Source organism: Stenotrophomonas sp. 2694 (assembly GCF_040548715.1).
GTDB lineage: Bacteria > Pseudomonadota > Gammaproteobacteria > Xanthomonadales > Xanthomonadaceae > Stenotrophomonas > Stenotrophomonas indicatrix.
Genome location: NZ_JBEPSG010000010.1, coordinates 56185 through 112846, shown reverse-complemented (window position 1 = coordinate 112846; position 56662 = coordinate 56185). Strand labels below are relative to the sequence as shown.

The following is a 56662-nucleotide window of genomic DNA, read 5'->3' as shown; positions in this document are numbered from 1 at the left end:
CCCGCAGCACAGCGACGCTATCGCCGCATGCGTCGGCGCAGACCGGGCCTGCAGCACTTCACCCTGCCGCCCAAGGTGCCGCGCAGCTGGGTCCTGCTCGCGGCAATGGCGTTCATCGGCACGGTGGGCCTGACCGTCTACCTGATGCCCGATGGCGCCCGCTTCCAGGTGCTGGTCGAGAGCACCTTGGGATATCCCTCTACCGTCATCGAGGTCCGCGCGCCCATGCAGCAGCAACTGCACCTGCTGGACGCCTGCGCACCTGTGCTGCATCGCACTGTCCGCCCCATCACCTTGCGCTACCGCAGAGCCCGTACCGGCAATCTGGTCGAGGTGCACGGAGTACTGCCGGTGCAGGTGCGGCACCGCGGCACGCTGCTGCAGGTGGCCACGGCGCAGCCGGTGGATGTGGCCCTGCTACGTGATGCTCTGTACCAGTGCAGCGCATCGTCCAACGTTACGCTGACGATACAGCCGCGCACCGTCGCGCCATGGCGGGAATGGGGTTGGCAGCCGTGGCCGGGGCGCAACAGCCAGTAAGGCTTCAACCGCGCGGCAGTTTCGCCGCCCACATGTTGTCCACCAGGTTCGGGTAACGGCGCCCGTTCTCCTCTGCCCGCTGCCGCGCCGCCGCCTTCTGCGCCTCCGTCAGCGGCTGCGTCTTCTGGCCCTTCGGGTTGGGCTTCTTCCAGGGCGGCGTGCGGGCAGTGGGCATGTGCGGATGATGCCGTAGTGGGTGTTACTTCTTCAGGAATTCCAGCAACGCCAGATTGAAGTCATCGGCGTGGCTGGTATTGCAGCCATGAGGTGCATTCTTCAGCACCACCACCTCGCTGCCGGCGATGGCCGCATGCGTGCGCTTGCCTGAACCTTCGAACGGCACCGTCGCATCGCTGTCACCGTGCAGCACCAGCGTCGGTACGGTCACCTTCTTCAGGTCCGCACGGAAATCGGTGGTGGCGAACGCCTTCATGCACCCCAGCGCAGCGGACTGGTCAGATTGATGGGCAAGCGCGATGGCGGCCTGGCGCTCGTCCTCGGTGACCATCAGCTTGCCGTCGGCACTGAAGAAATCGCGGGTAAAGCCGTCGAAGAACGACTCCCGGTCCTTCTCCAGCCCCTGGCGCATCTCATCCGCCTTTTCCTGGGTCAGCGGCCCTTCGGGATTGTCCGCGCCCTTGAACAGGTACGGCGGCACGGCCGCAGCGAACACCACGCTGTGCAGGCGGTCTTCACCATGGTTGGCGATGTAGCGCGCCACTTCGCCACCGCCCATCGAGAAGCCGACCAGGGTGACATCGCGCAGGTCGCGTTCGTCGATCAGGCCGGCCAGGTCAGCGGCCAAGGTGTCGTACTCGTAGCCATCGGCGGGCTTGTCCGAGCGGCCGAAGCCGCGACGGTCGTAGCTGATCACGCGATAACCGGCATCGCGCAGCAGCGGCACCTGCGCCTTCCAGGATTCGGCAGACAGCGGCCAGCCATGGATCAGGATGACCGGGCGGCCGGTGCCGCCGGTGTCTTCAATGTGCAGTCGGACGGAGGAGGTAGCCATGGGAACTCCCGGGGGAAAGAGGAGCCCAGCCTAGGCAATCGCACCGGAGCCGCCCGTGATGGATCCGGCTCAGGCCATGACATCGCGTACACGGGCACCGGTCAGCCGGTACATCGGTTCGCACCCGCATGAACGGCATTGGTCGGGCCCTGCGCCGGTTTCGTCATGCCCCGGTTACCGGGCGCCATCGCCCATGCCAGTCTGCGCCGGTCCTCAATGGAGCCACGCCATGCTGCTCGCCCTGCCCCTGCTCGCCGCCGCCGTCGCCGGCACCTCCCCCGCCAGCGACACCCTGCGCGAGCAGATCCGCGCGGCCGACACGCAGCTGTTCGCCGTGGCCTTCGATGCCTGCGATGCCGACAGGGCCGCCGCGATGACCACCGAAGACATGGAGTTCTTCCATGACAAGGATGGCAAGTCCGCCAACAGCCGCGAGGACTTCCGCCGCAGCGTGGCCACCCTGTGCGACAACGCGCGCAAGGGGGGCTGGCACCTGCGGCGCGAGCTGGTGGAGAGCTCACTGCAGGTCTTTCCGCTGCAGGACGATCGCGCCCTGGAAGTGGGCGATCACCGCTTCCATGAGCGCGGCGCCGATGGCGTTGAACGCTGGACCGGCCAGGCCCGTTTCATCCAGGTCTGGCGCCGCGTGGATGGCCGATGGCAGGCCGAGCGGGTGATCAGTTACGACCACCGCCCGGCAGACAAATAGACATCACCGCCGCAGCGCCCGCTCAATCGCGCAGGTTGCTGGCGCGCGTCAGCATCCAGCAGCCGTAGCGGCGCGCGAAGGTGTAGGTATCGCGCTCGGCGTCGCTGCCGAAGGTCACGCGCTGCCCGTTGTCATCGATCGCTTCGATGCGTGTGGGCGCGTTGTAGGCGCCGGCGCGCATGCGCTCCAGCGCGGCCGGATCGCGGCTTACCGGCGAAGGCACGAACAGATTGAACGCGGCCAGGTAGCGGTAGTTGAAACGTTTCAACCGCGCGGCACCCTGCTCCAGCACGATGTGTGTGGGCGCCAGCCCCTCGTGGTCATCGCGCACGGTGTGCATCGGCACCTCGTACTCCAGTGGGTCGGAGGTGTAACGCAGGCGCACCCGGTCATCGGCCGGGTCGGCGAAGCGTTGCAGGAAATGGGTGAAGTCCTGCGAAGGGCAAGCGGGATCGTCCGCCGCCACGGGCGTATCAGCCACTGCAATACGTGCGCAGGCCCACAGCCCCATGCCCAGCAGCAACCGCACAGCCGCCTGCCCCCGTATCCGGTTTGTCTCCCCGTGCACCACCTTCTCCCTCCATCCCATTGCAGCCGGGCGCCATCCCCTGCGCCCCGGGCGCCCCGGGCCACAGGCTAGCAACAAAGCGGTTACCGGCGCAGCCCACGACCGTTTTACACTGGCCACATCCGGCCACACGGTAGCGGCCACATGGAGCCCCCAATGACCCCTGATGATTCCCTGCACCAGCAGATCCGCCAGAACGTAGCCGCACTGGACGAGAAGCACGGCCGTGCGTTCGACACCACCAGCGAGAACGTGGCCGCCAGCCTGGCCGTCAAAGCCCGCGAACAGGGTCTGGAACGCGCCGACCACGTGGTGGTGAGCAACGCCACGGCCAACCTCCCGGCCGGGCACAACATCTTCGTGGTGCAGGGCGACCCGGCCAACCCGGCGCACCTGCGGGCGATGCTGCCGACCGCCGTGGCCGCGCAGACGCCGGCCGAGCAGTCACTGCAGAAGCTGGGGCTGGGTGGGCAGCAGCCGGTGCAGGCCGAGCAGCAGACGCTGGATGCACAGGCGCAGGATCAGCAGCAGAACCCTGCGCATCGCATGGGGTGAATGCCGTCAGGCGTCGATGCCGTCGACGCCTGTCGCATGGGCCGGTATCAGCCCATTCGCGGCTGAGCGTGCTGCGTCTGCTGCAGCAGATCTTCCTGCGCGACGCGGCTGGACTCACGGCCCTGATGCTGCACGCTGGCTTGCTGGTACACCTCTTCAACCGTGCCCTGCTGGGCATCGGCCAGCGAAAGACGCTGGCGGTTCGCTGCAGGGTCCGGTGAGGCGGTGTCGCCCGTGCGCTGCAGGAAGACATAGCCCGGCGAGTCCGCCGCACCGCCACTGCTGAAAGCCACCTGCAAGGTATCGCGTTCGGTGTAGCCCCCCCTGCACCGCCAATCGCGTCAGGTGGCCCGCCAACATCTCGGGCTGCTGTCCCGGCGGCAACCCTTGGCGCTCGGCCGCTTCCCCCAGCGCCGCACGCACCCGCTGGTCCAGCGGATGCGATGTGTCACCCGGTACACGTGCGTCGTTGGCCAACCGCTCACCGCTGCGCTCACCGATGTCGTCGTTCTCGCTCAGCAAGCGATGCTTCCACGTGCGCTCGGGCATCGGATTGGTCTTCGTACGATTGAGATCGCTGTTCGGGAACGGCGGCTCGATGCTGTCCACGCCGTGGATGTTGCGCAGCGGGCGAAAACCGTCCTTGCCCGCGCCCTTGCTGTCCAGGGGAATGCGGACATCCGGAAAGAGCTGCCCTGCGGGACCTCCAAAAGCATTCACGTCGATGCTTCTCTTTCGCTCGATGCCAGCGTGGTTCAGCGCTTCCCAGGTGAAGTCCACGCAGTTGTGGCGCACGTCCTCGTAGTGCTTGCTGAAGCCGAATTTCTCCGGGTCCGAGCCGAAGGCCTCAAGCTTCTTGTATTGCTCTTCGCTTATCTCGAGGGTGCGGGTGTAGCGTGGATCCTTGTATACATCGACGTCGTCTTCCATGATCGCGCCTGCGCCGTTCATGCTGCCATGTACCTTGGGCGCAAATCCGTAGCTCTTCGGGGGCTGATCCGGGGCATGCAGGACGTAGAACATGTGGCCTGGTGCTGAGGTCTGGGGAACACCATCCAAGACCTGCTGCTTGCCGGTCTCCACATCAATCAATGGCGTTCCGGGCGCGGCAATGACAATGTCCAGGGTGTAACGCGGCTTGTCCATAAGATGAGTCTCCGTTCCTTCCAAGGGATGAGTATTGGTTACTTGCCAGGCAGACGAGCAACATGCACGCGCAAACGCGATGTGTACTGCTGCAACTCCGGCCTTGCCTGCACGGTACGAACCTGTAGGCGGTAGCGCGCATCGATCTCCACAGGCAGCGCAACGATGCTCAGATGGTAGTCGCCGTCACTGCCCGAACGCAGACGGCCGTACCTCCACGCGTTCGATGTGTGCCACGCGGGTAGTGGCTTACCGGCGTTGAGAGCCATGGCCTGGAAGCTGTCATGGGTGGGAACATCCACCCAGTCGCCATCCATCCAGCGCTGAAGTGACACGTCGAAGGGAATATTCAAACCATGCATGTCGGGCGAATTCCCGGCATCGGCGTCTTGGCGCTGCAGCTCCAGCCCCAATGAATAGGTGCGGTCCGGAATGAAATTTCGCTCGCTTATTTCGAACTCGAACCACACTTCCTGGCCAGCCTGATCCACCGCAATTGGCTTGGTCAGATCCAGCGGCTCGGTGGCGACAGGATCACGGCTGGAACAGGCACCCAGCACGGTGCTCAAGATGACCAACAGGCCGACGTGCAGCCAGCGGTGGATACCCAGCATGTTCAGATCCTTTGGCTCCCTGCCATGGGCTTCAACCCTAGCCGCTGTGCCATGGGGCGGGCAAGCAGGCAACCCATCAGGAGTCGGACGACGGGGCAGCTCTACAGCATGAGGACAGCTATTTCCCCACAGGCCACGCAGCATGTATCTGCACCTGAGCCGAGTAGTGCTGTAGTTCCGGCGTGGTCTGTACGGTGCGAACCCGCGCGCGATAGCGAGCATTAGGCTCCAACGGCAGGGCAACGATGCTCCATCGATACTGGCCACCGCTGCCCGCGCTCAACGCTGCATAGCGCCACGCAGCGGATGTGTGCCATGCAGGAAGCGGCTTCCCCGCGTTGAGCGCGAGTGCCTGGTAGCTGTCATGGGTGGGAACGTCCTGCCAGGCACCTGCGCCCCATCGCTGCAGTGACACCTCAAAGGGAAGATTCAACTTGCGCATGTCCGGCTCGCCGTTCTCGCGCCTTCCTTGCCCTTGCACCTCAAGCTCCAGCGCATAGGTGCGCCCCGAGTCGAAATTGCGCGCATCAGTCTCGAACTCGAACCGCACCTCCTGGCCGGGCTGATCCACCGTAATCGGCTGCGTCAGTTCCAGTGGTTCGGGTGGCTCCGGGATGCGGCTGGAACAGGCACCCAGCGCGGTGCTCAAGATGATCAACAGGCCGACGTGCAGCCAGCGGTGGATACCCAGCATGTTCAGATCCTTTGGCTCCCTGCCATGGGTTTCAACCCTAGCAGCTGCGCGCTGGAGGGCAAGCAGGCATCCATGACGGCTATTTGCCCGCCGGCCGGGCTGCATGCGCCCGCAACTGCGCCGAGTAATGATGCAGTTCCGGCGTTACCTGTACGGTGCGAACCTGCATTCGATAGCGAACATCACGTGCCAGTGGCAGGGCAACCACGGTCAGTAAGTAGTGGCCATCACTCCCCATGTGCGGCGACGTATAGCGCCACTCGCTGGATGCATGCCATTCTGGAAGCGGCTCGCCTGCATTGAGCACCCCGGCTTGGTAGCTGTCGTAGGTGGGAACGTCTTTCCAAGCATCAGCGGCCCATTGCTGCAGGTTCACCTCGAACGGGACCCTCAATGTGCCCACGTCAGGCTCATCGTCCCTGGCCGGTCCCTGCCGCTGCACTTCCAACTCCAGCGCATAGGTGCGCCCCGAGTCGAAATTGCGCGCATTCGTCTCGAACTCGAACCGCACCTCCTGGCCGGGCTGATCCACCGTAATCGGCTGCGTCAGTTCCAGTGGTTCGGGTGGCTCCGGGATGCGGCTGGAACAGGCACCCAGCGCGGTGCTCAAGATGATCAACAGGCCGACGTGCAGCCAGCGGTGGATACCCAGCATGTTCAGATCCTTTGGCTCCCTGCCATGGGTTTCAACCCTAGCGGGTTGGCGGTGGGGGCCGCAACCGGGCAAAGAAAAAGGCAGGGCAAAAAGCCCTGCCCTTTTCCAGCAGCCAGCTGCCGGGCATGACCCGGCACCATCCCTTACAGCTGAATCCGCGCCACACTCTCTTCCGCGCCCTTGGCATCCTTCTCGCCATTCTTGATGCTCACGTAAAGAACGTTGTTCCTGGCATCCAGCGCCAGGCTGTTCGGGTGCGTCGGCACGGCGTAGGTGGCCACCTTCTGGTAGCTGTCGCTGTTGTACGCGGTCACCGTACCGGCTTCGCGGTTGGTCACGTACAGGCGCTTGCGCGGTGCATCCAGCAGGATGCCCAGCGGGCCGGCGTCGGTCGGGATGCTCGCCAGTTCCTTGCCATTGCTGCGGTCGAGCACCAGCACGCGCTGGCCCGGGTGCTTGCTGACCAGCCCGCTGCTCTTGGCCTGGTAGCCACGCAGCATTTCCGAGCCCTGGTCCGTCACGAACAGGCGCTTGCCGGCCGGGTCCAGCGCGATGTTCATCGGCTGCTCGGCGGCGATCTTGTGCTGGGCTTCCACCTTGTTGGAGTCGGTGCCGACCACCACCAGATCGGCCAGCAGATTGCTGGTGTACACGCGCTTGTTGGCGGCATCAAGCGCCAGGCCCGGCGCCTTGGCGTTGCCCAGGCCCGGAATGGTGTTGATCACCTTCAGGGTGTTGGTATCGATCACGAACAGCACGCTGCTCACATCCGGCTGGCTGCTGTGGCCGGTCACGTACAGGCGGTTGGCGGCGCTGTCGACCACCAGCTCGCGCAGGTCGTGGGTGTAGGCGGCCTTGCCGTCCTTGCCGGTCTTCTTCTCCATCAGCTGCACGGTGCCGATGGCCTTTTTCTGTGCGGTGTCGACCACGGTTACCGACAGGTCCACGGTGTTGCCCACGTACAGGCGGTTGTGGGCGTCATCCAGCACCACGCCGAACGCCTTGCGCTCCAGCGGGATGCGGGTTTCCACGGCGAGCGTGGTCGGGTTCAGGCGCAGCACCTGGGCCGGGCCGGCGTTGTCACCGAAGCCACCGGACGAGGCAACGAACACGGCGTTCTGCTTGGGGCTGTAAGCCAGCTCGTACAGGCCCTGGGCGATGGCCTGGCGCTGCACGGCGGTGGCGGGGCTGGCGGCGGCGGCTTCAGCGGCGAAGGCGGTCGGAGCACCGAGGCTCAGCGACACGGCGACGGCCAGTACGGCCGAACGGAAAAGGGAATTGCGGATCATGCGAGCGTCCTTCAATGGGCACGGAGGGTGTCCTGGCTCGCGGGGCCGTTCTTCGACGGCCCGGCCCTGCATCTGTCTGCGCGGGGTGGGCTGGCTGGGTAGCGCGGGAATGGTAGCAGGTAGGGGCCGTGGCGTCCGCCTGCGGATGCATGGCGGACGCGCTGTTCGGCGCTGGACGCCTAGACCATGCGCGGAGCGTGCGCCTGGGCCAGCTGCTGCTCTTCCTGTTGACGCTGGGCATCGCGCTGCGGCTGTGCCTGCGCCAGTTGCTCGATGCGCTCGAACGAGGCGGCCACCGGCGTCTGCGCGGCGACATCTGCCGGCAGACTGGCGCGCTGATGCGCCGGGTCGCTGCGGTCGCCCTGCACGATGAAGAGGTTGGGGGCCGCATCGCCACGGCGCTCGCCGAGCAGCACATCGTCTACGCGCGTGAACTGCTGCTCCTTGGAGAGTGCCAGGAGGCTGGCGCTGACGTTGCCGTTCTGGGCGCCGAAGGCTCCGAGGTCGGCCACCTGCTGGTGAAGCTGATTGAGGCGAGTGTGATCGGCGTGGGATGGATCGGCGGGGGTTCCGGCCGCGGCGATGGAGCTATTGCGAAGATGCTCGCCATTCTCAGTGAACATCCACTCCCGGAACGTCTGTTTCGGCATCGGGTTCCACTGCACCTTGTCCAGCTCGCTGCCCTTTACCTGCTGAGGAATGGCGTTGACGGCGCGGATGTTGTCCAGAACCTTGGTGGCACCCTCGTAGTTGTTGATCTCCCCCGCCAGCCCCACTGGCCGCAAGCCTGCATGGTTCAGCGCACCCCACGCGAAATCGGTACAGGCGTTGGAGAAGAAGTCGTAGTTCATATCGAAGCCGTGCTTCTTCGGATCAGCCGAGAACTCGAGGATGCGGTCGTACTGCTCCTTGCTGATCTCGATCGTTCGCTCAAAGCGGGGGTTGTCGTAGACCCATACATCCATGTCATCGACCTTGCCCCTGTTCGGGTTCTCCTTCGTCCCCGCCGAGGTGAAACCAACGCTCTCCGGCAAGGGCTCGCCCGAGCGACGCAGCGACAAGAACATGTGCCCCGCGAACGATGGCTCCAGCAGCAACCTGTTCCCCTCAGCGTCACGTCCGTAACGGGGTGTACCGGGAGCCGCCAGATGGATGGTCACGCTGTAGCGCTCGGCGCCGTCCTTGTGCATATCTACTTTCCTAGTGATTGGTAGCCAACGATCAATTCTGCTTTCAAGCCTTCCAGCTCGGGTCGATCCTCAACAAGATCTACCACCAGAACGTAGCGCCCAGGTGCAATTCCCCCGACCTGCGCCAACTGCAGCGTGCGATAGAGCACCTCTTCAGAGTACAACCCCGCCTCGGCAAGACTGTTGATATCAACGCTCCCGGTCGTCAAGTCCGTCACCACGCCATCATCCGGGATCTTCTGCGAGTCACGCCCATCGCGGGTGCGCTGCCAGAGCTGTACAGGGCCAGGCGTGCTGGCATCGATCCGTTCCAAGCGCAGCCGCGTTGGCAGCCTTCCCAGCGTGATCTTCTCCGACGCATCCAGCAGCCGGCGCGCGTCGGTTTCCTGCAGCCGCAGCCCGACGTTCAGGATCGGAATGGCCGGCTTTTGAGGCGCGGGCAGGTCGAAAGTAACCTCAGCAATTCGCCCGGCCTTCTGCAACTGCACTGCGCGCGTGAACGGGACCACGGTCCGGGCCGCGGCCTGCGCTGGTGTCAGAAGCGTGGGCGCAACCTCAGGTGCTGATGATGCACGGCACGCCACCAGCACGCCCAGCACAACCAAGGTCACCAGCACCCGCTGCAGTTGCACGATCACTGCTCCTTCAGCCGTAGCGAATCCGCCACATCGGTCTGTGCCGCTACTTCCGTAGCGATGCTCGCGCGGCGGTGCCCGGGGTCATCGCGGTCACCCTGCACGATGAAGATGCTCTCCGCCTCGTGGCTGCTCTTGGTAGGCCGGCTGAGCAGCACGTGGTCCACGCGCGACAGGTTGTTCTGCTTGGCCAACACCAGCAGGCTGGCGCTGATGCGCTGGCTGGTGTCGTCGAAGGTGCGCCCGTGTGCAGCGTCCAGCTCGGCCACCTTCTGGATCAGCTGCGCGAACAGCCGGTGATCCGGGTGCGAGGGGTCCAGCAGCGTGCCGGCCACTTCCATCGGGCTGGGCGGCGGCTCGTGGCTTGGGCGGCCGCCTTCGCGGTGCAGCTCGGCCTCGCGTTCGGGCATCGGGTGGTGCTGTTCGCCATTCAGCTCGCTGGCCGGGAATGGCGCCGCAATGCACTGGATTTCCGGCAGGTTGAACAGCACCGCAAACTCGCCCAGGTTGCTGCCGCCGTCCAGCGGTGCCGGCTGCGAATGCAGGCCGGCATAGTGCAGCGCGGCCCAGACGAAATCGCTGCAGCGGTTGATGGTGGCCGGGCGATCGACATCGAAGCCGAACTCGGCCGGCTCCTCGGCGAAATCGCGCAGGCAGCCATAGTGCTCCTCGCTGATCTCAAGGGTGCGGCTGTAGTACGGGTCGCGGTGCTCGTCGGCATCATCGTGTACGACCTCGGCGTACTGCACACCGGCAGCGGCCTCATCGGTCGGCAGGCGCGGCGGTGCGAAGCCGTAGCTGTGCGCTTCCTCGCCGGCGGCGGTCTGGAAATACATGTGGCCGCGCGGCGAGCTGCCGCCGCTGTTCAGCGGGGTGCCGGGCGCGGCCAGAAAGAGGGTTACCGTGTAGCGTGTTGCTTGCTCCATGCCTGCTCAGCCTTGTTGGGTACTGCGGTCCTGGCCGGATGATCGCATAGGTGGGTTCGCGGGCAGGTGGAGGCGACTCGGGTGACGGGATTGGCTCGCTGAATGTGTGAACCAGCGAACATTCCGCTAGCCCATGGGAGCTGGAATGTGGAGTGTGGCGGTAGTGGGTCGTATAGTCCTGAAATACAGAGCAATGGAATTGCTGATGAACACATCCTTGTCAATCTCCGCGCCGCAACTGGCGAAGAATTTACCCACCGGACGGGACCGCCAGCAGAAGCCGATCTGTCGCGATTGGCCAAGAATGATCCTTACGGGTACTGATCTCCGCCACAGACGCGACGCCAGTTCCAGACCCTGCGCTGTTCTGGCCGGAATCGGGTTACAGCGAACGACGTAATCTCTTACTCTTCTGCCGACTTACGCCAATAGGCGGAAGCCAGCAGAGTGAAGACACGGCACATCCATCATCAATGCCAGCTTCAGGAAAAGACAATGCCCATTGAGTTCAGGCCGGATTCCAACTCAGCATTCGACGCATCTAGCGCAGTAAGAATTTCCTTCCCAAGAGTCCTGCCTGCCACCCTGTCCGACGGGAGCGAAGTCATTGAGTACCAATATACGTTCCGTCATGACGGAGAGCGGATTGCTTCGCTTGGCATCTTCGGCACTGAAGCGCTAGCGGTTCACGAAAACGGCCGTGAGCGAATTTACACCTTAGATCTTAGCGCCAGTGAAATACTGAATTCGATCATCGATTTCAAGGAAGAAATAGGAAACAAGGAGGATGTTTCGGCATTCATCCGTGCTGTTGCACAGGGGCTGGTTAATGTTTTTTCCAATCAACCCAGCATCTTTGAGAGCATTCGCTACATCGCCGTAGCTCGGATTGATTCATTGAACCAACTCGGCATCGCGACACCTGATGACAGCCTGAAGCTACGCGATGGAGTAGTACTCTTGGCCAGCCTGCTTGTTCCGCAGAAGCAGGCTGAGGCTAGGTGATATGCCACAGTTCAGACCGATTGGCCCCAGTCCTCCCCGTCACAATGCTCATGGCGCAGAAGTCGCATTCAGCCTGCACGGCGTCACCTTTGAAGGCATGCCATCGTCAAAGGCTGGGCTGACCGAAACCGTGCAACTCAATCTTCGACCAACAAGGCCTTCCAGGAAGAACGATGCCGATCCGATTCAAGCCCGTCGAGAACACCGCGTTTGACCCAGAAAGCGGCGTGACCATTTCCTTCCCAAGAATTCTGCCCGCGACCAGGCGGGATGGAAGCGACGCAATAGAGTATCAGTACATGTTCCGTCGTAATGAGCAGCGTGTTGGCGCGACAGGATTCTTCGGCACCGAGCAGGTCGTCGAACAGCATGGAGGTCGCGAAGTTCGCTACACGCTGGAATTGAGTCCGCATCAGGTGCTCGAGTCCATCCTTAGGCTGCAGAAGGCGTTGGGGAACACCGATGAAAAGTACTCCTTCATCTGCAGCGTTGCGGAAGGGTTGGTGAACGTATTCTCTGGGCAGGCCAGCAGTCCGGAGAGTCGCCGCTATTTGGCCATGGCCAGGGTTGACGAGCTGCTCCGGCTAGGAATATCACCACCTGAAAATTCCACGCGACTACCGAATGACTGGCTCATTCTCGCAGAGCTTCACGTTCCTTCCCGTGATCGTTGAGGTGATGCGGCGTGCCCACGTTCTCGTTTGATGACTTCGCGCTTACGACGTTGAATCCCGCAAAGAATTTGGGGGATGGCAGCCTGCTTTCCGATCAGCAGAAGGCAGTCGTTCTTGACTACCTAAAATCCCCGGGCTCGGGACCCGACACGCTCACCAGCTACGAAGATTTTCTCAAGCAGAAGATCGCCACTCATCCACCGAAGCTTCCGCCAGGCATCGATTACCTCGCCTTCTCAGGAGAGGACGGAGCAGGCGTCTCCAACTTCCTGAATGCCAGCGCGTATGCGGAAGACGCGGACTACAGGGCTGGAATCATTGGTGACACGCCTTGGGGAAAATACATCGTCGATGCAGGAAATCGCCCTTCCAAGCATCCGGACTTCCTGACGATTACGGATAAGTTTGAAAGTTTCATGAAGGTGCAAGGCTTCGTGCCTAGGGGCGATTACAAAGGTGCGCTGCAGGACATCATGTGGAATGCGGGCAGTCCAAAGTATTTCGAGAACGCCATTGCCACGGATAGGCCCTTGGTGGCATTCGTCGATGGGGCCAAGTCCGGACGTGGCTTCGACAAATTTGAACTAACCACCGCTCTCGACCACCCCACCGTCCGCATCAATGGTTACCCCATAAGCGAATTCGGCCCAGAGCCTCTGGCCTTTGCAATCCAATCTGCCGCCGAGTACCAAACCCTCGAGCGCACCCTCGCACAGCACGCCACCACGAACACCGGTCAAACGGTCGATGTGGCCCAGGTGCGCCTGCACCTCAAGCCCATCGATGGCTATGACGCCGTCAGCAAGACGCTTTTCGAAAAACCGCTGCACGACTTCAGTTCACTCAATCTCAGCGAGATGTCGACCACCCGCGCGGAATGGGTCGCTGCTCGCTCGGCGCTGTCCACAGGGCCTCGTCTGTTCGCCGATCTGCCTGAGCCAACTCTGCATTCAACGCTGCAACCGGGCGCGCCACGCGGGCCTCCGGGTGCGGCAACAGCAGCCGAAGCTGTACCCCACGGCGTAAACCCCGGCATGAAGGCCTTGGGCGTTGCCGGCGTCGCCTTGATGGCGCATGACTTCGCCACGTCCGGCCATAAATGGGTGGAACTGAACTCGCAAGGAAACACCGCAGGCGCAGACTCAACCTCGGCGCACTTCGTCGGCCGCAACCTGGGCGGCGCGCTCGGCGGCTTCGCAGCAGGTGCAGGCATTGGCCTTGTATCCGGCTCGTGGACGGGCCCGGGCGCTGTCGTCGCTGGCATCGGTGGCGGTGTGCTGGGCGCCCATCTGGGTGAGAAGTGGGCCGAACAGAAGGACATCGAGCGGGTCTATATCCAGCAGGATCCATTGCAGCGCACCTGGGCGCGCAACCCGGCAGACCCGGATGGCCGCTGGCTGCGCAGCGCCGAGCAACAGCAAGTTCAGAGCGCTGATCTGGGGACTGGCGTGGAAGTACGGCCAGTACAAACGGCGCAGGGCGCCGATGTCACCTTCAGCGCCGACTATGTGGCCACTGGCACGCTGGAGCGCCAATTGAACTGGCAGGCCGCCCGCGCCTCCTACGAGCTGGGCCTGGCCAACCTGCCGCCGCCACAGGATCCCTATCGACTGAGTGCCAGCGGCTTGAAAGAGCCGCCACCCAGCGCCTTCGAGACCGGAAGGGAGTTCGTGCGCGACACCGTATCGCGGCAATGGGAGCTGGAGATAAAGGAGGTCGTAGATGGGCGCACGCCCATCACGCGCCGCGAGCCTGTTCCGCCGGAACGCGAACCCGCCTTGGATGAGCAGTCGCGCACCGTCATCGCACAGAACGCGGCCAACACCAAGGCGGCCGTGGCCGCGCGGTACATGGTGGCCCACGAGCAAGGCCGTTGGAGTGATTTTGGCGACGCCCAGAACCCGTCCATCCCGCAGGCAATCCGCGATGCGCAGGACAGCGCCAACACTCTGCGTGCGAGCGACGGCCGTAGCTACAGCCGCCAGGCGGATGGCCAGTGGCTGCACGAGGGCGTGGTCTACAACAGCCAGGCCAATCGCAACGTCAGCGATGAACTGGAAATCACCTGGCAGAGCCAGAACGCCGGCATTGCGGACATGGGCAGGATGGCCGAGCAGATCAAGGCCACCGTGCACATCGCGCCTGAGGGTGTGCGCGGGCAGGTGGAATCGCTGTACGCGAAACATGGCATTCCGCGCACCGAGGAGCAGCTTGCCGCCACCACCGCCGCAGTTGAACAGAATCTTGCCGCCGTTGGAAAACAGGCCGACATCACGCTGGAGCTGATGCCCGATCCACGCACGCACGCGCCCAGCCCGGACAGCGCCATCGCGTCCTTCGGCACTGCAGCGGGCAACCGCATGGTGCTGACCTCCACCACCACCGTGGAGGACATGGCGAGGATGCAATCGGTCCATCGGTCGCCATCCCCTCCCCTGCCGCAGGCAGAGGGACAGCAACGCGAACAACCGACTATCCCCGCCGTGGTGCAGGCGCAGGAACACCCCGCCCATGCGGCGCACGACCACGCCCGCAAGGCCGTGGAGGATGCCCAGACCGCAGGTGGCCCGCTGTCGCCGGGTCACCCTGATTACCCACTCTACGAGCAGATACGCGACGGTGTTGCGGCACTGGATGCCAAACACGGGCGCAGCTTCGACGCGATCAGCGAGCGGATGAGCGCCAGCCTGTTGGTGCTGGCCAAAGACAACGATCTGTCGCACGTAGACCACGTGCTGCTGAGCAACGCGACCGTGCAGAACCCTGCCGGACACACGTTATTTCTGGTGCAGGGCGAGTTGAATGATCCCTCGCATGCACGGGCCTCGATGCCGACAGCGCAGGCCGCTCAGACACCGGTCGAGCAATCGCTGCAGCAGTACGAGAGCGTGAGCCGGGATGCCCAGCAGCGCGCCATGAGCCGTGAGCTTGAGCAGCAGTCACAGGAGGAGCGCATGCAGCAGGAAGTGAGGGGACGGGCGGCGAGTATGGGGTGATCGCCGCCAGCAATTCATCAAGGGAAATCAAGGGAAGAGCATGCCAACTCGTTTCTATCCAGATGCAACGGCCGAGGCCGAGGCCGCGTCGCAGAGTGCGGTCATTGTCATTCTGTCCCGACTACAAGCTGGTGGAGCAGCCCCTGCCGAGTACGAATACGTGTTCTTCCGCAACGATGAACGCGTGGCCTTCGCGGGGGCACACTCGGGACCGGATTGGTGCATTGAAACGGACGGGCAGCGTGAGCACATTTACTCCCTCGATATGACGCATCCGAATTCTCTTCGGAATCTCCTAACCAAGAAGTCGGATCTTGGCAGCGCCGATAGCGATTCTTTGTTCCTGCGTCGAATCGCCTACGCTCTACTGCAAGCGGCCGCGCCGGAGACCCGCGGCAAGTACCAAAAACGCTTCCTGGTGATAACGACAATAGAGGCGCTTACCGTAGCCGGCATTTCAGCGACCGAGTACCAAGATCTGATTTCGTTCAACGGATATCTGGTTCTTGCTAGTTTACTGACCCCAGCCAGGGGTGGATGACCTGCACGAGCCGCAATACCTACCCATCTGCAAGCCCGCCGTCTTTCGGCTGCCTCCCGTCAAGACGGGCAAGCAATAACGCCACGACCGAAGCGGGATCGCTGGAAGCCAGGGACCCGGTAGAGCGCGTCGATCTTCGTCTGGCACAACCCGCACGGTGAGGATTGGCGCCTTATGCAATCGACCCCTCGTTGCTGGCCGCCTATGCGAAGGAGTCGGCAAATAAGCTGGGCGCGCCTTATGTGCATCATCCGAAGCTGGAACCGGACTCGTGTGTAGCACCCTCAGCGGATGCGTAGCTGAGAACTTTCGTCAGCTGCTACCCGGCCGATCGAACAGCCGAGGGCTTGGCGATCAGGGCAGGACGCTGGAATCAGCAGAGGGCGACGAGATAGCAATGCGCTGTCACTCCATGGCTGACATGGACGACAGCATCACCATCGAGATGAGCTACGCGCGCGTCATGCTCGGCGACTGGCAGCGCCTGAAGACAGCAGTTCATGCGCAGATGCGCCGTTATAAGGTCAGCCCGCAAGGCAACCACGCAAGCTCAGGAAATCCGATGCCCCTCCACTTCCACGCCAAGCCGTATTCGTCATTCGATCCGATCAGTGGCATATCGATCCCTCGCCCAAGGATTGGAGCTACTGTGCTGGGCAATGGCCGGCACGGCACGAGTACCAGTTTTCCATCTATCACGGAGAAGAGCGCGTTGGTGGAGTTGGCTTCGAGGGATGGGATGACGTAGTTGAGATCGAAGGACATCCTGCCAAGTGCTTCTTCTTTGACCTCGGGCACGTGCACGTCATCAACAACCTGTTGAGATATCGACTGGTGCTGGGGGTCACCGATGACGACTTCACATTTCTCCAGGGCCTCGCGCAAGGATTTGTTCTTTCATACGCGGGGCACATCGACAACGATGGGCCTCTTCGATATGTGGCCCTGACAGGCCGGGAGGCACTTGGCGAGTCGGGAGTTCTCATTCCTGACAACGCCGTCAAGCAAGCGAGCGGCGCCATCGTGCTCGCCAGCATCGACATACCTGCACATGCAGATCGGGGGCATATGCCATGACCTAATTCGCCTTCGACGATTCTGCCAAGGCGCCCCTGGGAGGAGTAAGTCTTGGCTCCGGCGAGCTGCCAGACCCCTGAATCTCTCAAGAAACCTCGAAGCCGGCCGCTATTGCCGTTCGAGCGTCCTTTCGAGATTCCGATGAGCACCGAGTACAGCACGCCGCCTGCACAGGCCGTCACCATCAATCCCATGCGACTGCCAAACACCCTGCATCTCGCGCTGGGTGCATTTGCGCTGCTGTTCGGCCTCATCCTGCTGCTCAGCGTTACCAATGCCGATCAGGTGCGCAGCATGGGCATCGGTGCCGTCGGGCGCTTGGTCACCGGCATCACGCTGCTGCTGTTCGGTGGCGTGCACATCCGCGAGGCCATGCGCTATTTCCGCTTCACCGTTGTACCCGGTGATTCGGGACTCATCGCCCTCCCCAGCGGCGAAACCGAGCATCGCAGCTACCTGCTCAACGTCATCAACAACGGCATTCCGGTGCGGCAGCGCCCTTCGGGTGCGCTGCTGTCCATGTTCTATGGCCTGGTTCCGCAGCTGATCAACGCGCCACCCACCATCCGCTGGCACGCCGAGGTGCAGCTGCAGCGGGCAATCTACCTGGCCGCAGTGCTGGTCAGCTTCGGCTTGGCGTGGGTCTTTGCACAGCCAAGCGCCTTCGCGTGGATGGCGGGTTTCTATTTCATTGTCTCGGTGATGCTGCTGCGCCCGTTCGCAACGTTGTCGGCCATTCGCAAGGGCGCCTTGGATGCGGCCAGCAACAACGTTCCCGCACCGCGCTGGCCGGCCATCGTCACGCTGCTGCTGATCTCCATCGCCGGGCCGCTGGCCATCACGCTTTCGCCGGTACAGGTACCCGTCCCGCCGTTCGCGGTTTCCACGGTCGTGCTGCCCACCCTCGCCGTGCTCGGTAGTGGCCTCATTGCCAGCGCGCTGTTCACGGTCGCACTGATCTCCCAGACGGGCAGCTACAGCGCGTCGGCAGCACGGCATATCGTGGATGAGAAGATGCAGATGGCAGACCTCAGCGGCGGCCTCCTGCTGCGGCTTTCCAGCCGCATTCCGCAGCCGCACCATCGCTATGTTCATGAGCACAACGTCAGCAAGGACACCTTCGATGGCGAACTGCTGGTGGAAGAAGAACCGAGCGTACGTGCAGACCAGAGCGCGTCGGTGCTGATCGAGGCATTCCGTGCTGCATGGCAGTCGCCCAGCCAGCAACCACTGCTGGCGCTGGGGCTGTTCGGCCTGCTGCTGGGCGTTGTCGGGGTGGTGCTGGCCTTTGTGTATGCGCGCAGCAGCGGCAACGCGATGGTCGGCTTGGTGTCACTGGCCTTCGTGGCCTCTGCACAGTTTGCGATGGCATCTGCACACAAGCTGTGGAATCGCGTCGATTTCCAATCCACGCTGTACCGCATCCGCTACGTCGGTACCTATCATCGCGGCCAGCGGGTGGCGGGCAATGCGTACGCGGGCAACGGCACGCTGGCCGAAGGCGCGGTGCGCTTCGGACCAACCCGGGTGGAGGTATGCGTGGCCCAGGTGACCTCCGTGGCGTTCATGCACGGTGGCGCGCGGCATCTGACTGCCGTGGATCTGCAGCACGATTCCAGCAATGCAGTGATTGGCGTGATGCAGGACTACGCTCGCGAAGCGCAGGACTGCGCCAACCAGTTCTACGCACAGGAACACCAGGTGCGCGAGGTGATGAACCATGGCAGCCGCCCGCCGGAGCTGCCGCGCACGCAGCACCCCATGACTGAGACCTGAGCCATCCACTCCTCCGCGCTGCTTCGGGGCAGGAGGAGAAGGTCAGACTGGGCCTGATGGCTTCATGCTTCAGGCCCGCCTGGGCCCGGGTAATGTGGCTGCACGCGTCAATCGTTCAACACCTCCCTCCTTCTGAAGGTGTTCGCCTGACGCCGGCGAGCGTTACCCCATGCTGGCCGCACGAATCTGAATATCCTGCTGCACGCGCTGATCCTCCAGCTGCTGCTCCATCTGGTTGGCAATGGCGCGCTGCTGTGCCTCGCGGCTGACTGCATCGAACTGCTGCATCGACTCTTCCACCGATGTCTGCGCTGCCAGTTCGGTAGGCGTGGCCGCGCGTTGATGCGCCGGATCACTCGGCTCCCCCTGCACCACGAACAGCGTGTGCCCAGCCGGATGCTCCCTGGTGGCGTTGCTCACCAGCACATGATCCACGCGCTCCAGGTCGTTGTCCTTGGCCAGCACCAGCAGGCTGGCGGCTACCCGTTCGCTCACCTCGTCGAACGTCCGTCCGTGGCGGGCATCCAGCGCTTCCACGCCTTGGCGTATCTGCTGGTACAACCCGTGATCCGGATGGCCCAGTTGGGTCGGGTCGTTCCGCGGCTCGCTTGGGGGCGGTGCGCCATCGACACCGTGAGGCGAGGCATCGGCCTGCTGTCGCGATGGATCCGCCACCGGCTCTACAGATAACGCGAGTGCGCTCTCCTGCGCCACCAGGTCCATCCGCTCGGACTCTGGTTGAAGGATGGCGCGCTCCACAACAACCGGCTGCATCTCCGCGTCAGGCGTGGGCGTCTTCAGTTCGGCCGATTGGGCGGCAGATGACGGCTCTGCGACCAGTGGCACCTGTTCCGGAGCAGGCTGGGGGCTCGGCTCAAGCGGCTGTGCCGCGCTGCTGTGCGCCGAAACGTCGGGGACGTGGATAGCCTGTTCGGAAGCGTGCATAGCGTTGAGCGGCTTTGCAGCGCGGGGCGGGATGGCGTCCACCACTGCCTCGTGTGCAGCGCCCTGCCCTGGCACTTCCTGCTTCAGGGCATCAGCGGCTGCCACTAGCGCCACGGCAGCGGTGGCGGGCTGCGGCGGTGGTGGCGCGTCTGCCACCCGTGGCTCGGGCTCGGGCGGGGCCTGCGCCCCTCGCTCGGGCCGCGGCGGTGGCTCACGCTGCTCCGCTTGCCGCGCGCGCTCGGGTGTTTCAGGTCCAGGGATTGATGTCGGCATCACCACGGGCGGTGGCGTTGCGGGCACCGGCTCCGTCGCTGCCGGCGGGCGATTGAGGGCTTGCTCGCGTTGGGCGTCGGCCACCGCATCGCGGGCGTCGGGGGGCGCAGGCGCATCGTGCTGTACGTGCTGTGCCGCCGCCCGTGCCACCTGCCCGGCATCCACCGTCGCCGCGCCTTGGCGGTTGGCTTCCTGCAGCGCCTGCTGATAGGCCTCCCGCTCGCGGGGTGACAGGGCCGCGATGCGCAACTCGGGGGATTCCGGCACGGGTGCCTGTTCCACCGCGCGTGCGCGCACGTCTGTCCACGCTACCTGCAGTTCCTCGGTGGAGGTGGTCGCTACCGGCCGCGCAACGCCATCCTGCCCCACCTGATAGTGCGTAATGGGGCGCGATGCGCCTGCGTTGCCTTCAACGGCGGGCCCAAGCTCCTGCATCGTCGGGCCGACGATGCCGTGTGCCTCACGCGTACGCGCCGTAGCCAGCGCAATCGCCTGCTCCCACGCCGGGTTCAGTCCGACGCCCGCAGCGTAGTAGCTGTGCCGCAGCTCGTTCTGGTTCATCTCCGCCGCAGAGGGCAACGGCCGTGCTTCCAATGCAGCGATGTTCTGGTTGAACTGCTCGAGCGATGGCTGCTGGATGGTGCGGGTCAGTTCCAGTTCCAGCGCCATGTTGCCTTGCGCCGTTTGACCGGCATGCGTCCACTGCCCTGCATCGTCGCGTTGGTAGCGCTGGTTGTCCGAACCAAGGACGGCGTCGCTCTTGGCGCGGGCCTGCTCCACCGCTTCGGGCACCAGTGGCACGAAGTCGCTGGCACGGGTGGCGGCGCGCGCCTCCAGATAGCTGGCGGCAATGGCGGCCTTGCCATGGGCGATGTTGCTCTCGATGCGCTGCACTGCCTCGCAATTCAGCTCGCTGGCGCGCTCGGGGCTGGCGGTCTGCGTCTCGTAGACACCCCGGTCGTTGGCACCGGACACACCGATCTTGACCTGGCGTGTCCATTGCTCGGTCTGCGCATCGCGGTGCCAGTTGGGATTGTCCAGGCGGCCCTCGGCTTCCCGTGCCGGAATGCTGAAGGGATCCTGCGGCGGCGGCGCGTTGCCCAGCGCCAGCTCCACCGCTTTTACATGGGCATACGCGCCCAGTTCACGGGCCTTCTCGTAGCTGGCACCCACGCTGCGCTCGGCAGGATTGCCCGAGCCATCGCCCGCGCTGTCCATGACCGCCTGGCGCTGCCAGTTGAGGCCATTGAACTGCCACGTGACGCCGGCCTTGTCGCTCTGCCGGTAAATGGCGCGGTTGTCGAGCAGATCGGCGCCTTTGTCGAACGCCTTGCTCATCAGCAGCGCGTCGCCCGCGACGATGGCCGCAGGGACGAAACTGGAGGTGCCGATCACCGATGCGGTAGCCATGCCACCGATCCAACCGCCGCCGTTACGTGCCAGAGCGTGGGTCAGCTCAGACTGAGCGGCGGTGCCGTTGCCTTCTTCCAGCAGCTGCGACGTGCGGCGGGCGGTGATGACGGCATCGGCGCCGGAAGCGAGCAGGCCACCGGAGCGGATCAGTTGGCTGGTGGAGGCTTCGCCGAGGAGGAGGTCGATTGTGACCTGCCCCTGCTGCATGCCGGGCGCACGGATCCGATAGGCCGCATCTTCGCCCAAGACGCGCTCGACCGTCTGGATACCCGGCTCTGTCAGAACAACTCGGCCACCATGGTGGGCATTGGAAATGGCAAGCGACAGGCCGCTTCGCTGCAGCTCAATATTTCCACCGCGAGTCAATGGCTTGGCGTCATACTCGATTCTATTGAGCGTAGTCACGATACCACTTTCGGAATGAGTGACAGCCACCCAGCCGAGGTCGACCCCAGTTAAACCTTTCAATGCTTGGATCTGAGCGATATGCGTTTGGTGGTACTCGGGAACTCCGTCAAAAAAATCCCGGATCCGCTTATTCGTGATCGCAGGCGTGCTTCCCAGCGGAGTATTCGTGTTGAGATCGCCGTTGATCAACCCCACCTTGATGGTGTCTCGCAGTGCTTCTACACGTGCCATCACTCTATCGAGGGCGTCAGAGTCATTCAGCAGCGCGGCCTTACCGTCTCGCGTTCTCTGAATCTCATTCAAGCGCCGAATCATTCCGTTCTGGTATTCACCCAACGGTCCGCCACTGTGGGGCGTAATGCCCATCGCATCTGCATAGGCAGGGTTTGCGGGTAGGAACAGCCGGTTCTCTTGGGCGTGAATATTGAATCGCCCCGCCTCCTGCAACTTTGCGAGCAACGGGCTGTGCCTCAGCGTCTGCTGCTCGATCGCGTGATGGTCCTGCAAATGAGTGGTATGTCCAGCCACAAATCCTCCTTGACTCGAGCATCGCCTAGTCTCAGCAGTTCACCGCGTCGTAGAACCACAGACCGTTGGAAGTACCGCTGGCGATCAGTCCCGCGGCTTCGACCGTCTCCTTGAAAGTGCGGTCGCAGAAGACACCTTCGTAGTAAGGGAGCCGGAATACGTGAGCATCGCCGATGACCTCCCGCCTGAACGCCAAGCGGACGTCGCCCGTCAGATCGTAGTATTTCCCCTCTTCATAGTCGTCACTAACGATGATCTTCAGCTGGGATGCTGCCTCATCCAAGGCATCAATGGTTCTGATGACATCGCAAAGGAAATAAGGCCCCCCCATTGCTCCATCAGCGAGTCGATAGTCAGTCTCCCTGAACGCAAAAGCGCCTGGGTCCACGGCCACCATCACCTCGCGGAGACGCCCGGAAACGAGCCAATAGCCGCTCATCCCAGCTTCAAGATCCTCCGGCGGCCACCCTTTGCTTGGGTAATACACTAGGCGCGGGGTCTCGCGCAGAGGCGGGAAGCCCCCCTGATCGGGACGCAAGAGGAAATTGGGAGGCGTCTTCAGGGAAGACTCGTTCTCAAAAACGACGCCATGCCCTTTGCCGCGCCGTCGGGCATCTGGGCGCAACTCGAAGAACTCGCCCTTCTTTGGCAGATTCGAAATCATTGCTTGTCTCACCTCAGAATCAATCTAAATAAGCGTGCCAAGAGCTTATCAGAGGGTGCCAACCTTCCATGCCCTCTTCGAGTCATGCCCGCGCGCTCACAGCCTGAAGCCCCCTCCGCCGACATAGCGCACTGCTGCTTCTCTCCAATTCCTCTGGCCGCTCTGAAGTCCCGATGCGGCCTGCCTCTTACCGCCCTGCCTTCAACTCAAATACTGAATAGGCATGGCTGCTTTCTAATCCGTTCTGCACCGGCAAGCAATCGGACAAAAATGAAATCCATCTTACGTTCGACTGCCGATCCCGCTCCGTGAGACGCGCCGCAGCCATCTTCGATTTTGACATGCAGAGTATGCTTAGAATGACGCGCGCCATGTCAGACATTGGCTGCGTCCTTGAACCTCAGGCCACGCGTTTCACACTCACTTCCGATGCCCGCAGCCCGTATGGCATCCCGGAACATGCGATCGCAGTAGACAAGATCGCCGGAGTACGGGCTCCTGAAGACATGACTGTCCCCGATTACGTCCCTCTTGAATGCCAAGCTTGCTCCCCCACGAAGGTCGTAGAACTTTCCGCCCGGATAGCCCTCATCGACGATGACCCGCAACTTCGATGCTTCCTCGTCGACGGCATCCAGTTCGCGAGCAACCTCGCACAGGTAGTACGTTGTGCCCTTACGCCGTCCGGAAGCAGGTAGTCACACTCCACGAACTCAAAGGCATCGGAATCGATTTCATTGAAGGCCTTCTTGAGGTGCTCTGATACCAACCAGTAGCCACTCATTCCTCCTTCGAGGTCCTGCGGTGGATCCCCCAGCTTTGGATCGAGAACCAGACGCGGTCTCTGCGCCAGATAAGGGAAACCGCCTTCTTCGGGGCGGATGATCAGCCTGGGAGGCGTCAGCAGTGCGTCCTCATTCTCGATCTCAACGCCGTGCCCTCTACCCCTTCGGGTCGTGTCAGGCATGAGCAGATAGAACTCGCCGGGCACAGGCTGATTACATTCTGACGCGGGCATGTGCTTTTTCCTCTCCAAATTCAAGGCATGTACCGCACTTTGCATACTTGCAGCATCGGTCACGAAGTTGGCGGCGATACAACCTATTCAGCAATTGACCACATCTTCAAACCAGAGCCCGTTGGATCTCTTGGCCGTGACGATGCCAGCAGCTTCCACCGCATCCTTGAACGTTCGGTCGCAGAAGACACCGCGATGGAAGGGCAATCTGAACGCGTGGGCCGATCCCAGCACCTCGCGATTGAACGCCAACCGGACATCACCGGTCAGGCGGTAGTACTTCCCTGCCTCGTACTCATCGCTGGTCACGATATTGAGCTGGGATGCTTCTTCATCCAAGGCATCCAGCGTACGGACCACGTCACAAAGGAAGTAGGTCGGTCCCTTTGAACCGTCTTCCAAGCGATAGTCGGTATCAGCGAAAACGAACGCGTCAGGGTCAATCTCTTCCATAACCTGGCGCAAACGCTCGGAGACCAGCCAATAGCCGCTGAACCCGCCTTCCAGGTCCTGTGGAGGGACACCCTGCCGCTCCCGATAGACCAGGCGCGGGGTTTCACGCAGTGGAGAGAGGCCACGGGCTTCGGGCAACAGGATCAGCCTGGGAGTCGCAAGCAACGCATCCTCGCTATCAAAGACCACTCCGTGGCCCTTTCCTCCTCGGGTAGCATCCGGTCGCAGTTTGAAGAACTCGCCCTCGCGCGGCTGATGGATGGAGTTCGATCCCATGCTTGTCATCCCACGTTGTTGATGTGAATCGAAGTCGCTCGTGAGCAATTGAAACGAATCCAGAAAACGCCCAAGAGTCCGGTCCTCAGAACTCTGACTCAGATGCTGGCCGCGTCAGTGAACCAGAGGCCTCGCGACGCACGCGGCCCACCAATTCCAGCTTTCCACACAGCGTCGCGCAGCTCTCTGCCGCAGAAAACAAGGTTTCCCGAGTACGGCGTCCGGAATATTCTGGCTTGACCGATGACCTGCTTCCGGAACGCCAGACTGGCTCCACCCCTGAGATCGTAGAACTTCCCACCTCGATAGCCTGCGTCAGTGATAATCCGAAGTTTCGAGGCCTCTTCGTCCACCGCATCGAGCTCACGGGCTACATCGCACAGGAAATACCGCGGCCCCTTGGATCCATCGGCAAGGCGGTAGTCACACTCTACAAACTCGAAGCCAGCCGGATCCATAGAGACAAGAGCGTCGCGCAATCGTTCGGAGACCATCCAGTACCCACTCATGCCCCCCTCCAGATCCTCAGGGAGGCTCCCCTTCTTCGCTGAGTAGACCAGCAACGGCTTCTCCGCCATAGGCGGAAAGCCCCCTTCCTCTGGTCGTAGGATCAGGCGCGGCGGGATGCGCAGCCGCTTTGCGTTCTCGAACACAACGCCGTGCCCCTTTCCCCTACGCGTGGTATCAGGCATCAGGAGGAAGAATTCGCCAGGCACAGGATGGATCGGCTTCGACGGTTCCATGCTTTCTCATCTCTTCCAGAGGTTTGTGTTCTAGCGTAGAGACATAACCGGGCCGCGGGGAGGCGTCGGCTGTCAGGTATGTGAAGGCCAGCAACTACCAATGCAGCGGCGATACCACTCAAGTCCCAGGGATCAGAGGTCAGCCAGACAGCAGATGGTCCTCGACAAGAGTCATTCTGACCACCCATCGCTTTCAGGGTCGTTAGGACATCCATGACTTTTATGCCGGCATGCGCGGCCAAACTCAGCTCCTCCTCTGGGGGACGACCATGACCAAGATCCACCCCGCGCACCCGGAAGCCTGCGACAAGAAACTTCTCCACCTATTCGCCATCGACCATAGCGACGTCGACATGGACGACTACCTGCTGGGCTGCTACGCGGACCTTCCACCGCGCGAGTCGGCACCGGCGTTCGGCAGCGACTACGGCTTGGAGCGCGCCAATGCACCGTAACCGCGGCTGGCCTTGCTGATGTAAACAGTGCAGCACTCCGGCGCACGGGAATTAGCTTGCCATCAGTTGTCTGCTCCCGAAGGTCAGACTGCCGCAGCGTCCACGAAGGAGATGCCGCTACCGCGAGGACTCGTGGGAGCCCCCGCCGCGTGAACCGCATCGACAAACTCGCGGCTTGCGATCACGAAGGTGCTGAATGGAGTCAGGAAGACATGCGCATCTCGCACCACCTCAGAGCGCATGGCCAGACTCGCCCCGCCTGCAATCGAATAGAACTTCCCATTGACGAAGTCCTCATTGATCTCGATATCCAGTCTTGAACGTTCCTCGTCTATCGCGTCCAGTTCACGCACCACGTCGCACAGGAAGCGCCGTGGCATAGGCGTGCCATCAGCCAGGCGGATATCACATTCAACAAAGTCGAACGCCTGCGGATCCACGGATTTCATCACCTGCCACAGTCGTTCCGAGACGAGCCAGTACCCACTGAAGCCACCCTCCAGGTCACGTGGCTCAGGCCCCTTGGATGCGTCAAAGACGATGCGCGGCTTCTCGCGAAGCGCAGGGAATCCCCCTTTGTCCGGGCGCAGAATAATGCGTGGCGGATCGAGCATCGCCGACAGGTTCTCAAACTCGGCACCACGGAAGGGGCGGTTGCTTTCCAAGTCTGGTGAGAACAAGTAGAACTGGCCCGCTTGGGGGCGTTGGGTGGGGCTCCGTTTCATTGCCTGAGTCCTTGGATTCCCTTCAATGACATCGCTGATTGAGCTTACCCTTCTTGACATGGTCGTTTCGAGGCAGATGCCACAGGGTCGCGATCTTCACTGATGAGCCCCTGTGAGGACTGAGAAGCATGCACTGCGTGAAATCACGTGCTCTGAAATGGCGGCAGACCATCCTCCCCTGCCACTCTAGAGGACGACCATGACCAGGATCGACACCACGTGGCTGGGAGCCTTCGACAAGGAGCTCCTCCGCCTGTTTGCCATCGACCATGGCGATGCCGGCATGGATGAGTACCTGCTGGGCTGCTACGCAGACCTGCCGCCGCGCGAGGCGGCCCTGGCGTTCGGCAGCGACTACGACCTGGAGCGCGACGATGCGCTGTGGCCACGGCCGGGATTGGCGCCGCAAAGCGAGTGGTGACGTATTCGCCACTCTTTGCATCGCTGCCCCGATAGCGAGCTGTCGCAATTGGGACAGCACCACACCGAAACCGTGCAGCGTGATGCCCGTACACGTAGCGACTTAACATCGCACGAAAGCCCTGCGCCGCAGGAGATGTGCCGCTTCCGTGCTATGCGACAATGCCGTAAGCGTCAGCATTTGCAGCCTCAGTAAGCTGCGACTTCTTGGCATTTGGCATCTGTGCGGGTACACCTTGGCATGCCACCGAAAAAGGGTGGCGCGGGTGTCGAAAGCCCGTTCAGTAACCATGTGTTTTACGCTTGTCAGCCGGCGTCACCTCTGTGTGGCGCCGGCTGGCAATCCGTTCGCGTTCCATGGCGGGCGGTGCGTGGGGGTCTTCGGACCCACCGGCTTGGTTACTGTCCGGCTTTCGAACCACGCATCGTCCGCCACCCTTATTGGTGGCGCTGCTGTCTGTCCTGTACGGAGCATTGCCATGAACGCATCGGAATTCCGTTCCCTGCACGCGCAGTACGATCCGGCCAACGCCGAGCCGGAACACGAACTGTCCGCCGATCCCAACGCCTTCGTTGCCACGCTGCGGCGTATCGGGATCGGGGCGGCTGCGGATGGCCAACCTTGGCCGGAGCGGCATCAATTGCCTGGGCGCTGTCTGGAGCTGGCGGACGCGGACTGCGCTCTGGCTGGCCTGCGTGTGGTGCAAGAGGTGTTGCTTGCAGCAGAGCGCACGCGGCAGAACGGAGCGCCGGAGGAGTACCTGGGAGACCGGGTGATGGAAGGGCTGATGATGGCGTGTGTGGCGCTAACGGCACAGGCCAGTGCGTGCCTGCAGGTGCGCGGGTAGTGCCTGCGGTGCGGGTCTGGTGGGCGTCGACTGTGCCGCCGCACCGCGGCCCACGAAGGTGCCACGCTTCGTTGTCACCACCACTCTCATATTGATGGTCTTGGTGATCTCGGATTACTACCCTTCCCAGGCGACACTGGAGATGAAGGTCTACCGCAGGCTGTCGGATGCTGAATCTGCGGATTTGCATCAGAGGTGGCGGACGCGGATGCGGCCGGACTGGGAACGGAGACGCCATCTGGGCCTGCTGTCGGTGCCGTGCCGGGAACGCCCTTGCTGCACTCAAAGCTCCCTAGTAACAATACCCAACGGCTCTCTGGTTGGGCCCGAATACCCCCACACCTGTCCCCACTGCCTGCGCTCAGTGGCGCGCCAATATGCGCCCCTTCGAGACGCTCCCGGCACATTTCATTGCCCAGGACCGCTTGGCGCCAATCAATCTCTGCGCCGCCGCATCGATGACGGCTCTAGGTTACCGCCAATTCATCACTCTCGGTCGCAACATGGCGCCCCCTGTCCCCTATACCTTGATCCGTAGCGAGGCACTCGTGGATCGGCGGCTACTTGAGCAGAGTGCGACCAAATGGTGGTTGCATGGACGGTTTTTGTCGTAAACAATCAGCGACATGGGTCACAGTCTCACGACCCTCCCAAAGGGCATGGATGTCGCAGGGGGCGCATTCGGCTCGATGCCTGTCGCCGCCCCCAGTTTACGAATGCGCAGGATGCCGACTTGAATACACAAGTAGAAGCCCTCTCCACGATTATCCGGGAGAAGCTCCCAAGTTATGACACCTTGGACGCCGCCGCGGCGGCGGCGCGACAGGCCCTCGAAACGGTAATGGGCCCATTCCCTGAACAGATGGATGCCAACTTCCAGGCGGCTATCGAATTGGTGCGTTCGTCGTTCCAGAACGTGGAGATCCTGCGCAAGAACTCGCTGATCAAGCCACGGCCGACTTGGTACAACGGGCCGACGGAACATGACAAGCACTGGCCCGCGCTTCTGAACTATCTCCGCGAAGTCAAAAAGTGGAAGGATGCGTCCGAGTCGCTGGATGACTCGTCCTCCGAGATCGTCTCCCTGCTCGCGAATCCGGCCGAGGATGAGTTCAGATGTCGGGGACTGGTCGTTGGCTATGTCCAGTCCGGAAAGACTGCAAATATGACTGCAGTCATCGCCAAGGCCGTGGATGCTGGCTACAACTTGATCATTCTTCTCGGTGGTGTCACAAACAAGCTTCGTGCACAGACGCAGCGCCGAATCGAATCAGATGTTGTAAACCGACACAGGACTCTGTGGCAGAGGTACACCACTGCAGAAGACAACGGCGACTTTGTCAGCCCACCAAACGGTCAGTTCGTAATGCCTCATAAGGGTGGCGCTCAGCTGGCTGTAATAAAGAAGGAGTCTACGCGCCTCGAGAAACTTCTCCAGACCGTGAAGAACACGGCTCCGCCAATCAAACGGAAGCTCAAAGCACTGATTATTGATGACGAGTGTGATCAGGCATCTGTCAATTCCGGAATCGATGATGAGGAGATGACTCGCATCAACGAGGCCATCCGTCGACTGATTGCTGCCCTGCCGTGCGTCTCGTACGTGGGTTATACCGCGACGCCGTTTGCAAATGTATTTATCAATCCTTTCCCGGTTCGCGCAGATAAACTGGACGATCTTTATCCCGAGGACTTCATAACCGCGCTGCCTCGTCCCAAGGGCTACTTCGGTACACTTGAGGTATTCGGCGAGGCCGACGCATCGGCCGACGATGATGCTGTCGACTTCGGACGAGACATGTTCCGATCCATACCGTCGGAAGAGATCGATCAGCTGGTTCCTAAGGGAAAGAACGGCCACAAGACGTTCACGCCTGCTGTGACGCCTCAGCTTCAGAAGGCGATCATCTGGTTCCTGATCACTTGCGCAATTCGCCGAGCACGAGGGCAGCAGAGCGAGCACATGACGATGCTCGTTCACACCTCCGCGTATATTGCACAGCACGACAGCATGGCTGATGCCATTCGCGCCTGGCTGGCAGCTAATCGGCGCTCTATTGAATCTCTCTCCGGATCCGCCGGAGACTTGGTGCGCCAAGTTTTCTCAGAGGAGATTGTGAGAAGCCCTCTGAGCGACCAGAGCGACCCAACACTCTTGGACAGCACACTTAAGCGCCTCCTCCCGGAGGTTCTGGAAGCCTTGGAACTCGTTGTTGAGAACGGCGAGAGTCTCGAGCGCTTGGACTTTACCGGCGATGCCAAGACCTACATTGTCGTGGGCGGATCGGTGCTGGCACGCGGACTTACCCTTGAAGGGCTCTCAGTGTCCTTCTTCCTGCGCACCTCTCGCCAGTACGACACGTTGCTACAAATGGGGCGCTGGTTTGGGTTTAGAAAGGGATACGAGGATCTCCCGCGCCTCTGGACGACCCAAGACCTGATATCAAACTTCCGAGCGCTGGCACAGGTAGAGGAGGAAATCCGAAGGGAAATTTCCACCTACCGTTCGGCGGAGGTTTCGCCACTGGACTTCGCAGTAAAGGTTCGATCAATTCCCGGACTTGCGATTACATCAGCGGCGAAGATGCGGCATGCAATCAGGACAAGCATCAGCTTCGACGGAAAGCACGAGCAAACGACTCGCTTTGATCACACCGACTCAGATGTGGTTTCCAGGAACTGGGGCGCCGCGGCGAGCCTTGTTGATCAGCTGATTGCTGAGAAGTACTCGCGGATAAAGGAGAACGTCTTCATGGATGTTCCGGGCACTGTAGTGCGAAAATTCCTAGCCAACTACAGCATGTGCGACAAGCAGCTGAATCTCACCAAAGAGATGTTGCTGACCTACATTGATGGATCCGCCAGTCGCATGCCGTTCTGGAATGTCGCGATTGTGAGCTCTAGTAGGGCTGAGCGGCGAGTCCACCTGGGTGGCCTGAGTGACATTGGACCTGTCATTCGTTCCAGGTTGCCAGAGTCATCTGACTATGCCGACATCAAGGCTTTGATGTCGAAACAAGATGTGCTCGCTGATGTTGAGGACTCCGACGCTCAATCGACCGATGGATGGGAGAAGCTGAAGAGCTATCGTCCCGATGCACCCCTTCTCTTGGTGTACCCGATAGACAGTGTCTCTGAACCGAGCAGGGCCGACGATCATCGCGTAGCACTGAACGCCAAGGGCGACCTCATCGGCCTCGGATTCGTATTCCCAGGACGCATTGACCGAACCGGTCGTTACTTCAGTGTTGAGCTGAATGTCCCTACGCCAGATCAGCTCGAGGATTGGGAAGCAGACAGCGCAGAGCAGGCGCAGGATGCGTGAGACTGCCCACGAGCACTGGCTCTCACTTCGCAGCAGCTCGCAGCGGAGAGACGGAGTGGATGTTGTAACGGTGGCCGCAGGGGTTGACTCCGGGTTTGGTGCAATTCGCTATGCACTTACATCTAACGCAGCTCCGAGACTGCTGATTCCAGTGTCTGCTGGAGTGTCGGCCTCTGACGTACGAAAGCTTGGGGGACCCAGCGTTGATATATCTATCACGCGCCTTTCGCTCAGTGGCAGCTGGTCGCTTTACGTCGACATTGGTCTTCGCGAGCGGCGACTGGAGAGTCTCTTCGGCGATCTCTGCACGCAAATTGTTTCAAGAATCGCTGACGGCGCACCCCCGCTGGCCGCCGCCGCGTCTTGCATCAGAGATTTTCGAATTCTACTGGCAGAGGATCCTCAGGCCCCAGTTGACGTGAGCGCTGTGCTCGGCTTGCTCGGCGAGCTTGTGATTCTTCGAGAGGGTGTAAAGCGAAGCCGGCAGGCAGTTGACTCTTGGACCGGACCATTTGGTCAACGACACGACTTTCGAGGTTCGGGCGGCGCGTTGGAGGTCAAATCCACGGGATCTCTACAGAGCTCAACTGTGCACGTCCATGGGCTCGAACAACTCTCTCCACCCGCTGCCACCCCGCTGTGGCTAGCTCACGTCGTGCTTGAGAGGTCTGCAGCCGGCAATGTCTTTGTGGAGCAGCTCTGCAAAGAGTTGATCGCAATGGGAGTTCAGGAAGATGCCATTGTCAGTCGCTTGGCATCGATGGGCTGTCAGGACTCCAAGGCTCCGGAGTGGAACGCTCTGCGCACCACCTTGGAAGCCATCAGGCTTTACTCAGTTTCTGACAACTTCCCGAGGCTCACCACCAGCCTGCTACCAAATGGACAATTGCCGGCCGGCGTTGGCGATGTCCAATACACGATTGACTTGGGGTCAGCTGCGAATCAATTGGTACCTGGCACTCAGCATGAACACGTCTACGAGGCGGTTTTCGCATGAAACTTGAGCTGTACAGCGAACCCTTCTCAAAGAATGGGAACCTTGCGGGGGAAGGATTCAAGCGACTGTTGGGCAGACCCAACCTCAACCTCCTTCAGACGTTGGTGCGCGAGAGCCTGCAGAACGTAATTGATGCAACCCTCCCAGGACGATCTCCTGAGGTTCGTATTCGCCTGCGAAAGCTGAGGGACACTGAGCGGAGCGCCCTGTCGAACTCAGTGCTGGCCCAGATGCCAGCCGGCGGTCCATCCAAGCAGATCCTCAGCGACTCTTTGGAGAAGCCTGAGCTATGGGTTTTTGAGATTGCCGACTTTGGTACCGCGGGCCTTTCTGGCCCTGTAGAGGCCGATGTCGCTCCGTCAGGAGAGGAGCGAGCTAACTTCGTTAACTTCCTCAAGAACGTGGGGGCAGCACGAGACAGCCACCAAGGCGGCGGTACCTACGGCTATGGAAAGAGCTCGCTCTACGCAATGAGTTCGTGCTCGCTTGTCTTGGTTGATAGCCAAACTTTCAATGAGGGAGAGCCAGTTCGCCGTTTTATGGCCTGCCACTTGGGAGAGGCTTTCGACGCGAGTGTCGGAGCTGGCATTCGACGTTTCACGGGGCGTCACTGGTGGGGCATACCAGCGGGCAGCGACAGTGTGGCTCCCGCGACTGGACCAGACGCGCTCGGCTTGAGTGGCGAGTTGGGGATGTTCTCTCGATCCGAGGCTGATAGCGGGACGTCGATCGTCATCGTCGATCCAGAGCTTGAAGTCTCTTCCACCCAAGAAATGGGGCGTGAGCTAGTTACGTGCGTGCTCCTGAACTTCTGGCCAAGAATGTCGGAAACGACTGCGGCTGACCGCCGACTGGCGGTCAGCATTGAGATTGACGGTCAGCCGCTGGATGTTCCAGCGCCAGAGGCTTTTCCGCCACTGGACCTCTTCTGCCGCGCACTCGCCGACATTCGCTCCAATGTGGGTTCATTGAAGGAAATTCGATCTCAGCGTCCCTCCAAAGCATTGGGCAAGCTCGCATTTGCCCCGGGGGTCGCGGCGCAGAGACACACGCTGGCTTCTTTCAATGGCGACGATGTCCTAGCAGGTGCATCACATATTGCCTTGATGCGTCCTGTCGAGTTGGTGGTGAAATACATGCGCGGCGCTGCATATCCGGACTCCTTGCATGAGTGGGCAGGGGTTTTTGTCTGCTCGGCTGATTCGGAGGTGGAGGAAGCCTTTGCTCAGGCGGAACCGCCAACCCACGATGACTGGGCACCGGACAATCTACCGAAGGGAAAGCAGCAGACGATGGTTCGAGTGGGCATGCGGCATCTTAAGAACCATGCCGATACATTTGTGCCTACCAAGTCGCTCAGCAGATCAGCCGACCCTACGTCCCCCAGTCTTGCAGCAACTGCTGGGCAGATGGGGCGCTTTCTCTCACCCACAAGCGCCCGCGGCGCTGGAAAGCCTGAACCATCCAGGCGCGGTGGTCCATCACCCAAGAAGGGCGTCCGGCTATCGCCCCCCGAGATGATCGGACTCTCCCTTGCTGAAGACGGCGCGGCTCTTGCGACGTTCAGGGTTGATCTGACCAACGACGGGAGCCAAGGACCGCTGACGCTCATTGTGGAGCCGAAGCTGGTCGCTGATGGCAATGGAATCAGTGCAGAAGACGTACCCTCGAGTCTGCTGCCGCGACTACACAGCATTTCTTTGGAAGCCCACGACCTCATCAGCAAGGATCATCTCCTCGACGTCGGACTGTTGAGCGGGGAGGTTATCGCGGTGGTTCGAATGGTGAAGGGCGCCGCTGTTACTGTGGCAGCGCGAGTACTGAGTGAGGACGCGGCATGAGCAGAATCGCGTATCCATACCTAAGAGTTCCTGATGAAGCAGTCCAGTTCAGTGGCTGGTTTGTGGGAGATCCCAACACTCCACTTCTTCCAGCACCTGAAGTTCTGGCCGACTGGGACTACGCCCGTGACCTGGTTGTACGCGGGAGTGTTCAGATCGATTGGGATTCCGCATCCAAGGCGCTTCAGTTTGGAGATGTAGATTGGCTGGCATCCGCACAGCTTCTTATTGGAACAGGACAGGGTCAGTTACCTAGGCAAGTTCAGTACGCGCAGGCACTGCCACTCTCCAAGCAAAACCCATCAGCTCTTCTGGAGGTCTCGGTTCCAGGGAGCACGCTGTCCTCTCAGCTGGTCATGCGCTTGACGATTTCGTTGACTGTGCCGTCCGCTGATGCAACGCCACTTTCACCAGTGCTGAAGGGATCTCGGTTGTGGGAGAACAGTTGTGATGTGCTGATCGAAGACGGAGGCTCTTCCAGATTCCCGGTCTCCGCCATTGGCTTTGGAACTGCCTTCGCCGGCAAGCCGCACGAGCATGCTCCTTGGTATGTCGAATGGCGGCCAGAGGATCTTTCAGGCGACTTTTCTTCGAAGGTCGTCCTCTATGTCAATTCTGACGAGGAGACATTCCTTGAGAAGTTCCTGTTGGGTGATCGCGCCACCATCCAGGCGGTTCTTGGTGGCGTCGCGTCACACATGTGCTCGACCATTCTCCTGCGTAACGGCAAGGACTTGGATCTCGAAGCGTTCGAGGAAGGTTCGGTTGGCGCGGTGGCGAATCACTGGCTCAGTCAGGCGTTCCCCAACGAAGGCGGACTGGCAGGTATCGTCCGATTGCTCGAGAGTGACCCTGGGGCATTCAACGCTGCACTGATTGCATCCGCCGATGTTGGAGAGCAGACCACATGACCACCATTCTTCTCCCAAGATTGTCCCGTTTGGGCGTCAGTCGCTTGGTGGCGGAGCTCGGCACGGATTACTCGTCCGACGATGCCGTAGCCTTTTTGAATGACCACGCCTCACTATCGAGCTATGCAGCAAGTGGGGGAGTCAGAGAGCATCGTGTGGCTGGAGAGATCGCCGCGACTATTCGCAAGACTGCGGAGGGGTGTGGGTTTCCCACCTTGTCGGGGCAGACCGGGCGCGCCAAGTTCGATCGTGACGCAGCCATTGCCCTTGCGTCGTTTGGCTCACTAGCAAGTGGCGAAGGGTTGCGGGATGACGTTTGGGCCTATCTGACCACTGTATTGCTGCCCGACGTTGTGCGCTGGCGATTCGAGAGCAAGTCTCAAGAGCGATTCAGCGGCGGGGTACGTAATGCTCTGCAGCGGCTCTACATGCGAGCGTCAGCGCTTGACTTGGGACCCGAAGCGGGCGTTGATCGGTGGCGCCTGCTGAGAGCTCTGACAGAGGACGCCCATGTAGCGATCTTTGAGCGTCCACTGATTGGCGGGAACCGGGTACTTGCAAAAGCTATCGCCCACGGTTGGGCCCAAGCGGCAGCAAGTGAGTCCAAAGGGAACATGGAAGACATCATGCGTTGCGCCATAAAGCTCCTGCGCCTCAGGTACCAGATCGTTGATCTTGGCGTACTGGAAGATCAGGAGCTCGCTGACACCGTTGCGAGCGTATTCAAGGACGCAGCGGCCCAAGTGGCCGAAGTGGCCGAAGTGGTCTGATTCTTATTGAAAAGTGCCCGAGGGCATGACATCCTGGCGGCGTTAGAGGGGCGCATCTGCGCCCCTATTTATAATTGTGAAGCAAGGCATGCACATCCCAGTCGTCGACATCTTCGCAGGCCCCGGTGGGCTGGGCGAAGGGTTCTCCGCTTACACCCCTTCCCGCTCTTCGAAGTCGCGCCCGTTCAAGATCGCCATTTCGGCCGAAATGGAGGTCAATGCAGCCAAGACGCTTCGACTTCGCGCGTTCTATCGCCAGTTCGCACCCCACAAGGTGCCGGATAGCTATTACGACTACGTGGCAGGACGGGCAGACCAACCTTGGACGGACGCGACCCAGACTGAGTGGGAGAATGCCTGCCATGAGGCGAGGCAGTTGAAGCTCGGTGATCCCGAAGACGACAAGGTGCTTCATGCCCGCATTCGCGAAGTTGCGTCGCAGGAAGACCCTTGGGTTCTGATTGGTGGACCGCCCTGCCAGGCGTACTCCTTGGTCGGACGCGCCAGAAACCGTGGCGTAGTGGGCTACAAGGCAGAGGAAGATCCGCGCCACTTCCTCTACCAGCACTACTTGAAGATCATCAAGAAGTACTCACCCGCTGCGTTTGTAATGGAGAACGTCAAGGGCATTCTCTCCTCGAAGGTGGGCGGTGAGCTGATGTTCCCGCGCATTCTCGCGGACCTTCGAGCTCCGGGCGGTCGCAACGGCCCACGCTACCGAATTATCCCTTTGGTAGCGGATCAGAGTGGTCTGTTCGACGACGACGATGGACGCCGGTACATTCTGAGGGCCGAAGAGCTTGGTGTTCCTCAGGCGCGGCACCGCGTGGTTCTTTTCGGTGTCCGGGAAGACGTTGACGTTTCATCGCTCCGCCAAATCAATCGCGCGCCGGCCAAATACAGCGTGGGCGAAGTAATCGGCGGAATGCCTCATCTCAGAAGCGGAATCACCAATGTCGGTTTCGAGAATTGGCCCGATGCCGCCAGGGAGATTCTGCTCCGTGCGGCGGAGTTGTCTGACGATGCGCAGGTTTCAGCTGAACTACGCACCCAAGCGAAACTGGTACCTGCTCTGGATGCTGGCGCTGGCGGCAGGGCTAGGCCTTGGACGAGAACGGTGGATGAGGTTCCAGAGCATCTCAAACCGTGGTTGCTGGACGAGCGCCTCGGCTACATTCTGAATCATGAGGTTCGCCCTCATATGTGGATGGATCTCGTCCGCTATGGTTACGCATCGGCTTTCACGAAGATTCATGGTAGGTCGCCGCGTGGTGCTGGCGAATTCCCTGAAGCCATGCATCCGGATCATGAGAACTGGACAAGCGGGAAGTTTGTTGACCGCTTCAAGGTTCAACGCAAGGATGAGCCTAGCTCTACGGTGACAAGTCACCTGCAGAAAGATGGGCACTACTTTGTCCATCCAGACCCTGCACAGCTTAGGAGCCTTTCTGTTCGTGAAGCTGCCAGGCTGCAGACGTTCCCTGACAATTACTTCTTTGAAGGCTCCCGAGGGGCTCAGTTCCGCCAAGTTGGCAATGCGGTTCCACCTTGGATGGCCTACCAAATCGCTGATGTCGTCCACTCCGTTCTGGGCAACTGACTTTAAGCGAGTTCAGTGAACTTATCGTCAGAGAGAACAAATTTCTGCAGCTCCGCCAAAGTTGCATCGGCTGAGGCTTTCAGAGAACACTCCCACACAACCGCGACTCTCCAACCCGCTTGGAGGAGCGAACTCTGAACTCGCTCGTCACGCATTCGATTTTTCTCAAGCTTTTCGATCCAAAACTCCGGCCTAGTTGCCGGAGTTGCTGCATATTTGCAGGATCTGTGGCGATGCCAAAAACAGCCATGAACGAAAATTACGCAACGATACTTTGGCAAAACTACATCCGGCCGACCTGAAATTCTTAAATCGTGAATCCGATATCGAAATCCGTGTCGGTGGAGGTACCTCCGGACCAAAAGCTCTGGCTTAGAGTCCTTGTTTCTGATTCGACTCATCATTCTTGAGCGAACTTCTTGACTGACAGTGTCTGCCATAGAGCTATGCCACAGGAGCGACTTTCATAGTGTAGTCCTGCAGATTTCGGTGACCGACGTTAGCGTAGAAGCGGGACAAGCATGACTGGATAGCCTCCGCAAAAGGAGAGTCAACATTGGCTATTCTCGCGTAAGTGTTATCAATCTCGGCGAAAGAAACTGAGCTCAGTGACATAAGGTCTACATAGAGATCCGGAATACCACAAAAAGCTGGAAGAAAGCAGTACCGTCCCTCAGGCGTTCCAACACTCACAGCGGGAATTCGCGTTTTTTTGCCCTCCAGCTGCGACAGCTTCAGCCCCGTCACCTCCTCGGATAGCTTGCACCCCGCGAGCAGAATCACCTCTGACTTAGGCGGCTTGCCACCATGCCGAACCATGTGGCAGTGCGGAGTCAGCACAAGATAGTATTTCTTTTGTTCGCCGATCAGTTGACACACTAACGTGCCAAGCCTTAAATCGCCTGGGAGTGCAGGCATTATGTAGTAATCGTAAGGATCGGAGTTCACTCTTCGCGAAAGCTCCCCCCCTCCAAAAGACTCGTTGATCTGAATTGAGGCACGGCGCCTTATTAGCCGCTCCAATCCCGAATCACTAAATTCAGGATCCGCTACAAGTTCCGTCCAATTCTGCTCTAAAAACTCCCAGATGAAGCTCCCGGCTCCCCTCTCAAGCTCCCTTCGCAGCTTCGCCATAACCCGTAGGACGGAACCGCGACTTTGAAGCATTCCCTCAAGAACAGCCTCGATTGAAGCAGGGAATGGTGGGTTGTTACTAGCTTTATCTACAAATTGGACCGATGCGGTTAGATTGACTCCCTCCGGACATGGACCATCCGAGTACATAACTATGAACGAAAACCCAATAGACTTGGCCTTGGACACCACGTCTGCCGCCATGCTATTTGCAGGATCGACGTTCAATTTTCCCGTCTGCGCCCTACCTTTGTAAACGTCGGTAACTACCAGTTCGAACTTAGTCTCTTCCATGACTTGGATAGCTTCTTCGAAGCTAGCACAGACCGTCCACTGCACAGAGTAATCACCGATCGTTGCCGGCAACAGCTCCTTGCACTGTTCCACAATCTCCGCGTCATCGTCGACAAATAAGCCTTTCAAAGTTTCCTTTACTGCACTCACAGACCTACCCCCTGTTCAAATTTCGCGACGAAACAGGCTCCATTCAAGCCAGAATCGCGGTCGTAAACCAATCTCCCATACGGCTCAATCACCAACCGGGCAATGTAGAGGCCGAGCCCCATCCCGTTTGGCTTGGTGGAAACGTAAGACTCAAAAATCCTATCTTCGTCCTCAATTGCAACGCCTGGCCCATCATCCTGCACCCTGACTTGGAACCCTGCCCCATCGCGTGCGATGAGAACCTTAATTTCCCCTCCCCCACCAACACCATTCTTATACGATGACCAATAGATTGCATTGTCAATGAGATTGGCAATTACCTGACCAAAGGCAGCTGGAGACATTTTCACAGTGAAGTCATCGCCACCCTCAACCTCTACCGTCATTCCTTGTTTCGTTATCAGCGCGTCATATATTGAAACTGTAAGTTCAACCTCGTCTCGAACCTGAAAACTTGAGGCCCGCCCTCTCCGCCCTGCAGTGTGCGGTTCTAGGCGTCTTCTCAGCGCATAGATTTGATCGGTCCAAGAAAGCATCTTTGCAAAGCTTTCCCCATATCCCACCGGAACTTCGACAAAGTCCTTGGATAACATCCGCTTTGTGATCTCGACCTGCCGGTTTATTTTTCCAAGCGGCGCTCCAATCTCATGAATTACAACATCGACCATATGACCCAAGCCAGCGGAAAGTAGGAGCCTTGAGAAAACCTCTTGTACGCGCTCCACCCCAATGCTGACTTGAGTCTCGGTCGCTTGAATAAGCTTCGTCAACGGGTGATCGTTTCCAAGCTCCTCCTTCGCCTTAGCGAGTGCAGGTGAGACATCAAATGCTTCAAATAGGGCATCTGAATTTTTCTTCTCCTGCTTGGGACGAACGCGGTAACGCGCCTCCTCCAACTTTTGAATCACAGCTATAAACCAGTCTTCGAGAGCTTGGTGAGCTGAATTCTTAATCATTCCCTCTCGCGCACTTCGATCTTGAAGGTCCGGGTTTGATTCCCGCGACAGCCTGATGGCTGCAACAATCTGATTATTTGCAAAGTTCTGGCCTGGCCTCTGCCTACTTCTCAGATCAAGCTGCAACCAATCGTTCCCAGGCTCACCATATGGATAAACACGGAAGCCATCGCGATAAACTGAAACGCCACAGTAAACATTTAACGTTTGCCTCAGTAGCGCCACCGTAGTTCCCAAGTTCCGTGCAATTGGCTCGAGTCCATCTCTGTCTCGATCCCACGCTCTTACCTCAAACTCGAATGGACCACATTCTGGCGTATAGCCCTTTGATAGTATTTGCTGATTCGTTAAACGCGACGATTCCACGCCATCAATCTCGATAACTGCATCAAGCAATCCATCAGACTTCAGAGCCCCATACATCCTATATTTGGGCGACTTAATTTCTGGCGGAGTTTCTACCGCCCCAGAGATCTCTGGAAATCCGGGTATTTCCAGAGCCACATCGAAGCCGTCGACCTCCTTAAATGGAGAGATCAATCTTGAAAGTCGGGAGTGCACTCTCCTGAAGGACTCGGCATTCCACTTGGCTTGATCCACCCCTTCAATAGTCAGCCTTGTGCCATGTTCAAAACCGACAGAAGAGCCAACGGAGTAGCTGAGTTCGACATCATCGAGGTACTCGGTATCGCTAAAATCTCCCCATGAGAGAACAACGCTGACAGGAGGTTGCGATACAGACTTCGTTTCGAGAAGCAGAGTATCCCCTAGCCTAGCCGATGCGAAGCGACCAATCCCCTTCGCTCCTTGATATGGCCGACCTCCGGGGGAACGCATTGCGTTCTTTTTGTTGGCAGTCCCTGGCTCGAACCACGCTCCAAGTACTGTTTCCACCGTCATTCCGACGCCGTTATCTTCCACGATGATTCGTTTGACTTTCGATTCCGAATCAACTTCAAAGTTGACTTTGACTGTGGAAGAGTCGGCGTCAAAGGCGTTCTTAACAAGCTCTACCAATGCAACTGGCTCGTCGCTGATTAGCTCCTCCCCAAGCAAGCCAATCAAGCGCGCGCGCGGTCTCATTTTTGTTGTGCCGAACTGTGAATCCACGACGCCCCCCTCTAATCGAAAACAAGCATTACGATCAGACTAGCATGCGGCCACCCGTACAGAAACTTAGAGATCCGCAATCGGCGGACTGGGTTTTCGATCCCTCGACAACAAAAAGGGCGGCCAATGGCCGCCCTTTTTCGCGCCAATTAATTGACCCAATCAAACCCCAACAGGATTAGCCTTCTCCGGATCAATCTTGTACTGCTTGATCGCCCGGGCCACATCCTTCGCGGTCATCTTCCCGTCCTTCGCCAGCGCCGCAATCGCGGCATGCGCGATGTAGTACCGGTCAACCTCAAAGAACCGACGCAGATTCGCACGCGTATCCGAACGGCCAAAACCATCGGTACCCAGCACGGTGTACGACATCGGCACGAACGCGCGGATCTGGTCCGCATACGCACGCACGTAGTCGGTGGCGGCAATCGCCGGGCCCTGGCGGCCTTCCAGCAGCTCGGTCACGTAGGCCTTGCGCTGCTCACCTTCCGGATGCAGGCGGTTGGCACGTTCCACGTCGAAACCATCGCGACGCAGTTCGTTGAAGCTCGGGCAGCTCCAGATGTCGGCGGTCACGCCGAAGTCCTTGTCCAGCAGCTCGGCCGCGGCAATGGCTTCGCGCAGGATGGTGCCCGAACCCAGCAGTTGCACACGCAGCTCGCCCTTCTTCGGCTTGCCGGCGTCGGTCAGCAGGTACATGCCCTTGACGATGCCTTCGGCCGCACCTTCCGGCATTTCCGGGTGGGTGTAGTTCTCGTTCATCAGGGTGACGTAGTAGTACTCGTCAATCTGATCTTCCATCATCGCCTTGGTGCCGTGCTGCAGGATCACCGTCACTTCGAAGCCGAAGGTCGGGTCGTAGCTGCGCACGTTCGGAATGCCACCGGCCACCAGATGGCTGAAGCCATCTTCGTGCTGCAGGCCTTCACCGTTCAGCGTGGTGCGGCCGGCGGTACCACCCAGCAGGAAGCCGCGGGTACGCATGTCCGCTGCCTGCCAGGCGATGTCGCCCACGCGCTGGAAGCCGAACATCGAGTAGTAGATGTAGAACGGCAGCATCGGCACGTTGCTGACCGAGTAGCTGGTACCGGCGGCCATCCACGAGCTGATCGCACCCGGCTCGCTGATGCCCTGCTGCAGCACCTGGCCGCTCTGGTCTTCGCGGTAGAACATCAGCTGGTCGGCGTCGACCGGCTTGTACTTCTGGCCGAACGGCGCGTAGATGCCGATCTGGCGGAACAGGCCTTCCATGCCGAAGGTACGGGCTTCGTCGGCCACGATCGGCACGATGTGCGGGCCCAGTTCCTTGTCACGCAGGGTGATGTTCAGGCTCTGCACGAAGGCCATGGTGGTGGAGTAGCTGCGCTCGCCGCTGCTCTTGAGCAGGCGCTCGTAGCTTTCCAGCTTCGGCGCATTGAAGCTCTTTTCGGCCTTGCGGCGGCGCTGCGGCAGGTAACCACCCAGCGACGCACGGCGTTCCTGCAGGTACTGCACTTCCGGCGAATCCGGGCCCGGGTGGTAGAACGGCACCTGGCCGTCGGCCAGCTGCGCGTCGGTCACCGGAATGTTGAAGCGGTCGCGGAAGTGGCGCACCGCTTCGTCGTCCAGCTTCTTGGTCTGGTGGGTCGGGTTCAGTGCCTCACCGGCGCTGCCCATGCCGTAACCCTTCACGGTCTTGGCCAGGATGACGGTCGGCATGCCCTTGGTGTTCACGGCCTGGTGGTAGGCGGCGTACACCTTGTGCGGGTCGTGGCCGCCACGGTTCAGGCGCCAGATGTCGTCGTCGGAAAGACCGGCCACCATCGCGGCGGTTTCCGGGTACTTGCCGAAGAAATGCTCGCGGGTGTACGCGCCGCCGAAGGCCTTGCAGTTCTGGTATTCGCCGTCGACGGTTTCCATCATCAGCTTCTTCAGGACGCCATTGGTGTCCTTGGCCAGCAGGGCATCCCAGTAACCGCCCCACAGCAGCTTGATGACATTCCAGCCGCCGCCACGGAACACGCCTTCCAGTTCCTGGATGATCTTGCCGTTGCCGCGCACCGGGCCGTCCAGGCGCTGCAGGTTGCAGTTCACCACGAAGATCAGGTTGTCCAGGCCTTCACGGCCGGCCAGCGCGATGGCACCCAGGGTTTCCGGTTCGTCGCTCTCGCCGTCGCCGATGAAGCACCACACCTTGCGGTCGGACTTTTCGATCAGGCCACGGTTTTCCAGGTAGCGCATGAACTGCGCCTGGTAGATGGCGGCCAGCGGGCCCAGGCCCATCGACACGGTCGGGGTCTGCCAGTACTCCGGCATCAGCCACGGGTGCGGGTACGACGACAGGCCGCCGCCGTCCACTTCCATGCGGAACTTGTCCAGCTGCTCTTCGCTGATGCGGCCTTCCAGGAAGGAACGCGCGTAGATGCCCGGGGCGCTGTGGCCCTGGATGAACAGCAGGTCGCCCGGGTGGCTTTCGCTCGGGGCGCGCCAGAAGTGGTTGAAGCCCACGTCGTACAGCGTTGCGCCGGAGGCGAACGAGGCGATGTGGCCGCCCAGGTCACCCGGCTTGCGGTTGGCGCGCACCACGGTGGCCATCGCATTCCAGCGGATGATCGAACGGATGCGCCATTCCAGTTCGGCGTTGCCCGGGCTCTTGGCCTCCAGCTGCGGCTCGATGGTGTTGACGTATTCGGTAGTGGGAGAGAACGGCAGATAGGCACCCGAACGACGGGTAAGTTCCACCATGCCTTCCAGCAGCTGATGCGCGCGCTCGGGGCCCTCGACATCAATAACGGCCTTCAACGACTCGATCCACTCCTGGGTTTCCACAGGATTCGGGTCGTTGTTCAGCACCTCGTTCAACCAGTTCATTAGCGCTCCCATTACCGCACGCACGCGCGCGACTGTTGATAGATTTCTAGACCGCAAAGTGTAGCGCACCAAGGGCTTTCGTCACTTGGCTACGCTGGCGTATGGATGCAGGCCACCCATGTCTGCAAGGCCTGTCCCGGGACGTCCACCGGCGGGACAAAGCGCTGCGGCAGGCCGCTGCGGCTACCTGCAAGGGCTGCGCCAGCTGTCGCTTGCGGCCTGCTGCGCCCATGCGCAGGACGCAGTGTTACCGCCATGGATGACCGTTGTGGGGCAAGGCGGGCGCCATGTCGGCGTTGTCTGACGGGGCGCCGCTGAACCCGCGACAACGTGTCGCGCGCGCCTCTCGACGCGGACGAGGCAGCTGCGCACGGTTGGCCGCGAGCAGGCCCCTTCCCGCGGTTCGCCGCTCGTCTGCTGCGCCCCTGCCCGGGGCGGAAACCCCGCAGTGCCGTTGCGTGGCCCGATACGGATGTCAGGCCGCGCAACGGTGGCTTGCGCCGCGCGCATCTTTCCCCTGCATCCCTTGCGCCACTTGGCTGCGTGGCCCGATCCGGCAAGTGTTGTGGCCGGAATCCTGCTTGCCGCGCTTGGCCTATCGATATATCGTTTGCAATACACGTTACCGATATATCGAAATGGGCCGATCCCCCTCCCCCCGCAGCCGCACCGACGATGCCGCGGTACCCCGCCGCAACGGCCAGCCGCGCGTGCTCAGCCGTGGCGACCTGCGCCTGCTGGTGCTGGCGCTGATCGGCGAGCAGCCGCGCCACGGCTACGAGTTGATGCAGCACATCAGCACCATGTTCATGCAGGCCTATACCCCCAGCGCCGGCACCATGTACCCGCTGCTGGCCAGCTTCGAGCAGGCCGGCTGGGTGGCGTCGGAGGAGGTGGACGGCCGCCGTGTGTTCCGCATCACCACCGCTGGCGAGTTCGAGCTGAAGGTGCAGCGCAGCCAGGTGCGATTGGCGCAGCGGCGCGCGTTCGACCGCGCCCGCGAGATCACCAAGGCCTCGCTGCCGGCGCCGCTGGCCGCTGCGCTGCGCGAGTTCAAGCGGGCGCTGGTGCACCACCACGGGCGCTGGGCCGACGGCGAAGCCGAGCAGGTGGCGGCGCTGCTGTCGCGTGCCTCGGCGCTGATCAACGGCCAGGGCGACAACGCGCCTGCTCCCTTTTCAACGACCCAGCCAGACTGATTCCAGCCAGGTCTCCCCCCATGCCGCGCGCCCCCGCGCGACCTTCCAACAGGTACCCCCATGACCGAACATCACAACTCGCGCCTGCGCCTGGATGTGCGCTTCCGTGAACTGACGGTGCTGCGCACCGAGACTGTCACCCCGCACATGCGCCGCATCGTGCTGGGCGGCGACGACCTGGCCGGCTTCGATTCGCCCGGCGCCGACGACCACATCAAGCTGTTCTTCCCCAACGCCAGCGGCGAGATGGTGCTGCCGGTGCTGACCGCCGAGGGCCGCAGCTACCCCGAGGGCAAGCAGCCTTCGCCGGCACGCGACTACACCCCGCGCTGGTGGGACCACGAAACCGGTGAGCTGGCCATCGACTTCGTGCTGCACGACCAGGGCATTGCCGGGCCGTGGGCCGAGCGCGCACAGGCCGGCGACACGCTGGTGATCGGCGGCCCACGCGGCTCGTTCGTGGTGGCCGACAGCTATGACGCCTACGTGCTGATTGGCGATGAGACCGCGCTGCCGGCCATCGCCCGCTGGCTGGACGTGCTGCCCGAAGGCGCGGAGGTGCAGGCGTACATCGAGGTGGCCGACGAGGACGAGCGCCAGGACCTGCCGCAGTACGAGAACGTGCGCATCCACTGGCTGGAACGCAACGGCTTCCCGGCCGCCAGCAGCACGCTGCTGGAAGACATGCTGACCGACTTCGAGGTGCCCGAGGGCGATACGTTCTACTGGATCGCCACCGAATCGCGCCGCGCGCGGATGATGCGCAAGTTCATCGAAGGCCACCTGGGCGTGCCGCGCGACTGGATCCGCTCGACCGGTTACTGGAAGGCGCACCCGGACGAACAGGACGGCGATTGACCGCAAAACGGTAGGTGCGGACCGTTGGTCCGCACGCTCTTCTACGGGTAGTGCCGGCCGCTGGCCGGCAACCTCATGACCCTTCAGCCGCATCCTGCAACTGCCGGCCAGCGGCCGGCGCTACCAACCGGGGCGCAGCCCCACCCTTCCAGCCGAACCGATGCGCGGCCCAGATCTCCAGCGCCAGCAGCAGCGCGATGATCGCCAGCGGCAGCAGCAACCCCAGGTACACGCCCGGCATCATGCCGTTGATCTGCGCCTTCACCAGCCGCAGCACGCCGCGCGTATGCAGCAGCTCATCCATGCGCATGGTCAGCGCCTCACGCACCATCTTCGGCTCCAGGCCAACAGTGCCAGCCTTGTCGATCAGCGTGTCTTCCACCATCGCGCGCAGCAACCCGGCGCGTACCTTGCCGATCACCCAGCCTACGCCGCGCGCCATCGGCCCGTTACCCAGACGGTCCACGCCGGGCAGCGGATGCTCGCGCAGGTAGATCGCAGCAAGCGAATCGGCAACGTCACCCACCGTGCCCTGGCACTGCAGCGCGGCACGCATGCGTTCGTCTTCCAGCGAGGCGGTGAAGCCACTGCTCCACCCTTCCACCATCGTCTGCAGGTGCGGCTGGAAGTGGTCGAGCTGCTTGAACAGCGCGCGGTGCGCGCCGGCGGTGAAGCCCAGTTGCAGGCCGAAGAACGCGACAAGCAACGGCAGCAGCACCACATACGAGGCCAGCAGCCCGTGGTGCCAACGCCGCTGCCGCCGCAGCCAACCGCGTCGATGCAGCCCGCGCCAGGCGAAGATGCCCAGCACCAGCCCCAACAGCGTGCCCAGGACGCTGCCGCCGATCAGATCGAGCACGCTCAGGCCGGTCCAGAATTCGCCAAGCCAATACTGCGCTTCCTGCATGGTGTTGCCTTCCGTGGTTCAGTGCGGCCGCCATGGTAACCGCGACCCGATGCTCGGCTGCTCTCTGCAGCCGGCAGATGCAGACCGTCGGCCAGCAGGTGGGTGCGGCCCCTCGGACGGCCGGTGGGTGCGGACCGTTGGTCCGCACGCCCCCACGCAGTCGCCCGCCAGCGGCCGGCACGACCCGGCAAGCAATGCGACAATCGCACTCCTTTCCTGCAGCAACGAGGCCCACATGGCCAAACTGACCCTGGCCAGCGTGGACACGCTGCGTACCCGCTTCACTGATGATGCCGCCTGCGATGCAGCGCTGTCCGCCTTTGCCGACCCGGCTGCGGCGCGCGTACCGCTGCGTGAGCTGGTCGAGGCACAGCACCGCTACCTGCGGGCCGAACACGAAGTGGCACAGGTGGCCGACATCCTGCGCCGCGACCAGAAGTACGCGCCGGTGGGTCGCCCGTCGGTGCATATCGTGCAGCTGCGCAAGCAGCAGGCAACGACCAAGCAGGCCGCGCTGATCGCCCGCCAGGTAGTAGCGCAGGCGGCGCAGACGTTCGTGCGTGCGAGCGGGTTGGCGGTGAAGGCCAAGCAGAGCCCGAGCGAAGCGTCGGCGGCGTGGCTGGGTACGCTGCGCTGAGCGCGCGTACCCGGTAGTGGCCACCCTTGGTTGGCCTGCGGAGTGCTCGTGCGCCAACCGAGGTTGGCACCTACCGGGTAGTGCCGGCCGCTGGCCGGCAACCTCGGGTAGTTGGATGCGTGCAGTTGCCGGCCAGCGGCCGGCACTACCAGACGATCGGGCCACCGAGTGATTCGGCGATTCAGCGATCGGGCGATTCGACGATTCGGCGATTGGGCGATTGGGCGGTTGGGCGATTGGGCGATTGAGTGATTCGGCGACCAATTGATTCGGCAATCAGCCAATCAGGCAATCGAGCGACCCGTCCAGAACGCTGCCAAAAAAGAAGGCCCGCTTTTCAGCGGGCCTTCTGCCTTCTCACGACGAGTGAGCGGGAGGGATCAAGCCGCCGGCTTCTCGCCGGTGGCTTCGGTGGTGATGCGGATCTTCACTTCATCGCTGACGTTCGGGGCGTAGGCGCCGACGCCGAAATCGCTGCGCTTGATCGTGGTGGTGGCATCGAAGCCGGCGGCCGGAACCTTGGCCATCGGGTGCTCGCCGCCGCCGTTGACGGTGACGTCCAGGGTCACCGGCTTGGTGATGTCCTTGATGGTCAGGTCGCCGGTGACGGTCAGCTTGTTGGTGCCGGCCGATTCAACCTTGGTGCTCTTGAAGCTGGCAGCCGGGAACTTGGCAGCGTCGAAGAAATCGGCGCTCTTCAGGTGCTCGTCGAACTTGGCGGTGAAGCTGTTCAGGCCGCTCAGCGGCAGCTTCACTTCCACGGTGGACTTGGTGACGTCGGTGGCGTCGTACACCAGGGTGCCTTCGGCGTTGCCGAAGTGCGCGCTCGGGTTGGAGAAGCCGAAGTGGCTCCACTGCGCCAGCACGTCGGTGTGGGTCGGGTCGAGCTTGTAGGTGCCCGAGGCGATGGTGATGGCGGCAGCGGCCGGGGCGGCAGCAGCGGCATCGGCGGCCGGGGTGGTGGCAGCCTGTTCGGTGGCGGCCGGGGCAGCAGCATCGGCCGCCGGGGCGGCGGTGTCGGCCGGCTTGGAGCAGGCGGCGATGGCCAGGGTCAGGGCCAGCGGCAGCAGCAGTTTACGGGTGGCGCTCATCTCAGGAACTCTCCGGATCGTAGGGTGGGAACACAGTGCAGCAATGGCCCGCCACGGCGGGCGGGCCCGAAACCGATACAGCGACTTACGCGATGCGCGCCGCTTCGTCGAAGGACAGGCGCGGCAGACGGGGGAACAGGCCCGAATCGTCACCGTACCCCAGGTTGACCAGGAAATTCGACTTGATGCTGGTGCCGGCGAAGAAGGCTTCATCGACCTTGGCGTTGTCGAAGCCGGACATCGGGCCGGCATCCAGGCCCAGCGCGCGTGCGGCCAGGATCAGGTAAGCGCCCTGCAGGCTGCCGTTGCGGAACGCGCCTTCATGGCGGCCTTCGCGCGGGCCGTCGAACCAGGCCTTGGCGTCGGTGTGCGGGAACAGGTACGGCAGCTTCTCGTGGAAGTCCTGGTCGAAGGCCACGATGACGGTGACCGGGGCAGCCAGGGTCTTGTTGTGGTTGCCTTCGGACAGGGCCGGGGCCAGCTTGGCCTTGGCTTCGGCCGACTTCACGAACACGAAGCGCGCCGGGCTGCCGTTGGCGGCGGTCGGGCCCCACTTCAGCAGGTCGTACAGGGCGTGCAGCTGGGCGTCTTCGACCGGCTTGTCGAGGAAGGCGTTCTGGGTACGGGCAGTGCGGAACAACTGGTCCAGTGCAGCAGCGTCGAGCGCGTGGGACATCGGTGGATCTCCAGGGCGGCTAAGGTCTGTGCCCGCGGGCGGCGCGGGGCGAAACGTCGATCCGCAGTGTAGAGTGTCGCGACTGTTGCAACACCCAGCAGGGCTGAAACGAATTAATGCCAATGGTGAAACGATCGAGCGCGCCTTGGACGGTCACCGACGGCCGTGCCGGCAATGTCCGGCAGGCGGTCGCGCTGGCCTCGGCGCTGCGCCAAGGCACCCACCGCCCCCTGATCCTGCAGCCCCGGGCGCCATGGCGCTGGCTGGCACCGCGGCGCTTGCCCGGTGATGTACACGGCTACGGCCAAGCCCTGGCAACCCTCGCCGCCGATGCGCCCGCGCTGGCGATCGGCTGTGGCCGCCAGGCCGCCGGCGCGCTGCGCGTACTGCGTGCGCGCGGCAGCCAGGTGGTGCAGATCCTCGACCCGCGCATCGGTTCCCGCCACTGGGACGTGGTGGTGGTGCCCGAACATGACGCGTTGCGCGGCAGCAACGTGCTGACCCTGATCGGCAGCCTGAACCCGGTGGACGATGACTGGCTGGCCTGGGGCCGCGCGGCGTTCGCCAGCTTCAGCACCCTGCCCGGCCCGCGCACTGCCCTGCTGGTGGGCGGCCCGACGCCGCTGGCGCCGTGGGACGAAACCGCGATGGTGCATGTATTCCAGGCGCTGGCCGAGCAGATCCGCAGCGAGGGCGGCAGCCTGCTGGCGACGACGTCGCGGCGCACGCCGCCGGCACTGGCCGAGATCCTGCGCGCGAAGTTCGCCGATCTGCCGCATGTGATCTGGGGCGATGGCGGCGATGGCGTGAACCCGTATGCCGGCCTGCTCGGCTGGGCCAACCGCGTGGTGGTGTCGCCCGATTCGGTGAACCTGTTGTCCGAGGCCAGCGCCACCCGCATGCCGGTGATGGTGGCCCTGGCCGATACCGCACAGGGACGGTTGGCGCGCTTCCAGCAGCAGCTGCGCGAGCGCGGGCGCCTGCAGCCGCGTTGGCTGGACTGGCAGTACGACCGCATCGAACCGCTGCGCGAAACCACGCGGATTGCCGCCGAGGTCAAAGCGCGCCTGGCATCACGGTAGTGCCGGCCGCTGGCCGGCAACCAGGTGCACGTGGCCGAAGATCATGGGGTTGCCGGGCAGCGGCCGGCACGACCCCCTCCAGCGTTTTTTGAACATTTCGATCCCGCAGCGCGGTTAGAGTCCAGCCTCCCCCTCGGACTGGACGTCCCCCATGCGTACCCTGCTTCTGCTGCCGCTGGCCCTGCTGGCCGCCTGCTCCACCACCCCTACCGAACTGGACCCGCTCTCGCACGCCTGCCAGCAGCAACTGGATGCCTACCGCGAGCAGCCGGCCCTGCGCAATCCGCGCAACGAGCGCCCGCCGTTGCCGATCGCGCCGATCAGCGATGCGTGCGACAAGGAACTGCGGCGCAAGGGCGTGGAGCGCTGATTCCAGCGATGCGGGTATGATCGGCGCGCGGGCCTGCCCGCGTCTGGAGCGGTTTACATGGAACGTCTGCATCGCCTGCGCTGCGCCCTGCTGCTGTCGATGGGCCTGCTGGCCACCGTGCCGGCATGGGCCGACAGCGGCACCTGCCGCGAGCGCTACCCCAGCGTGGCCGCGCAGGCGGCGATGTTCGATGTGGCGTGGACCACGGCCGAGCGCCTGGATGCGCTGCCCGACGTGGACGTGGTGATCGCCGCGCGTGGCGGCCAAGACCTGAGCCGCTACGGCCTGCGCCACAGCCACCTGGCCTTCCTGCTGCGCGAGGACGACGGCCGCTGGCGCGCGATGCACCTGCTCAACCGCTGCAAGACCGACAGCTCGCAGCTGTACCGCGAAGGCCTGGGCAATTTCGTCGGCGAAAGCGGCACCCATACCGATCTGCGCATCGGCGTGCCGCCCCCGGCGTTGCAGGCTGCACTGAAGCGGATGCTGGCAGCGCCGGCGATCCAGCCCAAGGCGCTGCACGAATCGAACTACAACGTCGTGGCCTATCCGTTCGCGACCGACTTCCAGAATTCCAACCAGTGGATCCTGGAAGTGCTGGCCGCAGCGATGGCGCAGGCCGAAGGGGGCCCGGTCATCGTCAAGCGCGAACAGGCACAGCAATGGCTGCGCGCGCAGAAGTACCAGCCCAGCGTGCTGCATATCGGCCTGGGCAAGCGCGTGGGTGCGCGCTTGTTCGTGGCCAACGCCACCACCACCGACCATCCGGCCAGCGAACGCATTTCCGGCAACTACTCGGTGGTGACGGTGGAATCGGTATTCGACTTCCTGCACCAGCGCAGCCAGCTGCAGCAGGAACTGACCATTGCGCATGCGACGGCCGGCACTGCCGCCGCTGCGCCCTGACCTGGCAAGGAGAAGATGATGCGCAACCTGCAGTTTTCCGCGTTGGCCGTGCTTTTGTGCGGCAGCCTGTTGTCTGCAGCGCCGGCACATGCCGAGCGCCGCATCGTGATCATCCAGAACAGCGTGCCCGAGGGACCGAGCCTGGAGATGTCCGCGCCGATGGTGGAACGGGCGCGCGCAGCCGCGGCTGGGGAAACCAACGATGCGGGCATGCCCCCCGGCCAAGGCCCGCGGGTGACGCTGCCGCAGATGCAGGTCAGCGCCATCTCCACCACCGTCGATGGCCGCCGTGAAGTGCTGCTGCAGGACCCCGCCAACCCGCAGAACACCGCGTCCATGCAATGGCCCAAGCGCCCCGGTGACCCGGCCGTGCAGTTCAACGTGGGCCAGACCGTGAATTTCGAGCCTGCTGAATCGGGCAACGGCTGGCGGGTGAGCGACAACCAGGGTCGGCCGCTGGAGTACCTGCCCGAAGCCACCGGCCCGCGCGACATTTTCGATACGCAGCGCTGAGCCGCTGCCTTCACCCTGACCAGGAGGTCACCATGCTTCGTTCCCTGCGCGCCCCCGCCGCCGCCCTGCTGCTCTCGGCCCTGACGGTGCCGACCGTGCACGCTGGCGCTGCCCCGCACATCAACAGCGGCCAGGCCAGCGTGCTGGTCACTTCGCTGATCGTGGTGTCGGTTCCGCTGGCCACCTCGATGGGCCTGGCCGCGCTGTCCAAGGCGCCGTTCAAGGCCAGCGAGCGCAATGGCCGGGTGGCCGAGCGCACTCCGGCAGTGCCGCTGCCGCCGATGGAAGTGAAGCAGGTGGCGACCACCGCCGCTGGCGAGCGCCAGGTGCAGCTGCAGGTGCCGGACAAGGCCGACCAGACCGCCACCCTGCAGTGGCCGGCGATCGAGGGCGAAGACCCGGTGGCCGGTTTCGTGGTCGGCCAGCAGGTGCGCTTCGACCCGACCGATGCCGGTGCCGGCTGGACAGTGAAGAACAGTGACGGCAAGGCCCTGGCCTATGTGCCGACCGCCTATGCCGCCGGCGACGCGCTGAGCGAGCAGCTGTAAAACTGAACGGCCGTTTTTGGCTTTGCGGCGGGCCGGGCGGATAATGGGCGATCCCCTTTGTCCCCTGGCTCGCCATGTCCGTGCGTCCTGCGCCTGTTTTTGCCCCGTTGACCGCCCGCGCCCTGGTGCTGGCGGTGCTGGCCATGGGCGCGGTGGTGCTGCTGTCCAACGTGCTGGTGCAGTACCCGATCAATGACTGGCTGACCTGGGGTGCTTTCAGCTACCCGGTGGCCTTTCTGGTCAGCAACCTGATCAACCGCCGCTTCGGCCCGGGCCCGGCCCGCCGCGTGGCGTGGATCGGATTTGCGGTGGCGGTGCTGCTGTCGGTGTGGGTGGCCACACCGCGCATTGCGATCGCCTCGTGCTCGGCCTTCATCGTGGCCCAGTTGCTGGACATCACCGTATTCGATCGCCTGCGCCGCGGCAGCTGGTGGCGCGCACCGATGGTGGCCACCACCTGCAGCGCTACGGTGGACACCACGATCTTCTGGTCGATCGCCTTCGCCGGTTCCACCCTGCCGTGGGTGAGCTGGGCGGCGGGCGACCTGGCGGTGAAGCTGGCGATCGGCGTGTGCCTGCTGGCCCCGTTCCGCGCGCTGCTGTGGAAGATGGCGCCGCTGCGTACAGCGGGCTGACCGCCTCACCGGTGGGTGCCAACCTTGGTTGGCACACTCCCTGAACCCGGTAGCTGCCAACCTTGGTTGGCACACTCCCTGAACCCGGTGGGTGCCGACCGTTGGTCGGCACGCTCCTTCAGGGTTCATCGCAGCTGAGAGATTGTGCCGACCAACGGTCGGCACCTACCAATGAAAAGCCATCGCCGAGCCATTGACCCGGTGGGTGCCAGAGGTCGGCACCCACCCAAAGCTGCTACCGCCGTTGCAGGCGGTCAGGCGAACGGCAGCTCCGCGGCGATGCACGCAGCGCGGATCGCCGCACACGCCTCTTCGATGGCCGGCGTGGTCGGTGCCAAGCGCGGCCGGCGATCCAGCGTGCAGGCCAGCCCGACCTCCAGCAGCGTGGCATGCGCGCGATGCAGCGCGTGTGCGGTGGCTTCGGGCAGGAACTCCGCCGCGGCCAGCGCGTCGATCAATGCCGGCGTGGCACGCGGCTGCAGCAATGCAGGGACTTGCGCACTGCATGCCAGCACGCCGGTCTGCAGCAGGAATTCCAGGTCGACCACGCCACCCGCGCCCTGCTTCAGGTCGAGCCGCGCGGCATCGCTGCGGTCCAGTTCAGTGCGCATGCGCCCGCGCATCTTCACCACATCGGCATACAGCGTTGCGCGATCACGTTCGCGGCCCAAGGTCTGCGCACGTACCTGTTCGAAATCCTGCAGCAGGCTGGCATCGCCGGCCACGCCGCGTGCGCGCACCAGCGCCTGGTGCTCCCAGGTCCATGCGCGATCGCGCTGGTACTCGGTGTAGCTGGCCAGCGAAGACACCAGCGAGCCCTTGCCACCATCCGGACGCAGGCGCACGTCGATGTCGTACAGGCGGCCGGCGGCGGTGACTGCAGCCAGCAGCGCCATCACCTTCTGGGCCAGGCGCGCATACCAGCGGCCCGGCTCCAGCGGGCGCGCGCCGTCACTGGCTTCCACACCCGGCGGGTGATCGTGCAGGAACACCAGGTCCAGATCCGAGCCGAAACCCAGCTCCAGGCCGCCCAGGCTGCCGTAACCGATGATCGCGAAGCGGCCGCCGGCGATAGCGCCGTGCGCGGCGTGCATATCGGCCTCGGCCATCGCCAACACGGTGATGACTACCGCCTGCGCCAGTTCGGCCAGTTGCCGGGTGCTGTCGACCGCGCCCTGGCGGCCATCCAGCGTGGCCATGGCCATGCGGAAGCTCAACGCCAAGCGAGTTTCATTGAGCCAGCGCAGCTGCGATTCGGGATCTTCCACCGGCAGCACCTGCCGGCATTCGGCCAGCATGCCGGCGGCGTCGGGCATCGGCCCGGACACGCGTACGTCCAGCAGTTCGTCCAGCAGCAGCGGATACGCGGCCAGGCGCTCGGCCAGCAGCGCGCTGCGTGCCAGCACGTCGACCAGTCGCGCGAGCGCGCTGGGCTGTTCGTCCAGCAGCGCCAGGTAGCTGGTACGGCGCAGCACTGCCTGCAGCAGGCCGAGCACGCGCTTGAGTGCGGCATCGGGCTGCGGTGAACGGGTGGCGGCGTGCAGCAGTGCCGGCAGTACGCGGTCCAGGCGCGCACGCGCCGCATCGGACAGCGACTTCACGCCCGTGCCCTGGGCGAAATCGCGCAGTGACTGATCGGCGCCATTGGCATCGAGGAAACCGGCCTCGGCCAGCAGCGGCGCGTTGCTCCCTTCGGGCAGGCTGCGCCAGTAGTTGGCCAGCGCATCCGGCGCTGCCTGGCCCTTGCGTGGTGCCAGCAGCGCACCGAACTCGGTACTGACGCGCTGCTGCTGCACACGCAGTGCGTCGCGCAGCGCATCCCAATCGGCATAGCCGAGGCCGACGGCAATCCGCTCGCGATCCAGCGCATCGCTGGGCAGCACATGGGTCTGCGCATCGCGCAGCATCTGCAGGCGGTTTTCCAGCCGGCGCAGGAACAGATAGGCCTCGCGCAGTGCGGCGCCATCATCGCGGGCGATCTGCCCGGCAGCCACCAGGGCATCCAGCGCGACCAGCAACCGCCGCTCACGCAGCACCGGCTCACGGCCACCGCGAATGAGCTGCAGCGCTTGGCACAGGAATTCGATCTCGCGGATGCCACCGGCACCGCGCTTGATGTCGTCGTGCATCTCGCGGCGGGCGACTTCTGCAGTGATCGCCGCCTTCATCTCGCGCAGGCCGTCGAGCGCGGTGAAATCCAGGTAGCGGCGGTACACGAACGGACGCAGGGTCTGCAGCCAGGCCTCGCCAGCGGCGATATCGCCCGCCACCGCACGCGCTTTCAGCCAGGCATAGCGCTCCCAGTCACGGCCTTCGCGCTGGAAGTACTGATCCATCGCAGCGAATGACAGCGCGACGCGGCCTGCGCTGCCAAACGGGCGCAGGCGCAGGTCGACGCGATGGCTGAAGCCATCGACGGTGGTTTCATCCAGCAGCTTGGCCAAGCGCTGGCCGAGGCGGGCGAAGTACTCTTCGGCCGCCAGCGCACGCGGACCGTCGGATTCACCGCCCTGCACGTAGGCGTAGACCAGATCGACATCGGAACTGAAGTTGAGCTCGCCACCGCCCAGCTTGCCCAGCCCGAACACCACCAGCTGCTGCGGTTGGCCGTTGTCATCGGTGATCACCCCGTGGCGCTGGGCGAACTCCTGCTGCAGGGCGTCCAGCGCCAAGCGCAGGCAGTCCTCGGCCAACGCGGTGGCGCCCGCCAGGGTCTGCGGCACGTCATCCAGCCCGGCCAGGTCGCGCCAGATCAAGCGGGTGGACATCGCCGTGCGCCAGCGTCGCAGTTGTGCCGGCCAGTCGCTGGGCTGCAGCGGGTCGAGCACCGGCGCCGGCAGCGGCGGGCAGCCCGGCGCGGCCAGCTGCGCCAGCAGGCTGGGCTGGCGCACCAGGGTGTCCAGGGCGAAGTCGCTGCTGATGGCCAGCTGCACCAGCATCGGCTGCAGTTCGGCCGGGATGGGATCGGGCACTGCCTGGGCCAGGCGCGCCAGCGCGCGGTGGACGAGGGGCTGCAGGGTGGCGGGCAATTCGGCGGGGGCGAGGGTCATGCACTGATTCTCGCGGGGTCGCATCTCTTTGCCAACGGCGAAGGGCTGTGACCGCTTGCTGCGATATCGCCGAAGGTTGCTGGGGTTGCCGGCCAGCGGCCGGCACTACCGCTAATGGAGGCCGCGCATTCATCTTGGGCGACAGGCAATAAAAAAGCCCGCTTGCAGCGAACTGCCAGCGGGCTCTGCTCCCTCCCCCACGTCGGGATGCAGGGCCATCGTGCGGTGTACGAAAGTACTTTGCACGCTGCACTGCAAAACAAAACTGACGGGTATGGGAGAGGCCTTGCCGGAAACACCATTCCACGAAGGTAGAACCCCCCGTACGGCAGGGGATGGCCGATAATCGGGATTCCCCCCAGAAACGCTGTTGTCATGACTGTTGATCGCATCGCCAACGCGCGTCTTCGTGACCGCGTGGTCTCCGCCGAGGCCGCAGCCGCGCTGATCCAGCCCGGTGAAACCGTGGCCATGAGCGGCT

The 56662-nt window shown here is 62.4% G+C and carries 53 protein-coding genes and 1 pseudogene (2 of these 54 running past the window's edge); 29 read left to right on the top strand and 25 right to left on the bottom strand.

Translation table 11 applies throughout. The features are described from left to right. Window positions 1-540, top strand: the 3' portion of a protein-coding gene (locus ABIA73_RS13675) for a hypothetical protein (RefSeq protein ID WP_354275924.1). Its footprint begins 177 nt before the window's first position; the window shows 540 of its 717 coding nt (coding positions 178-717); the start codon falls outside the window, past its left edge; its stop codon occupies window positions 538-540. Window positions 541-544: 4 nt separating this feature from the next. Here the strand turns inward: ABIA73_RS13675 and ABIA73_RS13670 are convergent, their stop codons facing one another. After that, the gene (locus ABIA73_RS13670; protein ID WP_099782623.1) at window positions 545-715 is read right to left on the bottom strand and encodes a hypothetical protein; all 171 of its coding nucleotides are present in this window, start codon (window positions 713-715) and stop codon (window positions 545-547) included. Between the two features lie 24 nt (window positions 716-739). Further along, a complete protein-coding gene (locus ABIA73_RS13665) occupies window positions 740-1552 on the bottom strand; it encodes an alpha/beta fold hydrolase (protein ID WP_354275923.1) in 813 nt (270 codons plus the stop codon). A 229-nt stretch (window positions 1553-1781) separates the two neighbouring features. On the opposite strand from ABIA73_RS13665, the gene ABIA73_RS13660 reads away from it, so the two are divergent. Continuing rightward, entirely contained in the window at window positions 1782-2261 is a 480-nt protein-coding gene (locus ABIA73_RS13660) for a DUF4440 domain-containing protein (RefSeq protein ID WP_354275922.1), read from the top strand. Between the two features lie 22 nt (window positions 2262-2283). Here the strand turns inward: ABIA73_RS13660 and ABIA73_RS13655 are convergent, their stop codons facing one another. Then, on the bottom strand, window positions 2284-2742 hold the full coding sequence (locus tag ABIA73_RS13655; RefSeq protein ID WP_354275921.1) for a hypothetical protein: 459 nt from the start codon (window positions 2740-2742) through the stop codon (window positions 2284-2286). Between the two features lie 243 nt (window positions 2743-2985). Here ABIA73_RS13655 and ABIA73_RS13650 point away from each other — a divergent pair, with 243 nt between their 5' ends. Next, on the top strand, window positions 2986-3384 hold the full coding sequence (locus ABIA73_RS13650) for an XVIPCD domain-containing protein (RefSeq protein WP_354275920.1): 399 nt from the start codon (window positions 2986-2988) through the stop codon (window positions 3382-3384). A gap of 156 nt (window positions 3385-3540) precedes the next feature. Here the strand turns inward: ABIA73_RS13650 and ABIA73_RS13645 are convergent, their stop codons facing one another. The 8 genes from ABIA73_RS13645 to ABIA73_RS13610 all read right to left on the bottom strand — a co-directional run bounded on the left by ABIA73_RS13645 (window position 3541) and on the right by ABIA73_RS13610 (window position 10533). Beyond that, entirely contained in the window at window positions 3541-4530 is a 990-nt protein-coding gene (locus tag ABIA73_RS13645; RefSeq protein ID WP_354275919.1) for a hypothetical protein, read from the bottom strand. Window positions 4531-4568: 38 nt separating this feature from the next. Further along, window positions 4569-5144, bottom strand: coding sequence for a hypothetical protein (locus tag ABIA73_RS13640; RefSeq protein ID WP_025879213.1), 576 nt, complete (start codon window positions 5142-5144; stop codon window positions 4569-4571). Between the two features lie 118 nt (window positions 5145-5262). After that, window positions 5263-5838, bottom strand: a complete 576-nt coding sequence (locus ABIA73_RS13635) for a hypothetical protein (RefSeq protein ID WP_354275918.1) — start codon at window positions 5836-5838, stop codon at window positions 5263-5265. Between the two features lie 79 nt (window positions 5839-5917). Further along, the gene (locus ABIA73_RS13630; RefSeq protein WP_059065808.1) at window positions 5918-6493 is read right to left on the bottom strand and encodes a hypothetical protein; all 576 of its coding nucleotides are present in this window, start codon (window positions 6491-6493) and stop codon (window positions 5918-5920) included. A gap of 143 nt (window positions 6494-6636) precedes the next feature. Further along, window positions 6637-7782, bottom strand: coding sequence for a YncE family protein (locus ABIA73_RS13625; protein WP_354275917.1), 1146 nt, complete (start codon window positions 7780-7782; stop codon window positions 6637-6639). A gap of 179 nt (window positions 7783-7961) precedes the next feature. After that, window positions 7962-8972: an XVIPCD domain-containing protein gene (locus tag ABIA73_RS13620; RefSeq protein WP_154879210.1), complete on the bottom strand. Its 1011-nt coding sequence runs from the start codon at window positions 8970-8972 to the stop codon at window positions 7962-7964. 2 nt (window positions 8973-8974) lie between these two features. Continuing rightward, window positions 8975-9610 carry a hypothetical protein gene (locus ABIA73_RS13615; protein WP_099782605.1) on the bottom strand — a complete coding sequence of 212 codons (636 nt, stop codon included), beginning with the start codon at window positions 9608-9610 and terminating at the stop codon, window positions 8975-8977. Further along, window positions 9607-10533, bottom strand: coding sequence for an XVIPCD domain-containing protein (locus ABIA73_RS13610; protein WP_230112576.1), 927 nt, complete (start codon window positions 10531-10533; stop codon window positions 9607-9609). The genes ABIA73_RS13615 and ABIA73_RS13610 overlap by 4 nt, the downstream gene beginning before the upstream one ends. A 495-nt stretch (window positions 10534-11028) precedes the next feature. On the opposite strand from ABIA73_RS13610, the gene ABIA73_RS13605 reads away from it, so the two are divergent. The 7 genes from ABIA73_RS13605 to ABIA73_RS13575 all read left to right on the top strand — a co-directional run bounded on the left by ABIA73_RS13605 (window position 11029) and on the right by ABIA73_RS13575 (window position 18602). After that, entirely contained in the window at window positions 11029-11538 is a 510-nt protein-coding gene (locus ABIA73_RS13605; RefSeq protein ID WP_025878179.1) for a hypothetical protein, read from the top strand. A 173-nt stretch (window positions 11539-11711) separates the two neighbouring features. Beyond that, the gene (locus ABIA73_RS13600; RefSeq protein ID WP_025878182.1) at window positions 11712-12212 is read left to right on the top strand and encodes a hypothetical protein; all 501 of its coding nucleotides are present in this window, start codon (window positions 11712-11714) and stop codon (window positions 12210-12212) included. A gap of 11 nt (window positions 12213-12223) precedes the next feature. Then, a complete protein-coding gene (locus ABIA73_RS13595; RefSeq protein WP_354275916.1) occupies window positions 12224-15208 on the top strand; it encodes an XVIPCD domain-containing protein in 2985 nt (994 codons plus the stop codon). A gap of 40 nt (window positions 15209-15248) precedes the next feature. Then, window positions 15249-15749 carry a hypothetical protein gene (locus ABIA73_RS13590; protein ID WP_025878185.1) on the top strand — a complete coding sequence of 167 codons (501 nt, stop codon included), beginning with the start codon at window positions 15249-15251 and terminating at the stop codon, window positions 15747-15749. Window positions 15750-16170: 421 nt separating this feature from the next. Continuing rightward, window positions 16171-16497, top strand: a complete 327-nt coding sequence (locus ABIA73_RS13585) for a hypothetical protein (RefSeq protein ID WP_154231521.1) — start codon at window positions 16171-16173, stop codon at window positions 16495-16497. 50 nt (window positions 16498-16547) lie between these two features. Beyond that, complete coding sequence (locus ABIA73_RS13580) at window positions 16548-16826, top strand: hypothetical protein (RefSeq protein WP_025878188.1); 279 nt, start codon at window positions 16548-16550, stop codon at window positions 16824-16826. A gap of 141 nt (window positions 16827-16967) precedes the next feature. Next, window positions 16968-18602 (top strand): hypothetical protein, encoded by a 1635-nt coding sequence (locus tag ABIA73_RS13575; protein ID WP_354275915.1) that lies wholly within the window; start codon window positions 16968-16970, stop codon window positions 18600-18602. A gap of 162 nt (window positions 18603-18764) precedes the next feature. On the opposite strand, the gene ABIA73_RS13570 is transcribed toward ABIA73_RS13575, so the two are convergent. The 5 genes and pseudogenes from ABIA73_RS13570 to ABIA73_RS13550 all read right to left on the bottom strand — a co-directional run bounded on the left by ABIA73_RS13570 (window position 18765) and on the right by ABIA73_RS13550 (window position 25323). Further along, window positions 18765-22169, bottom strand: a complete 3405-nt coding sequence (locus ABIA73_RS13570; RefSeq protein ID WP_354275914.1) for an XVIPCD domain-containing protein — start codon at window positions 22167-22169, stop codon at window positions 18765-18767. A gap of 31 nt (window positions 22170-22200) precedes the next feature. Next, window positions 22201-22833: a DUF1629 domain-containing protein gene (locus ABIA73_RS13565; RefSeq protein ID WP_218788536.1), complete on the bottom strand. Its 633-nt coding sequence runs from the start codon at window positions 22831-22833 to the stop codon at window positions 22201-22203. A gap of 374 nt (window positions 22834-23207) precedes the next feature. Further along, window positions 23208-23851: pseudogene (locus tag ABIA73_RS13560) on the bottom strand (imm11 family protein). Between the two features lie 87 nt (window positions 23852-23938). Next, window positions 23939-24580, bottom strand: a complete 642-nt coding sequence (locus tag ABIA73_RS13555; RefSeq protein WP_354275913.1) for a DUF1629 domain-containing protein — start codon at window positions 24578-24580, stop codon at window positions 23939-23941. A 98-nt stretch (window positions 24581-24678) separates the two neighbouring features. After that, window positions 24679-25323: a DUF1629 domain-containing protein gene (locus ABIA73_RS13550; protein WP_354275912.1), complete on the bottom strand. Its 645-nt coding sequence runs from the start codon at window positions 25321-25323 to the stop codon at window positions 24679-24681. Window positions 25324-25592: 269 nt separating this feature from the next. On the opposite strand from ABIA73_RS13550, the gene ABIA73_RS13545 reads away from it, so the two are divergent. Continuing rightward, window positions 25593-25778, top strand: coding sequence for a hypothetical protein (locus ABIA73_RS13545; RefSeq protein ID WP_354275911.1), 186 nt, complete (start codon window positions 25593-25595; stop codon window positions 25776-25778). An 83-nt stretch (window positions 25779-25861) separates the two neighbouring features. On the opposite strand, the gene ABIA73_RS13540 is transcribed toward ABIA73_RS13545, so the two are convergent. Continuing rightward, window positions 25862-26503, bottom strand: coding sequence for a DUF1629 domain-containing protein (locus ABIA73_RS13540; protein ID WP_218788527.1), 642 nt, complete (start codon window positions 26501-26503; stop codon window positions 25862-25864). Window positions 26504-26702: 199 nt separating this feature from the next. On the opposite strand from ABIA73_RS13540, the gene ABIA73_RS13535 reads away from it, so the two are divergent. From ABIA73_RS13535 to ABIA73_RS13500, 8 genes are all read left to right on the top strand, one after another. Further along, entirely contained in the window at window positions 26703-26924 is a 222-nt protein-coding gene (locus tag ABIA73_RS13535) for a hypothetical protein (RefSeq protein WP_354275910.1), read from the top strand. 478 nt (window positions 26925-27402) lie between these two features. Next, window positions 27403-27771, top strand: coding sequence for a hypothetical protein (locus ABIA73_RS13530; RefSeq protein WP_354275909.1), 369 nt, complete (start codon window positions 27403-27405; stop codon window positions 27769-27771). Between the two features lie 733 nt (window positions 27772-28504). Continuing rightward, window positions 28505-31096 (top strand): Z1 domain-containing protein, encoded by a 2592-nt coding sequence (locus tag ABIA73_RS13525; RefSeq protein ID WP_218788521.1) that lies wholly within the window; start codon window positions 28505-28507, stop codon window positions 31094-31096. Then, window positions 31029-32093 carry a PD-(D/E)XK motif protein gene (locus ABIA73_RS13520; RefSeq protein ID WP_306431527.1) on the top strand — a complete coding sequence of 355 codons (1065 nt, stop codon included), beginning with the start codon at window positions 31029-31031 and terminating at the stop codon, window positions 32091-32093. The genes ABIA73_RS13525 and ABIA73_RS13520 overlap by 68 nt, the downstream gene beginning before the upstream one ends. Beyond that, window positions 32090-33934: a hypothetical protein gene (locus ABIA73_RS13515; protein ID WP_218788517.1), complete on the top strand. Its 1845-nt coding sequence runs from the start codon at window positions 32090-32092 to the stop codon at window positions 33932-33934. The genes ABIA73_RS13520 and ABIA73_RS13515 overlap by 4 nt, the downstream gene beginning before the upstream one ends. Continuing rightward, window positions 33931-34845: a hypothetical protein gene (locus ABIA73_RS13510; RefSeq protein WP_218788515.1), complete on the top strand. Its 915-nt coding sequence runs from the start codon at window positions 33931-33933 to the stop codon at window positions 34843-34845. The genes ABIA73_RS13515 and ABIA73_RS13510 overlap by 4 nt, the downstream gene beginning before the upstream one ends. Next, a complete protein-coding gene (locus tag ABIA73_RS13505) occupies window positions 34842-35615 on the top strand; it encodes a DUF6339 family protein (RefSeq protein WP_218788513.1) in 774 nt (257 codons plus the stop codon). Before ABIA73_RS13510 ends, ABIA73_RS13505 begins: the two co-directional genes overlap by 4 nt. 88 nt (window positions 35616-35703) lie before the next feature. Continuing rightward, window positions 35704-37215, top strand: a complete 1512-nt coding sequence (locus tag ABIA73_RS13500) for a DNA cytosine methyltransferase (protein ID WP_218788511.1) — start codon at window positions 35704-35706, stop codon at window positions 37213-37215. 2 nt (window positions 37216-37217) lie between these two features. Here the strand turns inward: ABIA73_RS13500 and ABIA73_RS13495 are convergent, their stop codons facing one another. The 4 genes from ABIA73_RS13495 to aceE form a co-directional block, all read right to left on the bottom strand. Further along, window positions 37218-37655, bottom strand: a complete 438-nt coding sequence (locus ABIA73_RS13495) for a very short patch repair endonuclease (RefSeq protein WP_218788509.1) — start codon at window positions 37653-37655, stop codon at window positions 37218-37220. 4 nt (window positions 37656-37659) lie between these two features. Then, window positions 37660-38793 carry a hypothetical protein gene (locus ABIA73_RS13490; RefSeq protein WP_218788507.1) on the bottom strand — a complete coding sequence of 378 codons (1134 nt, stop codon included), beginning with the start codon at window positions 38791-38793 and terminating at the stop codon, window positions 37660-37662. Continuing rightward, a complete protein-coding gene (locus tag ABIA73_RS13485; RefSeq protein ID WP_354275908.1) occupies window positions 38790-40859 on the bottom strand; it encodes an ATP-binding protein in 2070 nt (689 codons plus the stop codon). The genes ABIA73_RS13490 and ABIA73_RS13485 overlap by 4 nt, the downstream gene beginning before the upstream one ends. A gap of 162 nt (window positions 40860-41021) precedes the next feature. Next, entirely contained in the window at window positions 41022-43709 is a 2688-nt protein-coding gene (gene aceE / locus ABIA73_RS13480) for a pyruvate dehydrogenase (acetyl-transferring), homodimeric type (protein ID WP_025878207.1), read from the bottom strand. Window positions 43710-44347: 638 nt separating this feature from the next. On the opposite strand from aceE, the gene ABIA73_RS13475 reads away from it, so the two are divergent. Both ABIA73_RS13475 and ABIA73_RS13470 read left to right on the top strand, forming a co-directional pair. Continuing rightward, on the top strand, window positions 44348-44908 hold the full coding sequence (locus tag ABIA73_RS13475; protein ID WP_025878208.1) for a PadR family transcriptional regulator: 561 nt from the start codon (window positions 44348-44350) through the stop codon (window positions 44906-44908). Between the two features lie 60 nt (window positions 44909-44968). Then, entirely contained in the window at window positions 44969-45766 is a 798-nt protein-coding gene (locus tag ABIA73_RS13470) for a siderophore-interacting protein (protein WP_099841793.1), read from the top strand. Window positions 45767-45839: 73 nt separating this feature from the next. On the opposite strand, the gene ABIA73_RS13465 is transcribed toward ABIA73_RS13470, so the two are convergent. Next, window positions 45840-46673: a hypothetical protein gene (locus tag ABIA73_RS13465; RefSeq protein WP_354275907.1), complete on the bottom strand. Its 834-nt coding sequence runs from the start codon at window positions 46671-46673 to the stop codon at window positions 45840-45842. Between the two features lie 235 nt (window positions 46674-46908). Between ABIA73_RS13465 and ABIA73_RS13460 the strand changes: the two genes are divergently transcribed. Continuing rightward, on the top strand, window positions 46909-47310 hold the full coding sequence (locus ABIA73_RS13460) for a hypothetical protein (protein ID WP_100435707.1): 402 nt from the start codon (window positions 46909-46911) through the stop codon (window positions 47308-47310). A gap of 380 nt (window positions 47311-47690) precedes the next feature. Here the strand turns inward: ABIA73_RS13460 and ABIA73_RS13455 are convergent, their stop codons facing one another. Together ABIA73_RS13455 and ABIA73_RS13450 are read right to left on the bottom strand one after the other, a co-directional pair. Beyond that, window positions 47691-48401: a YceI family protein gene (locus ABIA73_RS13455; RefSeq protein WP_025878214.1), complete on the bottom strand. Its 711-nt coding sequence runs from the start codon at window positions 48399-48401 to the stop codon at window positions 47691-47693. An 85-nt stretch (window positions 48402-48486) separates the two neighbouring features. Next, window positions 48487-49077 carry a malonic semialdehyde reductase gene (locus ABIA73_RS13450; protein WP_025878215.1) on the bottom strand — a complete coding sequence of 197 codons (591 nt, stop codon included), beginning with the start codon at window positions 49075-49077 and terminating at the stop codon, window positions 48487-48489. A 122-nt stretch (window positions 49078-49199) separates the two neighbouring features. On the opposite strand from ABIA73_RS13450, the gene ABIA73_RS13445 reads away from it, so the two are divergent. The 6 genes from ABIA73_RS13445 (at window position 49200) to ABIA73_RS13420 (ending at window position 53131) form a co-directional block, all read left to right on the top strand. Next, a complete protein-coding gene (locus ABIA73_RS13445) occupies window positions 49200-50159 on the top strand; it encodes a mitochondrial fission ELM1 family protein (protein ID WP_025878217.1) in 960 nt (319 codons plus the stop codon). Window positions 50160-50310: 151 nt separating this feature from the next. Further along, window positions 50311-50529 carry a hypothetical protein gene (locus ABIA73_RS13440; protein ID WP_032975596.1) on the top strand — a complete coding sequence of 73 codons (219 nt, stop codon included), beginning with the start codon at window positions 50311-50313 and terminating at the stop codon, window positions 50527-50529. A gap of 57 nt (window positions 50530-50586) precedes the next feature. Beyond that, on the top strand, window positions 50587-51435 hold the full coding sequence (locus ABIA73_RS13435) for a DUF2145 domain-containing protein (RefSeq protein ID WP_033830189.1): 849 nt from the start codon (window positions 50587-50589) through the stop codon (window positions 51433-51435). Window positions 51436-51453: 18 nt separating this feature from the next. Continuing rightward, window positions 51454-51948 carry a hypothetical protein gene (locus ABIA73_RS13430; protein WP_025878220.1) on the top strand — a complete coding sequence of 165 codons (495 nt, stop codon included), beginning with the start codon at window positions 51454-51456 and terminating at the stop codon, window positions 51946-51948. Between the two features lie 32 nt (window positions 51949-51980). Then, complete coding sequence (locus ABIA73_RS13425) at window positions 51981-52496, top strand: hypothetical protein (protein WP_025878222.1); 516 nt, start codon at window positions 51981-51983, stop codon at window positions 52494-52496. Between the two features lie 74 nt (window positions 52497-52570). After that, the gene (locus ABIA73_RS13420; RefSeq protein WP_025878224.1) at window positions 52571-53131 is read left to right on the top strand and encodes a queuosine precursor transporter; all 561 of its coding nucleotides are present in this window, start codon (window positions 52571-52573) and stop codon (window positions 53129-53131) included. A 254-nt stretch (window positions 53132-53385) separates the two neighbouring features. Here the strand turns inward: ABIA73_RS13420 and glnE are convergent, their stop codons facing one another. Further along, window positions 53386-56181: a bifunctional [glutamate--ammonia ligase]-adenylyl-L-tyrosine phosphorylase/[glutamate--ammonia-ligase] adenylyltransferase gene (glnE, locus tag ABIA73_RS13415; protein ID WP_354275906.1), complete on the bottom strand. Its 2796-nt coding sequence runs from the start codon at window positions 56179-56181 to the stop codon at window positions 53386-53388. A gap of 375 nt (window positions 56182-56556) precedes the next feature. On the opposite strand from glnE, the gene scpC reads away from it, so the two are divergent. Beyond that, window positions 56557-56662: the start of a succinyl-CoA:acetate CoA-transferase ScpC gene (scpC, locus tag ABIA73_RS13410; RefSeq protein ID WP_025878227.1), read on the top strand. 1409 nt of this gene lie beyond the right edge of the window; 106 of the gene's 1515 nt are visible here — the first part of the coding sequence; its start codon is at window positions 56557-56559; its stop codon lies off the right edge, out of view.

Coding starts and splice junctions, on each gene's coding strand:
- ABIA73_RS13670 (WP_099782623.1), bottom strand. CDS start 715: ATGCCCACTGCCCGCACGCCGCCCTGGAAGAAGCCCAACCCGAAGGGC.
- ABIA73_RS13665 (WP_354275923.1), bottom strand. CDS start 1,552: ATGGCTACCTCCTCCGTCCGACTGCACATTGAAGACACCGGCGGCACC.
- ABIA73_RS13660 (WP_354275922.1), top strand. CDS start 1,782: ATGCTGCTCGCCCTGCCCCTGCTCGCCGCCGCCGTCGCCGGCACCTCC.
- ABIA73_RS13650 (WP_354275920.1), top strand. CDS start 2,986: ATGACCCCTGATGATTCCCTGCACCAGCAGATCCGCCAGAACGTAGCC.
- ABIA73_RS13645 (WP_354275919.1), bottom strand. CDS start 4,530: ATGGACAAGCCGCGTTACACCCTGGACATTGTCATTGCCGCGCCCGGA.
- ABIA73_RS13640 (WP_025879213.1), bottom strand. CDS start 5,144: ATGCTGGGTATCCACCGCTGGCTGCACGTCGGCCTGTTGGTCATCTTG.
- ABIA73_RS13635 (WP_354275918.1), bottom strand. CDS start 5,838: ATGCTGGGTATCCACCGCTGGCTGCACGTCGGCCTGTTGATCATCTTG.
- ABIA73_RS13630 (WP_059065808.1), bottom strand. CDS start 6,493: ATGCTGGGTATCCACCGCTGGCTGCACGTCGGCCTGTTGATCATCTTG.
- ABIA73_RS13625 (WP_354275917.1), bottom strand. CDS start 7,782: ATGATCCGCAATTCCCTTTTCCGTTCGGCCGTACTGGCCGTCGCCGTG.
- ABIA73_RS13620 (WP_154879210.1), bottom strand. CDS start 8,972: ATGCACAAGGACGGCGCCGAGCGCTACAGCGTGACCATCCATCTGGCG.
- ABIA73_RS13610 (WP_230112576.1), bottom strand. CDS start 10,533: ATGGAGCAAGCAACACGCTACACGGTAACCCTCTTTCTGGCCGCGCCC.
- ABIA73_RS13605 (WP_025878179.1), top strand. CDS start 11,029: ATGCCCATTGAGTTCAGGCCGGATTCCAACTCAGCATTCGACGCATCT.
- ABIA73_RS13600 (WP_025878182.1), top strand. CDS start 11,712: ATGCCGATCCGATTCAAGCCCGTCGAGAACACCGCGTTTGACCCAGAA.
- ABIA73_RS13590 (WP_025878185.1), top strand. CDS start 15,249: ATGCCAACTCGTTTCTATCCAGATGCAACGGCCGAGGCCGAGGCCGCG.
- ABIA73_RS13585 (WP_154231521.1), top strand. CDS start 16,171: ATGGACGACAGCATCACCATCGAGATGAGCTACGCGCGCGTCATGCTC.
- ABIA73_RS13575 (WP_354275915.1), top strand. CDS start 16,968: ATGAGCACCGAGTACAGCACGCCGCCTGCACAGGCCGTCACCATCAAT.
- ABIA73_RS13565 (WP_218788536.1), bottom strand. CDS start 22,833: ATGATTTCGAATCTGCCAAAGAAGGGCGAGTTCTTCGAGTTGCGCCCA.
- ABIA73_RS13555 (WP_354275913.1), bottom strand. CDS start 24,580: ATGGGATCGAACTCCATCCATCAGCCGCGCGAGGGCGAGTTCTTCAAA.
- ABIA73_RS13550 (WP_354275912.1), bottom strand. CDS start 25,323: ATGGAACCGTCGAAGCCGATCCATCCTGTGCCTGGCGAATTCTTCCTC.
- ABIA73_RS13545 (WP_354275911.1), top strand. CDS start 25,593: ATGACCAAGATCCACCCCGCGCACCCGGAAGCCTGCGACAAGAAACTT.
- ABIA73_RS13540 (WP_218788527.1), bottom strand. CDS start 26,503: ATGAAACGGAGCCCCACCCAACGCCCCCAAGCGGGCCAGTTCTACTTG.
- ABIA73_RS13535 (WP_354275910.1), top strand. CDS start 26,703: ATGACCAGGATCGACACCACGTGGCTGGGAGCCTTCGACAAGGAGCTC.
- ABIA73_RS13530 (WP_354275909.1), top strand. CDS start 27,403: ATGAACGCATCGGAATTCCGTTCCCTGCACGCGCAGTACGATCCGGCC.
- ABIA73_RS13520 (WP_306431527.1), top strand. CDS start 31,029: ATGTCCCTACGCCAGATCAGCTCGAGGATTGGGAAGCAGACAGCGCAG.
- ABIA73_RS13515 (WP_218788517.1), top strand. CDS start 32,090: ATGAAACTTGAGCTGTACAGCGAACCCTTCTCAAAGAATGGGAACCTT.
- ABIA73_RS13510 (WP_218788515.1), top strand. CDS start 33,931: ATGAGCAGAATCGCGTATCCATACCTAAGAGTTCCTGATGAAGCAGTC.
- ABIA73_RS13505 (WP_218788513.1), top strand. CDS start 34,842: ATGACCACCATTCTTCTCCCAAGATTGTCCCGTTTGGGCGTCAGTCGC.
- ABIA73_RS13500 (WP_218788511.1), top strand. CDS start 35,704: ATGCACATCCCAGTCGTCGACATCTTCGCAGGCCCCGGTGGGCTGGGC.
- ABIA73_RS13495 (WP_218788509.1), bottom strand. CDS start 37,655: ATGGCAGACACTGTCAGTCAAGAAGTTCGCTCAAGAATGATGAGTCGA.
- aceE (WP_025878207.1), bottom strand. CDS start 43,709: ATGAACTGGTTGAACGAGGTGCTGAACAACGACCCGAATCCTGTGGAA.
- ABIA73_RS13475 (WP_025878208.1), top strand. CDS start 44,348: ATGGGCCGATCCCCCTCCCCCCGCAGCCGCACCGACGATGCCGCGGTA.
- ABIA73_RS13470 (WP_099841793.1), top strand. CDS start 44,969: ATGACCGAACATCACAACTCGCGCCTGCGCCTGGATGTGCGCTTCCGT.
- ABIA73_RS13465 (WP_354275907.1), bottom strand. CDS start 46,673: ATGCAGGAAGCGCAGTATTGGCTTGGCGAATTCTGGACCGGCCTGAGC.
- ABIA73_RS13460 (WP_100435707.1), top strand. CDS start 46,909: ATGGCCAAACTGACCCTGGCCAGCGTGGACACGCTGCGTACCCGCTTC.
- ABIA73_RS13455 (WP_025878214.1), bottom strand. CDS start 48,401: ATGAGCGCCACCCGTAAACTGCTGCTGCCGCTGGCCCTGACCCTGGCC.
- ABIA73_RS13450 (WP_025878215.1), bottom strand. CDS start 49,077: ATGTCCCACGCGCTCGACGCTGCTGCACTGGACCAGTTGTTCCGCACT.
- ABIA73_RS13445 (WP_025878217.1), top strand. CDS start 49,200: ATGGTGAAACGATCGAGCGCGCCTTGGACGGTCACCGACGGCCGTGCC.
- ABIA73_RS13440 (WP_032975596.1), top strand. CDS start 50,311: ATGCGTACCCTGCTTCTGCTGCCGCTGGCCCTGCTGGCCGCCTGCTCC.
- ABIA73_RS13435 (WP_033830189.1), top strand. CDS start 50,587: ATGGAACGTCTGCATCGCCTGCGCTGCGCCCTGCTGCTGTCGATGGGC.
- ABIA73_RS13430 (WP_025878220.1), top strand. CDS start 51,454: ATGCGCAACCTGCAGTTTTCCGCGTTGGCCGTGCTTTTGTGCGGCAGC.
- ABIA73_RS13425 (WP_025878222.1), top strand. CDS start 51,981: ATGCTTCGTTCCCTGCGCGCCCCCGCCGCCGCCCTGCTGCTCTCGGCC.
- ABIA73_RS13420 (WP_025878224.1), top strand. CDS start 52,571: ATGTCCGTGCGTCCTGCGCCTGTTTTTGCCCCGTTGACCGCCCGCGCC.
- glnE (WP_354275906.1), bottom strand. CDS start 56,181: ATGACCCTCGCCCCCGCCGAATTGCCCGCCACCCTGCAGCCCCTCGTC.